Source organism: Sinomicrobium soli (assembly GCF_003285545.1).
GTDB lineage: Bacteria > Bacteroidota > Bacteroidia > Flavobacteriales > Flavobacteriaceae > Sinomicrobium.
In genome coordinates, this window is sequence record NZ_QLNV01000007.1 from 1 (window position 1) to 57,671 (window position 57,671).

Annotated in this window: 43 protein-coding genes, 1 tRNA gene and 3 pseudogenes (1 of these 47 running past the window's edge); 22 read left to right on the forward strand and 25 right to left on the reverse strand. The window is 48.2% G+C overall.

Annotated features, from left to right (window positions below; translation table 11 throughout):
• The first annotated feature begins 184 nt into the window (after positions 1–184).
• From DN748_RS10450 to DN748_RS10460, 3 genes are all read left to right on the forward strand, one after another.
• Entirely contained in the window at positions 185–757 is a 573-nt protein-coding gene (locus DN748_RS10450; RefSeq protein ID WP_112371754.1) for a PhnA domain-containing protein, read from the forward strand.
• 191 nt (positions 758–948) lie between these two features.
• Positions 949–3,357 (forward strand): alpha-ketoacid dehydrogenase subunit alpha/beta, encoded by a 2,409-nt coding sequence (locus DN748_RS10455; protein ID WP_112371755.1) that lies wholly within the window; start codon positions 949–951, stop codon positions 3,355–3,357.
• 452 nt (positions 3,358–3,809) lie between these two features.
• Positions 3,810–5,288 (forward strand): potassium/proton antiporter, encoded by a 1,479-nt coding sequence (locus DN748_RS10460; RefSeq protein WP_112371756.1) that lies wholly within the window; start codon positions 3,810–3,812, stop codon positions 5,286–5,288.
• Between the two features lie 43 nt (positions 5,289–5,331).
• Here the strand turns inward: DN748_RS10460 and DN748_RS10465 are convergent, their stop codons facing one another.
• The gene (locus DN748_RS10465; protein WP_112371757.1) at positions 5,332–6,477 is read right to left on the reverse strand and encodes a vWA domain-containing protein; all 1,146 of its coding nucleotides are present in this window, start codon (positions 6,475–6,477) and stop codon (positions 5,332–5,334) included.
• Between the two features lie 166 nt (positions 6,478–6,643).
• On the opposite strand from DN748_RS10465, the gene DN748_RS10470 reads away from it, so the two are divergent.
• On the forward strand, positions 6,644–8,488 hold the full coding sequence (locus tag DN748_RS10470; protein ID WP_146746593.1) for a tetratricopeptide repeat-containing sensor histidine kinase: 1,845 nt from the start codon (positions 6,644–6,646) through the stop codon (positions 8,486–8,488).
• Positions 8,485–9,240 (forward strand): LytR/AlgR family response regulator transcription factor, encoded by a 756-nt coding sequence (locus tag DN748_RS10475; RefSeq protein WP_112371759.1) that lies wholly within the window; start codon positions 8,485–8,487, stop codon positions 9,238–9,240. Before DN748_RS10470 ends, DN748_RS10475 begins: the two co-directional genes overlap by 4 nt.
• Positions 9,241–9,275: 35 nt before the next feature.
• Here the strand turns inward: DN748_RS10475 and DN748_RS10480 are convergent, their stop codons facing one another.
• The gene (locus DN748_RS10480; RefSeq protein ID WP_112371760.1) at positions 9,276–10,235 is read right to left on the reverse strand and encodes a 2-hydroxyacid dehydrogenase; all 960 of its coding nucleotides are present in this window, start codon (positions 10,233–10,235) and stop codon (positions 9,276–9,278) included.
• 106 nt (positions 10,236–10,341) lie between these two features.
• Positions 10,342–10,608, reverse strand: a pseudogene (locus DN748_RS10485) (hypothetical protein); the annotation flags it as partial.
• Positions 10,609–11,264: 656 nt separating this feature from the next.
• On the opposite strand from DN748_RS10485, the gene DN748_RS10495 reads away from it, so the two are divergent.
• Complete coding sequence (locus tag DN748_RS10495) at positions 11,265–11,501, forward strand: hypothetical protein (protein ID WP_146746594.1); 237 nt, start codon at positions 11,265–11,267, stop codon at positions 11,499–11,501.
• Between the two features lie 118 nt (positions 11,502–11,619).
• On the opposite strand, the pseudogene DN748_RS19470 reads toward DN748_RS10495, so the two are convergent.
• Positions 11,620–12,923, reverse strand: a pseudogene (locus tag DN748_RS19470) (transposase).
• A gap of 262 nt (positions 12,924–13,185) precedes the next feature.
• On the opposite strand from DN748_RS19470, the gene DN748_RS10505 reads away from it, so the two are divergent.
• Positions 13,186–13,467, forward strand: coding sequence for a type II toxin-antitoxin system RelE/ParE family toxin (locus tag DN748_RS10505; protein ID WP_112371764.1), 282 nt, complete (start codon positions 13,186–13,188; stop codon positions 13,465–13,467).
• Positions 13,468–13,479: 12 nt separating this feature from the next.
• Positions 13,480–13,782, forward strand: a complete 303-nt coding sequence (locus tag DN748_RS10510) for a HigA family addiction module antitoxin (protein ID WP_112371765.1) — start codon at positions 13,480–13,482, stop codon at positions 13,780–13,782.
• An 86-nt stretch (positions 13,783–13,868) separates the two neighbouring features.
• Here DN748_RS10510 and DN748_RS19475 read toward each other — a convergent pair.
• Positions 13,869–14,096 (reverse strand): annotated as a pseudogene (locus DN748_RS19475) (hypothetical protein); the annotation flags it as partial.
• Between DN748_RS19475 and DN748_RS10520 the strand changes: the two are divergent.
• Positions 14,028–14,387, forward strand: a complete 360-nt coding sequence (locus tag DN748_RS10520) for a DeoR family transcriptional regulator (RefSeq protein WP_112371767.1) — start codon at positions 14,028–14,030, stop codon at positions 14,385–14,387. The pseudogene DN748_RS19475 and the gene DN748_RS10520 sit on opposite strands and share 69 nt — an antisense overlap.
• 155 nt (positions 14,388–14,542) lie before the next feature.
• Here the strand turns inward: DN748_RS10520 and DN748_RS10525 are convergent.
• A tRNA-Leu gene (locus tag DN748_RS10525) sits at positions 14,543–14,624 on the reverse strand.
• A 232-nt stretch (positions 14,625–14,856) separates the two neighbouring features.
• Positions 14,857–18,306, reverse strand: a complete 3,450-nt coding sequence (locus DN748_RS10530; protein ID WP_112371768.1) for a methylmalonyl-CoA mutase family protein — start codon at positions 18,304–18,306, stop codon at positions 14,857–14,859.
• A 250-nt stretch (positions 18,307–18,556) separates the two neighbouring features.
• Here DN748_RS10530 and purU point away from each other — a divergent pair, with 250 nt between their 5' ends.
• The 7 genes from purU to DN748_RS10565 all read left to right on the forward strand — a co-directional run bounded on the left by purU (position 18,557) and on the right by DN748_RS10565 (position 23,992).
• On the forward strand, positions 18,557–19,411 hold the full coding sequence (gene purU, locus DN748_RS10535; RefSeq protein WP_112371769.1) for a formyltetrahydrofolate deformylase: 855 nt from the start codon (positions 18,557–18,559) through the stop codon (positions 19,409–19,411).
• A gap of 148 nt (positions 19,412–19,559) precedes the next feature.
• Complete coding sequence (locus tag DN748_RS10540; RefSeq protein ID WP_161554537.1) at positions 19,560–20,369, forward strand: AraC family transcriptional regulator; 810 nt, start codon at positions 19,560–19,562, stop codon at positions 20,367–20,369.
• Between the two features lie 257 nt (positions 20,370–20,626).
• The gene (locus DN748_RS10545; protein ID WP_112371771.1) at positions 20,627–21,007 is read left to right on the forward strand and encodes a hypothetical protein; all 381 of its coding nucleotides are present in this window, start codon (positions 20,627–20,629) and stop codon (positions 21,005–21,007) included.
• Between the two features lie 106 nt (positions 21,008–21,113).
• Entirely contained in the window at positions 21,114–22,190 is a 1,077-nt protein-coding gene (locus DN748_RS10550) for a Kelch repeat-containing protein (RefSeq protein ID WP_112371772.1), read from the forward strand.
• 13 nt (positions 22,191–22,203) lie between these two features.
• Positions 22,204–22,680, forward strand: coding sequence for a hypothetical protein (locus DN748_RS10555; protein ID WP_112371773.1), 477 nt, complete (start codon positions 22,204–22,206; stop codon positions 22,678–22,680).
• A 77-nt stretch (positions 22,681–22,757) separates the two neighbouring features.
• On the forward strand, positions 22,758–23,198 hold the full coding sequence (locus DN748_RS10560) for a lipocalin-like domain-containing protein (RefSeq protein ID WP_161554538.1): 441 nt from the start codon (positions 22,758–22,760) through the stop codon (positions 23,196–23,198).
• 80 nt (positions 23,199–23,278) lie between these two features.
• The gene (locus DN748_RS10565; protein ID WP_112371775.1) at positions 23,279–23,992 is read left to right on the forward strand and encodes a DUF4197 domain-containing protein; all 714 of its coding nucleotides are present in this window, start codon (positions 23,279–23,281) and stop codon (positions 23,990–23,992) included.
• A 560-nt stretch (positions 23,993–24,552) separates the two neighbouring features.
• Here the strand turns inward: DN748_RS10565 and DN748_RS10570 are convergent.
• From DN748_RS10570 to DN748_RS10590, 5 genes are all read right to left on the reverse strand, one after another.
• Entirely contained in the window at positions 24,553–25,350 is a 798-nt protein-coding gene (locus DN748_RS10570; RefSeq protein WP_112371776.1) for an ABC transporter substrate-binding protein, read from the reverse strand.
• A 36-nt stretch (positions 25,351–25,386) separates the two neighbouring features.
• Positions 25,387–26,202, reverse strand: a complete 816-nt coding sequence (gene pyrF / locus DN748_RS10575; RefSeq protein ID WP_112371777.1) for an orotidine-5'-phosphate decarboxylase — start codon at positions 26,200–26,202, stop codon at positions 25,387–25,389.
• Positions 26,203–26,250: 48 nt separating this feature from the next.
• Positions 26,251–27,324 carry a peptide chain release factor 1 gene (gene prfA / locus DN748_RS10580; protein ID WP_112371778.1) on the reverse strand — a complete coding sequence of 358 codons (1,074 nt, stop codon included), beginning with the start codon at positions 27,322–27,324 and terminating at the stop codon, positions 26,251–26,253.
• 46 nt (positions 27,325–27,370) lie between these two features.
• Complete coding sequence (locus tag DN748_RS10585) at positions 27,371–28,561, reverse strand: AIR synthase related protein (protein ID WP_112371779.1); 1,191 nt, start codon at positions 28,559–28,561, stop codon at positions 27,371–27,373.
• Positions 28,562–28,727: 166 nt separating this feature from the next.
• Positions 28,728–30,914: a glutamine synthetase III family protein gene (locus DN748_RS10590; RefSeq protein WP_112371781.1), complete on the reverse strand. Its 2,187-nt coding sequence runs from the start codon at positions 30,912–30,914 to the stop codon at positions 28,728–28,730.
• A gap of 476 nt (positions 30,915–31,390) precedes the next feature.
• On the opposite strand from DN748_RS10590, the gene DN748_RS10595 reads away from it, so the two are divergent.
• The gene (locus tag DN748_RS10595) at positions 31,391–32,422 is read left to right on the forward strand and encodes a glutamine synthetase beta-grasp domain-containing protein (protein WP_112371783.1); all 1,032 of its coding nucleotides are present in this window, start codon (positions 31,391–31,393) and stop codon (positions 32,420–32,422) included.
• 246 nt (positions 32,423–32,668) lie between these two features.
• On the opposite strand, the gene DN748_RS10600 is transcribed toward DN748_RS10595, so the two are convergent.
• Positions 32,669–33,601, reverse strand: coding sequence for a calcium/sodium antiporter (locus DN748_RS10600; RefSeq protein ID WP_112371785.1), 933 nt, complete (start codon positions 33,599–33,601; stop codon positions 32,669–32,671).
• A 331-nt stretch (positions 33,602–33,932) separates the two neighbouring features.
• On the opposite strand from DN748_RS10600, the gene DN748_RS10605 reads away from it, so the two are divergent.
• Both DN748_RS10605 and DN748_RS10610 read left to right on the forward strand, forming a co-directional pair.
• Complete coding sequence (locus DN748_RS10605; RefSeq protein WP_112371787.1) at positions 33,933–34,907, forward strand: bile acid:sodium symporter family protein; 975 nt, start codon at positions 33,933–33,935, stop codon at positions 34,905–34,907.
• Positions 34,908–34,993: 86 nt separating this feature from the next.
• Complete coding sequence (locus DN748_RS10610; protein WP_146746595.1) at positions 34,994–35,860, forward strand: hypothetical protein; 867 nt, start codon at positions 34,994–34,996, stop codon at positions 35,858–35,860.
• A 71-nt stretch (positions 35,861–35,931) separates the two neighbouring features.
• On the opposite strand, the gene DN748_RS10615 is transcribed toward DN748_RS10610, so the two are convergent.
• The gene (locus DN748_RS10615) at positions 35,932–39,621 is read right to left on the reverse strand and encodes a metallophosphoesterase (protein ID WP_112371791.1); all 3,690 of its coding nucleotides are present in this window, start codon (positions 39,619–39,621) and stop codon (positions 35,932–35,934) included.
• A gap of 46 nt (positions 39,622–39,667) precedes the next feature.
• On the opposite strand from DN748_RS10615, the gene DN748_RS10620 reads away from it, so the two are divergent.
• Positions 39,668–40,870, forward strand: a complete 1,203-nt coding sequence (locus DN748_RS10620; RefSeq protein WP_112371792.1) for a Pycsar system effector family protein — start codon at positions 39,668–39,670, stop codon at positions 40,868–40,870.
• A 29-nt stretch (positions 40,871–40,899) separates the two neighbouring features.
• Here the strand turns inward: DN748_RS10620 and DN748_RS10625 are convergent, their stop codons facing one another.
• On the reverse strand, positions 40,900–43,275 hold the full coding sequence (locus tag DN748_RS10625) for a GAF domain-containing protein (RefSeq protein ID WP_112371793.1): 2,376 nt from the start codon (positions 43,273–43,275) through the stop codon (positions 40,900–40,902).
• Between the two features lie 378 nt (positions 43,276–43,653).
• Here DN748_RS10625 and DN748_RS10630 point away from each other — a divergent pair, with 378 nt between their 5' ends.
• Complete coding sequence (locus tag DN748_RS10630; protein ID WP_112371976.1) at positions 43,654–44,439, forward strand: DUF3050 domain-containing protein; 786 nt, start codon at positions 43,654–43,656, stop codon at positions 44,437–44,439.
• A 16-nt stretch (positions 44,440–44,455) separates the two neighbouring features.
• On the opposite strand, the gene DN748_RS10635 is transcribed toward DN748_RS10630, so the two are convergent.
• Both DN748_RS10635 and DN748_RS10640 read right to left on the reverse strand, forming a co-directional pair.
• A complete protein-coding gene (locus DN748_RS10635; protein ID WP_112371795.1) occupies positions 44,456–44,776 on the reverse strand; it encodes a 2Fe-2S iron-sulfur cluster-binding protein in 321 nt (106 codons plus the stop codon).
• Positions 44,777–45,404: 628 nt separating this feature from the next.
• Positions 45,405–46,487, reverse strand: coding sequence for a pectinesterase family protein (locus DN748_RS10640; RefSeq protein ID WP_112371977.1), 1,083 nt, complete (start codon positions 46,485–46,487; stop codon positions 45,405–45,407).
• Between the two features lie 328 nt (positions 46,488–46,815).
• Here DN748_RS10640 and DN748_RS10645 point away from each other — a divergent pair, with 328 nt between their 5' ends.
• Complete coding sequence (locus tag DN748_RS10645; RefSeq protein ID WP_112371978.1) at positions 46,816–47,871, forward strand: LacI family DNA-binding transcriptional regulator; 1,056 nt, start codon at positions 46,816–46,818, stop codon at positions 47,869–47,871.
• On the opposite strand, the gene DN748_RS10650 is transcribed toward DN748_RS10645, so the two are convergent.
• The 8 genes from DN748_RS10650 to DN748_RS10685 all read right to left on the reverse strand — a co-directional run.
• Positions 47,829–49,445: a UxaA family hydrolase gene (locus DN748_RS10650; RefSeq protein ID WP_112371797.1), complete on the reverse strand. Its 1,617-nt coding sequence runs from the start codon at positions 49,443–49,445 to the stop codon at positions 47,829–47,831. The two genes, DN748_RS10645 and DN748_RS10650, sit on opposite strands and share 43 nt — an antisense overlap.
• The gene (locus tag DN748_RS10655; RefSeq protein WP_112371799.1) at positions 49,442–50,884 is read right to left on the reverse strand and encodes a tagaturonate reductase; all 1,443 of its coding nucleotides are present in this window, start codon (positions 50,882–50,884) and stop codon (positions 49,442–49,444) included. The genes DN748_RS10650 and DN748_RS10655 overlap by 4 nt, the downstream gene beginning before the upstream one ends.
• Positions 50,885–51,109: 225 nt before the next feature.
• Positions 51,110–52,399, reverse strand: a complete 1,290-nt coding sequence (locus DN748_RS10660) for a TRAP transporter large permease (protein ID WP_112371801.1) — start codon at positions 52,397–52,399, stop codon at positions 51,110–51,112.
• On the reverse strand, positions 52,396–52,863 hold the full coding sequence (locus DN748_RS10665) for a TRAP transporter small permease (RefSeq protein ID WP_112371803.1): 468 nt from the start codon (positions 52,861–52,863) through the stop codon (positions 52,396–52,398). The genes DN748_RS10660 and DN748_RS10665 overlap by 4 nt, the downstream gene beginning before the upstream one ends.
• A gap of 47 nt (positions 52,864–52,910) precedes the next feature.
• Complete coding sequence (locus DN748_RS10670) at positions 52,911–53,894, reverse strand: TRAP transporter substrate-binding protein (RefSeq protein ID WP_112371804.1); 984 nt, start codon at positions 53,892–53,894, stop codon at positions 52,911–52,913.
• A gap of 232 nt (positions 53,895–54,126) precedes the next feature.
• Positions 54,127–55,527 carry a glucuronate isomerase gene (gene uxaC / locus DN748_RS10675; RefSeq protein WP_112371806.1) on the reverse strand — a complete coding sequence of 467 codons (1,401 nt, stop codon included), beginning with the start codon at positions 55,525–55,527 and terminating at the stop codon, positions 54,127–54,129.
• Between the two features lie 72 nt (positions 55,528–55,599).
• Entirely contained in the window at positions 55,600–56,385 is a 786-nt protein-coding gene (locus DN748_RS10680; protein ID WP_201741466.1) for a gluconate 5-dehydrogenase, read from the reverse strand.
• Between the two features lie 365 nt (positions 56,386–56,750).
• Positions 56,751–57,671 carry the 3' portion of a M20/M25/M40 family metallo-hydrolase gene (locus DN748_RS10685; RefSeq protein WP_112371810.1) on the reverse strand. The gene runs 447 nt beyond the window's last position, so only the last 921 of its 1,368 coding nucleotides appear in the window; the start codon falls outside the window, past its right edge — the gene reads right to left on this strand; the stop codon is at positions 56,751–56,753.

The window sequence follows — 57,671 nt, forward strand, 5'->3', positions numbered from 1 at the left end:
TACAATGAGGTACGTCCCTTAGAATTATAGAAAAAATTTATGAACAAAACTTGTCTGAGTCATAGGATACAGGCAGGTTCACTTCGCTGCGCTGCGTTCTGAATGACATTGATCCCTGGGAGCGATTTTTCCCCTTTCCTTCCGTAATTCTGTTATCTTTGCCTCGTTAAATTCCATATTAAAAATGAATATAGAAACACAATTACGCCAGCGCAGCGGTGCGGTGTGTGAACTCAGCGGTGTTGCCGAAAACCTTTGTGTATACCAGGTACCCCATGCCCCCGCAGACGGGGCAGATGCCTGTATCCTGATCAGTGAAACCTGCCTTAAGCAGATCGAAAACCCGGAAACCATGGACCCCAATCACTGGCGGTGCCTGAACGACAGCATGTGGAGCCAGGTTCCCGCAGTACAGGTCGTGGTATGGCGCGTGTTGCAACAACTGAAAAACGAGGGCTGGCCGCAGGACCTGCTCGACATGATGTATATGGACGAAGACACCCTGGCCTGGGCGGCAACCGGGAGCGACAACGGGGAAGAAAATGTAAAACACCGGGATAGCAATGGCGCCGAACTGCAGCCGGGAGACACGGTAGTACTGGTAAAGGACCTTAACGTAAAAGGCACCTCGTTTACCGCCAAGCGGGGAACTGCAGTCAGGAAAATCACTCTCGTGCACGACAACCCGGAGCAGATAGAAGGCCGCGTGGAAGGGCAGCAGATCGTTATTCTGACCAGGTTCGTGAAAAAGGGTTGATTTGCCGACCTCCTAATTTCATATTCCTTAAATTACACAATACGCAATAAAAAAGTATTTAAATATAATTTAACGTATTTTTTATTAAAAAATAACGATCCTAATTATCAATATTTCATATCTGTACCTCTGCTGTTCTTGCAAATGAGGAATGTTTTGCCTAATTTTGTGAACCCTATTAAAACAACGATATGCGTACTGAAACAGATTCCCGGAAAGACATCACCTTCGATGATTTCAAAACACAGGTCCTGCACGACTACAGGATCGCCGTTACCAGCCGGGAATGCAGTTTACTGGGACGCAGGGAAGTACTTACCGGCAAGGCCAAATTCGGGATTTTCGGCGATGGCAAGGAGGTGCCCCAGCTGGCGATGGCCAGGGCATTCCGCAACGGGGATTTCAGGAGCGGTTACTATCGCGACCAGACCTTTATGATGGCCATAGGCGAATTTACGCCCCGGCATTTTTTTGCAGGCCTCTACGCCCATACCGACATCGAAAAGGAACCCATGAGCGCCGGGCGCCAGATGGGAGGGCATTTCCTGACGTACAGCATGGATGAAGAAGGGAACTGGAAAGACCTTACCCAACAGAAAAACAGCAGTAGCGATATTTCCCCCACTGCCGCCCAGATGCCGAGGCTCCTGGGACTGGCACAGGCTTCCAAAATATACCGGCAGGTGCCCGGAACCGACAGCCGTGGCTTCTCCGAAAACGGCAATGAAGTTGCCTGGGGAACCATAGGAAATGCCAGTACCAGCGAAGGCCTGTTTTTCGAAACGGTCAATGCAGCCGGCGTATTACAGGTTCCTATGGTGATCAGTATCTGGGACGATATGTACGGTATTTCGGTACATGCCAGGCACCAGACCACCAAGGAAAATATAGCCGAAGTACTGAAAGGCTTCCAGAGGGATGACAAACCCGGGCTGGAGATCGTGGTGGCAAAGGGATGGGATTACCCCACCCTGGTGGAGACGTATGAACAGGCCGGAAAGACAGCCAGGGAAGAACATGTTCCCGTACTCATCCATGTCACCGAACTCACACAGCCACAGGGGCATTCCACTTCGGGTTCACACGAGCGGTACAAGAGCAAAGAACGTCTCGAATGGGAAAAGGCCCATGACTGCAACCTGAAAATGAGGGAATGGCTGCTGGACAATGGCTTTGCTTCGGAAGAAGAACTCATAGCCCTCGAAAAAGAAGTCAAGAAAGAAGTACGCGAAGCCAAAAAAGAGGCCTGGGACGATTTTACAAGGCCGATAAAGCATAAAAAGAAAGAAGCGGTCGGCCTGCTGGACAGCCTGGCAGGCGTGAGTGCAAACAAGTCGTTTGTCAACAAGCTGAAAAACGACCTGATCGCCATTGACGAACCGGTCAAAAAGGATATTCTCTCCCTGACCAGGAAGGCATTGCGGTATGTGATCCGGGAATCTTCCCCGGAGAAGGACGCCCTGTCTGCCTGGATAGACCACTACCTGAAGGAAGAACAGCCGAATTACAGCTCCCTGCTGTACAGCGAACTTCCGAACAGGGCCACCAATATCCCGGAAATTCCGCCGATTTACGGGGACCACCCCGAAATGGTGGACGGCCGTATCATCATCCGTGACAACTTTGACCGCCTCTTCGGCAAACACGCCAATGTGCTGGTGTTCGGGGAAGACAGCGGTAATATAGGCGATGTCAACCAGGGACTGGAAGGCTTACAGAAAAAATACGGCGAGCTCAGGGTGTCGGATACCGGTATACGGGAAGCCACCATCCTCGGGCAAGGTATAGGGCTTGCACTCCGGGGGCTACGTCCCATAGCAGAAATACAATACCTCGATTATATTCTCTACGCCCTGCAGACCATGAGCGACGACCTGGCCTCCCTGCATTACCGCACCTACGGGAAGCAGAAAGCGCCGGTTATCGTAAGGACCAGAGGGCACCGGCTTGAAGGGATCTGGCACGCAGGCTCACAAATGGGAGGGCTCATACACCTCCTCCGGGGCATGTATATCCTCACCCCGAGGAACATGACCAAGGCTGCAGGCTTTTACAACACCCTGCTGGAAAGTGACGAACCGGCCCTGATCGTGGAAAGCCTCAACGGATACCGGCTTAAGGAACGCCTTCCGGAAAACCTTGGGGAATACAGAACCCCGATCGGGAAAATAGAAGTGGTCAGGGAAGGAAAAGACATTACCCTTTTGTCTTACGGCTCTACGTTCCGTATCGTGGAACAGGTGGCCAGAGACCTTATGGAAACAGGTATCGATGCCGAGGTCATCGATGCACAGACCCTGCTCCCCTTCGACATACACGGTGAAACGCTGGAAAGTGTCAAAAAGACCAGCCGCCTGCTCATTATCGACGAAGATGTTCCCGGCGGGGCCTCTGCCTATCTCATGCAGGAAATTGTTGAAAAACAGGGCGCATACCGCTATCTCGACAGTGCCCCGCAGACCCTTACGGCCCGGGCACACCGGCCTGCCTACGGTACGGATGGTGACTATTTCTCCAAACCCAATGCAGAAGACATCTTCGAAAAGGCATACGGTATCATGCACGAAGCAGACCCTCAACGGTTCCCGGCGCTTCGGTAGTTTTAGTTCGTAGTTTGGTAGTTCTTAGTTCTTAGTTGCAGTTTAGTCACAATGTCATTCTGATCGAAGCGCAGCGGAGGAAGAATCTCCCCACACGATCAAAGGAAATTCAACAGCATCACCGAAAGACCTGAGATTCCTCCTATCGTCGGAATGACAAGCCTCTGTTATTCTGATCGAAGCGCAGCGGAGTGAAGAATCTCTGCTCCCGGATCAAAGAATCTTCAACAGCATAACTGAAAGACCGGAGATCCCTCGACTGCGCCCGGGATGACACTCCTGTTATTCTGAGCGGAGCGCAGCGAAGTCGAAGAATCTCCAATCCTGCTCAAAGTATCTTCAACAACAACCAACACCCTTAAAAAATTCCCCGCTGCATAGGATATTTTTAACAAAATGCTTTTCTTTACGGCAATTAAGGTTCACTTTATACGATCCGGTAGTTCCTGTATATGAATATTACTACAGAAAACATTTTACTCATAGGTTCCGCACTGCTCTTTATCAGCATTATAGCGGGAAAGACTTCCTACCGTGTAGGACTGCCCACGCTTATACTCTTCCTCGCCATCGGGATGCTGGCAGGTTCCGAAGGCATAGGGAAAATTTATTTTAACGATCCGAAAACCGCACAGTTTATCGGTATAGTATCGCTGAATTTCATCCTGTTTTCCGGGGGACTGGAAACCAACTGGAAGACGATAAAACCGGTGCTCTGGCAGGGGATTTCCCTTTCCACACTGGGCGTCATGATCACCGCCGCATCACTCGGGATCTTCGTATGGGCGATCTCCGATTTTACGATCTATGAGGGGCTGCTCTTAGGGGCCATTGTCTCCTCTACCGATGCCGCGGCCGTTTTCTCCATATTGCGTTCCAAAAACATCGCCCTGAAAACCAACATACGCCCTACCCTGGAGCTGGAGAGCGGGAGTAACGACCCGATGGCGTATTTCCTCACCGTCGCCTTTCTCGGGCTCGTGCTCAACCCGGAAGAAAGCATATGGTCTGTTTTCCCCATGTTCCTGCAACAGATATCCCTGGGCGCCCTGCTCGGCTTCCTGATGGGAAAAGTGTCCAGGTTCGTCATCAACAAGATCAATATTGATTTCGAGGGGCTGTACCCCGTACTGGCCATAGCCCTGATGTTCTTTACCTTTTCCCTTACCGATTTTGTCGGGGGGAACGGTTTTCTCGCTGTTTACCTCTGTGCCGTTTACCTGGGCAACCAGGACATCATACACAAAAAGACCATCATACGCATGTTCGACGGACTCGCCTGGCTGATGCAGATCGCCCTGTTCCTCACCCTGGGCCTGCTCGTGTACCCCAGTCATATCCCTCCCATTTTCGGGATCGGACTGCTTATTTCCATTTTCCTGATCTTTATTGCCCGGCCCTTCAGTGTATTCCTCAGCCTCATGCTTTTTAAAATGAAATTGCGGAGGCGATGGTATATCTCCTGGGTAGGGCTCCGCGGGGCGGTTCCCATCGTATTTGCCACCTATCCCCTGCTGGCGGGTATCGATAAGGCCGACCTCATTTTCAACATTGTGTTCTTTGTGTCCGTGACCTCCGTACTGGTGCAGGGAACCACCCTGTCACTTATCGCAAAATGGCTGCATGTTGCCCTGCCTCAAAAGGCCAAACGCAAGACCCCGGTAGATATCTTCCTGTCTGACGGGGCCAAATCCACCCTCGAGGAAATTCGCCTGGAAGACGACAATCCTTCCATCGGCAAAAAGATCGTGGACCTGCATTTTCCGAAAAATGCCATTATCGCCATGATCAAAAGGGATGACAAATATATCACCCCCAACGGGGCTACGGTCCTTGAAGACGGCGATGCCCTGATGATCCTCGCCGAAAACCGCGACGGTATGGAACAGGTCTATACGACACTGAATGTTTACGACCGCGAAGCGGAATGATACAAAACAGGGGCTGACCCGGACGGATCTGCCCCTTTCTCTTCTATTGTTTGTATCCTTTAGCCCTGGCTATTTCCAGGATAGATACCGTGATGACTTTTCCCAGGTCGTCCTGTACACCTTTCCGGGCCTGTTCTTTCTCTATATAGGCCTGGCGTTTTTTAGCCAGTTCGGCAATTTCCGCCTGGATTTTTTCGCGTTCTGCCTTCTTCCGGTTCACATAGTCGCGCATCTCCTGCCTGGTTTTTCCCCGCATCTCTTCCGGAAGCTTATTTTCAGGTATTTTCTCCAATGCATCAGGGTCAGATTTTATTTTATCGACCAGGTCCCAGCTCTCATTGCGATATGCCCGGCTTGCTTTGGATACCGTGCGTTCCGCTATATTGGCAAAAGAAATTTCTTCTGCCTCCTCATCCTGTGCATTCTGAACCGCAAGCCTTTTTTGTCCGTAGGAACCATACCCCACATAGGTGTTGTTCAACAATTGGTTACATCTGGTAATCCGGTCGTCATAAGGTGTTGCAATATGACGTATTACAGCATTTGAATCTATATTAAAATATTTTCCTTTTCCTCTCTCTGCCCCGTCTTTCCAGAAGGTACGGATACCTTCTTCCCCGCTTCCACAAAAAATGGTATTGACGAACAACTGATCGTTGACCGCATCAGAAATAGCTTCCTTATAGCTAATGGTCCCCTGGTCGAAGGGTTCGTTCCCGGCGATATAGATAAGCTTCATCGCCCTGGAATCGGTATTCCAGTCGAGTTTCTTTGTGGCATTCTGTATAACTGCACCGCAGTATTCGCTTCCGCCGTTGGTTCCCAGGGCAAATAAATGCTCCGAAATCAAATCCAGGTCGCCGGTAAGCCCGACCACCTGCCGGATGTACCCCGATTCGGCAGGCAGGCCGTCATTGCCGTATTCGTACAAGGCGATCTCAATACGGGCCTCCTCTCCGTCAAAGCGAAGTGTAGTCAGGGTATTGACTATATTCCAGAGCCTGGATTTTGCCTGGTTGATAAGCCCGTCCATGCTGTTGGAGGTATCGAGTAACAGGGCCACCTGAATACTCCCGCTAAAATTTTCATCTTCCGGAGAAAACGGCACTTTATGCTCTTTTTCCGCAAAGGCAGAAGCGGAAATTGTTCCGCTGATCAGTGCGATCAGAATTACTGCTAAATTTTTCATTGCTTTGTGTTTTTAATAAAGAATTTATTTAAATATCCGTGGTAAAAGTAGGCTCCATATCCGTACAGGCGGACAAGACCGGGTGAAATGGCGTTTTGACTTGGTTAAAAGGGTTTCCTAAGTGGTTTTTATTTGGTTATTTTACACGGTCTATTTAAATTACCGTATGCAACGTGTTTATTATATAGTGTTTACACTACTCTTATGCCACTGTTTTTCCTTTTCCCAGGAGAAGGACAGTACTACTTATGGCAAAAAGCAGAACAACGTCATGAGATCTTCCGGTAGGGTAATAAACACCAATGCCCGAAAAGCGGAGCAACTAAGGCAATCCCTCAGCGAAAACGATCTGACCACAGCTGCCACCCTTTACGAAGAGCTGGCTGAAAGCCTGGCGGAACAGGGTGAATACGGCAAGGCGGAAAACTACTTTAACAGTGCTTTAAAGATTTACACCCGGCAAAAGAACAGTGTGAAAACAGCTTCCGTGGCCCGGTCGCTGGCACAGGTACTGGAGCAACAGGAAAAATATGCCGAAGCTGCGGATAAATACCGGATGGCCGGGGAAACAGAAACAAAACCGGCGGTGTCACGGTTAAATTTTACCGACGCCAAACGGGTACGCCACTACGACAACCCGGAGACGCAACTCGATATGATCGATTCGAACCTTGAAATTGCTGAAGACGAGGAGATTCTTGAAGAACAGGTAAACCTTTACCGCCAAAGGGCCGAAACCAGTCTTCGGGCCGACGATACCACCGGTGCCATACAGAGTTATTCACAGGCCATAAAAATAGCCGGAAGCAGCCCCAGGGAAATGGTAAAACTAAAAACCGAAGCGGCAAGGGTGTATGAAAGCGACAACAGGATTGATGAGGCCATAGCGCTGACCACGGCTGCATTGGACGAAGCCACTGCCATAGACGATACAGATGAGATCATCGCACAGACACAACACCTGGCAGGTTTGTACCAGAGAAAGAAGGAAGACACGCAAGCCATAACATTACTGGAAAAAGCCTATCAAACCGCCGTTACTCACGGAAAGACCACGGCGGCCAGGGAAGTGGTTATGGCACTCGGCAAGGTATACCAGGAACAGGGGTCCACACAACAATCCCTTGCTGCCTATCATCGTTTTCTCGATGACCTTGACCGTCTGATCAGGGCAGACAGCTCTTTGTTTGATGCCCGGGCCTTTGCGACCACCGAAGAACGTATTGCCCGCCTGGAGAGCGAACGCCAACTCAAAGACCAGCTGCTCCTTAAAACCAACCGGCTGAACTATGTCCTGTTCGGCTCTGTAATACTCATGCTGGTCCTGTTGGGATGGATTGTAAAATCGTTTTATGACATTAAACTGAAAAACAAGAAAATAGCTTTACAGTCCCTGCGAAGGGAAATGAACCCGCATTTTATTTTCAACAGCCTGAACAGCATCAACCAGTTTATAGCGGAAAATAACGAACGTGAAGCCAATACCTACCTTACTTCCTACTCCAGGCTGATGCGGAGTACCATGGAGATGTCCAGTAAAGATTTTATAACCCTCGCGGAAGAGCTGGAATTATTGGAAAAATATCTGAACCTGGAGCATCTCCGGTTTTTAGATACCTTTGATTATACCGTGGAAGTTGACCCTACGATCGATACGGAGCACACATGGGTGCCCAATATGCTTATTCAGCCTCACGTGGAAAATGCCATCTGGCACGGTTTGCGCTATAAGGAAGAAAAAGGCCTGTTAAAGCTCTCCGTAGCCAACGCCCCCGGCTATATAAAGGTGATCATTGATGATAACGGTATCGGGACAACGCAAAGCAGGGCCCTGAAGACACATAACCAGAAGCTGCACGATTCACGGGGATTAAAGAATGTAAGGGAACGTATCAGGCTCCTCAACAAATTATACAGGCAGGACCATTCGTTCCGCATTGTCGAAAAGGAGCAGGAAAGCGGGACCCGGGTCACCATTTATTTTTCAAAGCAGCTAAAAAAGCAACCATGAATATTCCGAAAATACGCAGTGTCATCGTAGAAGACGAAACCGCCGCAAGGGAAACACTGAAAAATTACCTGGCGAAATACTGTCCGCAGATCTCCGTTGTCGGAGAGGCACACCACGGCCGTATGGCCATCCCCCTGTTACACGAACTCCAACCGCAACTCGTCTTTCTCGATGTAGAAATGCCGTTTGGCAATGCTTTCGATGTCCTGGAAGGCTGTGAAGGCCTCCATTTTGAAACCATCTTTGTCACGGCCTATTCCGAATATTCCCTGCGGGCCTTAAACCAGAGCGCCGCTTACTACCTGCTCAAACCCATAAGTATTGAAGAACTGGTCACTGCGGTAAACAAGGTGCAGGAACAGCTCCACAAGCAGGAACTCCTGGACCGCAACCGCATTTTACTGCAAAACCTGAAAGAACCCGCCCCGGAAAAGCGGCAGGTCATCCTCCCTACGCTGGAGGGGTTTGAAGTGGTGAAAATGGAAGATATCATCCGCCTGCGCGGCAACGGTAACTTTACGGATATCTACCTGAAAGACGGAAGCAAAAAAATGGTCTGCCGTTTTCTGAAGCATTTTGCCGAACTCCTCCCGGAGCCCTTTATGCGCGTTCACCGTTCGCATATCATCAATACGCGCTGTGTCGCAATATACAACAAGGGCAACGGGGGCCATGTGACCCTTACCGACGGAAGTGAAGTGGAAATATCTGCGAGCTATAAGGAAATGTTCCTGAAGAACTTTATACACTGAGCGCTGTTAGCTCAACAAAATCGACCTTCTAACGGCTAACCAACTTCCTGTGGCATCTTTTCTCCCCTGTAAACAGCCAGGAGATTATCCGCTGCCATTTGCGCCATGGCAGTGCGGGTTTCTATGGTGGCAGAGCCTATGTGAGGGAGCACGCATACATTGGGCATTTGCAGCAAGGGGTTATCGGGCTGCATGGGTTCGGGATCGGTGACATCAAGTCCGGCACCCCATATCAGTCCGTCTTTAAGGGCCCGGATAAGGTCGGGTTCACGATGGACTTTTCCGCGGGCGGTGTTGATAAAGATGGCGGTGGGTTTCATTCGGGCAAAGCTGTTCCTGTTAAACATATACCTGGTTTCCGGGGTGAGGTTGGTATGTACGGAAAGTACATCACTCCGTTCCAGCAGCTCCTCAAAGCTTACATAGACAGCTCGGAGTTCCTTTTCACCCTGTAGGTTACGACTGCGGTTATGATAGATGATGTCCATACCAAAAGCGGCCCTGGACATACGTGCCATTTCGATACCTATACGGCCCAGTCCGAATATTCCGAGGGTTTTACCGCTTATCTCTATCCCCAGTTCGTGCAGAAACCCGAATTTTTTCCACTCGCCCCGTTGCACTTCCCCGGCGCGGAAAAAGGCTTTTCGCGAAGTGGCCAGCATCAGCAAAAAGGCAGTTTCGGCAGTAGTCCTGCTCAGCACTCCGGGCGTATTGGATACCGGGATACCATTTCTGGCCGCCGCTTCGAGATCTACATGGTCATAGCCCACACTGGTAAGGGCTATGCCTTTGAGATTGGAACAGGCTTCCATAAAACCGGCATCAAGCTGTGCCATACCTACATTTAAAAGCAGATCAGCCTGCTGGCAGTTCCGGATAAACACACTGCGTTCGGGTAAGGTTTCGGAGTCGTTGTAGTGGACTTCCAGTCCGCTTTGCCCGATATGCAAAAGGACTTCGGAGGGTATTTTCCGGCTTATATATATCTTCATAATCACGTAATTCGTATTAATATTTTCTTGTGACGGGCAGTATCCGGCCCAAATGATATTTAAGATCATACCTCATGTGGCAGGTCTTTATACAATGCTGCATCGCTCAAAGATAAACAATTCGGTCATTGCCCTGCAAGAGGCTGTGAAGCCGGAGACATACAGAGTGTGAATAAATATTTTGAAAGTAAGAAACAAAAACAGCATTGATTTTTCCGTTGATCTTACGCTCACTCATTTTTTCTTTTTGCACACAATAGAGAAAATAGTCCCTGAGCCGTTGTGGCGAAAGCCCCTCTACCGGATGCTCGCCGATGAGTTTGAGCAAATGGGCAAATTCGGCCAGGTACATTCTGATCGTGTTCGGGCTATAGCCTTTAGTTGTAGCTGATTTCCAAGACCTTTAAATACCTTTTGGTTAACGGGGTGAATGTGCAAATCCAGTGTATGCCCCAAGTTGGTCTTTAGCTCCAATGGTGTACGGGTGGAAGGAAATCAGGCAAGTACCAGGCTTTGTTGGCCTGGCTCCATTTTGCCGAAAGGAAACGCTTTTTGAGCTCATCCTTTAACGGTATACTGTAGGGAAAACGAATGAAGATAACTTTCTTTCACCGGTGTTCACCGAACTCAAAACTATAGCTGTTTACATCCATATCCCAAATGTTTAAAGGATAAAAGTAATCCATTTTTGATATACAAAATAATGAATGATATATAAAATGATGAGTTAATAAAAATTTTCTAAACCTAAGTAAATACTGTTACTTTTTGCGATTAAGGTATTTTTTTAATAGAAATAGTTCTTTGTGTATATTTGTGTGATGATGTGGAATTCCCTACGGTCATTCCACATCATCGGCCCGGGGCTTCGCACCGTTGTGTAACATTTGAAAAAACAGCATAGAGAATGAAATTATCAGAAAACAATAAAAGGACTCTTTTAGTTTCAATCCACCAAATGGAGGATTAACAGAATCCGAAAAATTAGAATTAGAAAAGCTGGAAATTAATCCGACTTTAAAAAGTGCGTTGAGAAAAGTTTTGGCAAGCAATACTGCTGATGTTTTTTTCTCATTCCTCAATATTGTTGACGGAACAGCTGACCCAAATATAGAGTTCGGAGAATGGGAAGAAGTAATGTTAGTTGACTTTGACGAAGACAACGAGATGGATTCAATGCTTCACGACGACTTTTATGGAACTTATTGGGATTGGAAAGAAAAAAGACCAAATCCTGGCTGGAAATTGGACTTGTTAGATGAATAAAAAACGCTGTACAACAATGGTAACCGTTGCACAAGCCCATAAATTATAAAATACCGGCGGCCGTAACCAAATTTTTAAGGTGTTTTTGTTTTTTAGACGACTTAGTAAAGCGGGCTGTTTACAAGGGGTAAAACCAATTTTTGAGCCTATAGGGGTCGATTTTTAACGAAAAATAGCGGTATACAATCCCTGCTCCACTTTTCACCCGTTTTTGAGTGAATTTTAGGTACTTTTTCAGGTTGTATGCTATGGCTGACAGATACATGCATTTGTTAGCCTGGCTAAGGCCTTTGGTATTTATTTTCCCAAGGCCCATAAATTGGGTAAGGATGCCAAAAACAGGCTCTACCGTGCTTTGACGCTTACCTTTCATATAGCGTCCTTGTGGGCTGTTGACCCGTTCTATGTTGCGCTCGTATTCTTTACGATATGCCGTAACACTAATCCGTTTCTCATGGCTGTTGCCTATGCATTGGACCTTGATCGGGCAACCTTTACAGTCACTACGCCTGGTAAAGTACAGATCCTTTAGGGTACCTTTCTCAAGTTTTTGCTTTCGGAAGGTAACTTTTTTACCTTGTGGGCACAACCAGTAATTATCTTTTTCCACAAGAATAAAGCCTTTCGGGCCGCCTTTGTAGGTGCCGTGTGGTGGTATAAAACTTTTTATCCCCTTACCCTCTAAAAAGGCATAGTTCTCTCCACTGCTATACCCCGTATCGGTCACACAGTTTTCCCATACTACCCCTGTTTTCCATAGCCTTCTTTGTACCCGCTTTACAATATCGGGCAGCTGATTTCCTGCAACTCCTTCTTGCTCGCAGAGAGGGTTTGTTGACTTGCCGGAGCCTTATTGTTTTTTGCTTTGCGTAGCGGCTGTTCTTTATCCCCCTCACTGATATGGCGGAGCTTTCTTAAATGGGCCTCCAAATCTTCTTCCGGAACTTTCAACTCCAAACTGTCCATAGAAGCATTGGCCTTTACCGGGGCACTATCGATGGCCTGGGTATGGCCACTGACCATCCCTGCTGAGATACACAACCCGAACACCTTGGTGAAGACTTCTTCAAACACTTGCTGTGGAAACAGCTGCCGGGTACGGCTGATGGTAGAATGCCAGGGAAGTTCCTCATCGATATCATAATCCAGAAAAAACAGTATATCTAAACGCATACTACAATGATCCATTAGCCTACGGTCACTGGTGATGTTCTCTAAATACCCTACCTAACAAAGTTTGAAGAACACGACCGGATCGATACTCTTCTGGCCGCTGCTGCCATAATACCCTTTAGTAAGTGGGTATAGGTATTCCAAATCCAACGCCTCTTTTAACCGGCGGTAGAAGTTCTGTTCCGGCACCCGATCACTCAATCGGAACTGGCTGAACAACTTCTCTTGATATATTTTTTTGCCTTGCATACTTCAAGGTAATGACCCTATGAAAAATTAACATCAATCCTGTGTGAATTTTTTGCTAACTTGTGCAACAGGCACAACGTATAACGCTCATTGCTCCGGATTTTCCCCTTCGGAAAATCCTCGCGGGAAGTCCCGTCGGTATTTTTTTTGTTATTTTAGTGACCGATAAAGCGCAACGAAGCGTTATACAAAGCCGTTAGGCAACATTTGCACAAAACAAACTTTATGCTTATCTTTGACGTTAGTAACGTAAAAAAGAATTATGATAGTATCGTTTGGCTCGAAAGAGACCGAAAAAATTTGGAACGGTATCCGAGTCAAAAAAATGCCAGTTGAGATGCAAAATGTCGGACGTAGGAAGTTAAGAATGCTAAACAACTCGCAGGACATTGTGGATTTGAGAATCCCACCTTCCAACCGACTTGAAAAACTGACAGGAAAGCTGAATGATTTTTATAGTATCAGAATTAATAAGCAATGGCGGATAATATTTCAATGGGACAACGGAAACGCAAGAGAAGTTGAAATAATTGACTATCATTAAAAAATAAGAGAAATGGAAAAATTAGCAAATGTACACCCTGGAGAGGTTTTAAATTTTGAATTTCTTGAGCCACTTGAAATCTCGGCTTATAGACTTTCTAAAGACTTAAAAATACCGCAAACTAGGATTTCGGAAATAATAAAAGGTAGACGCAGAATAACAGCTGATACAGCTCTTCGTTTGAGTAAATATTTTGGAAATTCTGCTAAATTCTGGCTTGGACTTCAAGATGATTATGACATCGAAGAGGGACGTGACGAAAAAAAAGCAGAATTGGACGAAATCAAAAAACACGAAAATAAAAACGTTGCCTAACAATGGTAACCGTTGCACAAGCCCATAAATTATAAAATACCGGCGGCCGTAACCAATTTTTAAGGCATTTTTGTTTTTTAGACGACTTAGTAAAGCGGGCTGTTTACAAGGGGTAAAAACCAATTTTTGAGCCTATAGGGGTCGATTTTTAACGAAAAATAGCGGGATACGATCCCTGCTCCACTTTTCACCCGTTTTTGAGTGAATTTCAGGTACTTTTTCAGGTTATATGCTATGGCTGACAGATGCATGCATTTGTTAGCCTGGCGAAGGCCTTTGGTATTTATTTTCCCAAGGCCCATAAATTGGGTAAGCCTACACCCGAACTTATTGAGCAAGAAGGAGGATTTTCGGTAACGCTGTTCAAAAACAACTTGACAACGGAACAACTTGACAAGCTTGGGTTGAATGACAGGCAATTGAAAGCTGTTGAGTACGTGAAAGAGAAAGGGAAAATTACGAATACTGAATTGCAAGAATTATTTGGTGTTTCAAAAGCAACAGCAACAAGAGACTTGACCGAATTAGTTGAAAAATATGAACTTTTTGAAAAAGTTGGTCAAACAGGTGCAGGAACTAATTATATTATAAAAATGGGTTCATAATGGGCTCAAACGGCTCATAATGGGTTCAAAAAGGGTTCAGATAGACGAGCCAAAGCTAAAACCACACACATTGCCAAGTCGCATTTAAAGCGGAATATGCAGTAAGAAACAAAAAAGCCTGTTTTCCGAAAATAAGAAAACAGGCTTTTGATCTGTGCGCTCGAGAGGATTCGAACCTCCACACCTTGCGGCACTGCCGCCTGAAGACAGCGTGTCTACCAATTTCACCACGAGCGCATTTCAATATGTCATCCTTTCAAAAAGGTAGGCAAAACTACATAAACTTCGGGAAACTGCAAAGACTATTTTTAAAAACATTTTTACCAGTTTTTGGTCGCGGGTTACAAGTTATTGGTTTGCAGGTTTCTGTTTGAAAATTTTAAATTTTGAATTCTGAATTTTAAATTAAAAAAGTCCCCAGTCCTGCCCGCCTCCAAACTTCGTGCCTTATGCTTCGTACTCCGCACTCCTACATATTCCTGCGGTACTGCCCTCCCACCTCAAAAAGCGCTTCGGTGATCTGGCCCAGCGAACATACCTTGGTGGCTTCCATAAGCTGTTCAAAAATATTCCTGTTGGCTATAGCGGCATCCCTGACCTGCTGTAATTCGTGTTCTACGGCCTCCGGATGTGCTTTTACCAGGTTCTCCACTGTTTGTATCTGGTGTTGTTTTTCCTCTTCCGTAGCCCGGATCACCTCTCCCGGGATCACGGTCGGGGACCCCTTGGAACTCAGGAAGGTATTTACCCCGATAATGGGAAATTCGCCATTGTGTTTCAGGTTTTCGTAATACAGGCTCTCTTCCTGTATCCTGCTTCTCTGGTACATGGTCTCCATGGCGCCCAGCACCCCTCCCCTTTCCGTAAGGCGGTCGAATTCCGCCAGCACCGCTTCTTCCACCAGGTCGGTAAGTTCCTCGATAATAAACGCTCCCTGTATGGGGTTTTCATTTTTGGCCAGCCCCAGTTCCTTGTTAATGATAAGCTGTATGGCCATGGCCCTTCGCACACTTTCTTCGGTAGGTGTGGTTATGGCCTCATCATAGGCATTGGTATGCAGCGAATTACAATTGTCATAAATGGCATACAGTGCCTGTAACGTAGTACGGATGTCATTAAAATCGATTTCCTGGGCATGCAGCGAGCGGCCGGAGGTCTGTATGTGATATTTCAGCATCTGTGCCCTTTCGTCAGCCCCGTATTTATACCTGAGCGCCTTGGCCCATATTCTTCTTGCCACCCGGCCTATCACCGCATATTCCGGGTCTATTCCGTTGGAGAAGAAAAACGACAGGCTCGGGCCGAACTTGTTGATATCCATGCCACGGCTGAGGTAGTATTCCACATAGGTAAAGCCATTGGCCAGCGTAAAGGCCAGTTGCGTAACGGGATTGGCCCCCGCTTCGGCAATGTGGTAACCGGAAATCGATACGGAGTAAAAATTCCGTACTTTATGATCTATAAAATACTCCTGCACATCCCCCATAAGCCGCAACGCAAATTCCGTGGAGAAGATACAGGTATTCTGTGCCTGGTCTTCCTTGAGAATATCGGCCTGTACCGTTCCCCTTACCTGGGAAAGGGTACGCTGTCTGATCGCTTCGTAGACCTTTGCAGGCAGCACCTGGTCCCCGGTGATGCCCAGCAACATCAATCCCAGGCCGTCGTTCCCTTCGGGCAACCGGTTCATTCCTTCTGCCGAATGATATTGCGGGCGCGGCAATCCCCGGTCGTCATACCGTTCGCGGAGTTTTTTCTCGACTTCCGGCTCCAGTCCGTTCTCCCGGATATACAATTCGCATTGCTGGTCTATGGCGGCATTCATAAAGAAGCCCAGCAACATCGGGGCAGGGCCGTTAATCGTCATGCTTACGGAAGTCTTCGGATCGGCCAGGTTGAACCCCGAATAGAGTTTTTTGGCATCGTCCAGGCAGCAGACAGAAACTCCCGCATTGCCTATTTTTCCGTAGATATCCGGACGGTGCCCGGGATCGTTCCCGTAAAGGGTCACCGAATCGAAAGCGGTAGACAGCCTTTTGGCATCCATACCCAGGCTCACGTAATGAAAACGCCTGTTGGTCCGTTCCGGTCCGCCTTCCCCCGCAAACATACGGGTAGGGTCTTCCCCTTCCCTTTTAAAGGGATATAAACCGGAAGTAAAGGGAAATGCTCCCGGAACATTTTCCTGTAAGGTCCAGCGAAGTATATCGCCCCAGGCCTTATACCCTGGCAGGGCCACCTTGGGGATCTGTATGTGCGACAATGACTGCGTATGGGTTTTTATCCGTATTTCCCGGTCTCTTACCTTAAATACATATTCCGGCTTCTTGTAGCGATCCGTCTTGTGCGCCCATTCACATATCGTTTTCCAGTGATGCGGATCGAGTTCCATTTTCACCCGGTCGAACTCGGCCAGCAGCAGTTTCAGCAAAGGTCGCCGGCTTTCCCCGGTCTCCCCGGCAAGTTTTTCACGGTCTACCCCCGATGTACCGATGAATGCAGCCGGATCTTTTATCCCGGTAATGCCGCACATCGTAAGGCAGATACCGTATAACTGCTGTGCCACGCCCACCTGTTTTTCGGCGGTTTCGTCATAATTCCTGTTGTTATCCGCTATTTCAGACAGGTAGCGGACACGCCTGGGCGGAATAACAAAGACCTTTTCACTCATTTCATCGTGTCGCTCGAAAGAAGATTTCAGGCCGGCCCCGGTCTTTTCCACCACTTTATCCATGACATTCCTGTAGAGCATATTCATTCCCGGATCGTTGAACTGTGACGCTATGGTGCCGTAAACCGGCAAACTATCCGGGGCTGCCTCCCATAGCTGGTGATTCCGCTGGTACTGTTTCTTTACATCCCGGAGGGCATCCTGCGCGCCTCTCTTGTCGAACTTGTTGATCGCCACCAGGTCGGCAAAGTCGAGCATATCTATTTTTTCGAGCTGTGTTGCCGCCCCGAATTCGGGCGTCATCACGTAAAGGGAAACATCGGAATGGTCCAGGATCTCGGTATCCGACTGGCCGATCCCCGAGGTTTCCAGGATGACCAGGTCATAGGCCGCACCCCTGAGCACATCCACAGCTTCCGCAATATGGCGGGACAGGGCGAGATTGGACTGCCTGGTGGCCAGGGAACGCATGTATACCCTCCCGTCGTTTATGGCATTCATCCGTATCCGGTCGCCCAGCAAGGCCCCGCCCGTTTTTCTCTTGGAAGGGTCTACCGAGAGGATACCGATGGTTTTTTCCGGAAATTCCGAAAGAAAACGGCGTACCAGCTCGTCTACAAGGCTCGATTTACCCGACCCTCCCGTTCCGGTAATTCCCAGTACCGGGACGGTTTTCCCTTTGTCCGGGGCCCGGAAGTGCTTTTCGAAAGCCCGATGGTCATTTTCCGCCAGTGTAATAAGCCGGGCTATGGTATTTACATCCTTCTCCCGAAGCTTCCCGCTGATATCCAGGCCCTCCTCAAACGCCGGAAGCTGGAAATCGGAGCGCTCCACCAGGTCGTTGATCATGCCCTGCAATCCCATTTCCCGGCCGTCATCCGGGGAGTATATCCTCGTGATCCCGTATTCGTGAAGTTCCCGTATCTCTTCGGGCAGAATGACGCCACCGCCACCGCCAAAGATGCGGATATGCCCTGCGCCCCTTTCCCGGAGCAGGTCGTACATATACCTGAAATATTCGTTATGCCCGCCCTGATAAGAAGTCATCGCAATGGCATTGGCATCTTCCTGTATGGCCGTGTTGACGACCTCTTCCACACTGCGGTCGTGCCCCAGGTGGATCACTTCCACTCCTGTAGCCTGTATGATACGGCGCATGATGTTAATGGCCGCATCATGCCCGTCGAAAAGTGATGCGGCAGTTACGATCCTTACCTTGTGTTCGGGTTTATAGGGTTGTGTATTCACTGGTCTGAATTTTGTATAGTTGCGGAATGTCCCGTTTTCGTCCCATTCCGGAAAAATCCTGTTTAAAAACCCGGTAATGATGTTTTATTTACAACAAAACCTCGTTTACGCGGGTGCAATTTAATGAATTATCAAAAATAATAAGATTTTAGTTCATATTTGTAATTTTTATAAAATATCGGGACACCTCTGAAATTACCGTTCTTTTTTCACTTAATTTTAGGCCGGACAGTATCCAACCTGAAACAGCATGAACAACATTACTTTACTGATATCCTGTAAGGATGCCGAAGGGATCATAGCTTCGGTGACGCGTTTTATTTTTGAAAAGAACGGCAATATCGTATATATCGATCAGCACGTCGATGCAGAGCACGGCATTTTCTTTATGCGGCTGGAAAGCCAGTTTGCCATAAGTCCGGGTACCCCGGAAGCCTTCCGCAGTGAATTTGCCGAAAACATTGCTTCCCGTTACGGCATGACCTGGGAACTGTATACCGACCGGAAGAAACCCGGAATGGCCCTTTTTGTTTCCAGGTATGATCACTGTCTTTACGACTTGCTGGGCCGGTATAATTCGGGAGAACTTCACACAGAGATTCCGTTTATCATCAGTAATCACAACGACCTGCGGTCCGTAGCCGACCGTTTCGATATCCCCTTTCACCATATCCCGGTGACACGCGACAACAAGGAGCAGGCGGAATCAGAGCAACTGCGCCTCCTGCAGGAAGCCGGGGTAGATTTTATCGTCCTGGCGCGCTATATGCAGATCGTATCTCCCCGTATCATAGACCACTACCCCGGCAGGATTATCAACATTCACCATTCCTTTCTCCCGGCTTTCCCGGGTGCCAGGCCCTATCATTCCGCTTTCCGGCGGGGTGTCAAGATCATAGGGGCTACCAGCCATTATGTGACGGAAGAGCTCGATGCCGGCCCCATCATAGAGCAGGATATCGCACGGGTCACACATACCCATTCCATCAATGACATGGTCATGAAAGGGCGCGACCTCGAAAAGATCGTACTGGCCCGGGCCGTAAAGCTCCATATTTCGAGAAAAGTGATGGTCTATAACAACAAGACTATCGTTTTTTCGTAGAAGGATAAACTCTCCCAAAAAAACTATATCTGTTCACTGTCAGTCCTGACTTCTTTGAAGCCAAAACGGAATACACTGAAATACATGGGGCTAACTTCGGATGATACCGCTAAATATTTACATATATTTGTTCTTTATACTGACGAACATGCTGATTTCTTTTACACTTCCTGATCCTGCATTACGTCCTTATGTAAAGGGGTATTTTTATATTGAATTGGAGGCCAAACCCAACGCCGCTCCTCTGGATATACATCCGGTTGGCTACAATACTATTGCTTTTACGTTAAACCCAAAGGTATTTAGCTCCAATGATAATGATTATGACTTTAGCTTGAGCTATCACGGTTATATATGCAAGCACATTTCACTTCTGCCGTTGACACCGCTTATCAAAATGATCGTCGTTTCTTTTACGGCTACGGGAGCAGCACAATTGTTCCGCATTCCACAACACGAATTGCTAAATCAGATCGTACCTTTTACTGATGTTTTTTCCGCCTCAAAAACACTGAACGCTCAATTGGAAGAAACAGATCCCTGCCAAAAACAAGCCTTGGTTCATATAGAAAAATGGCTGTTGCAGCAAATACCTGCTAAAGCTCCGTTTCTTTATTCCCCTAATATTGATGAGGCGTGTAAGATTATTCAATCCTGTGAAGGACATATCCGCATTGATGAACTCTGCCAAAAAGTCGGAATGTCCCAAAGATATCTGGAAAGTCATTTTAAAGAAATGATAGGCGTTTCTCCAAAACTATACTGCCGCATTTCCCGTTTTATTGCCGTATATCAGTCTATACTTCAAAACAGTCATGTCGAATGGGGTGAATTGGTTTACCGTTACCGCTTTTTTGACCAGGCTCATTTTATACGAGACTTTAAAGCCTTTTTTGGGTATTCTCCTTCCAAAATCCATTTGGCAAATAGCCATCTTACCAGGAAAATTATCTTGTAATTCCCTTTTTTCGAATTTTTACAATCTCCGCATTTTTTACTGATCTATATTCGCCTTACTGATTAAATTCCTTCAGGCAGGACTGAAAATTCCCTGCCTGGCCGGCAGGCAGGATTACTCTGTGCTCGTGGGGCAGACTGCTGTACGGACAGACATTGATCTATGGTATAGAAACCAATAGCCATCGGGATTGATATCATCCTGCTTGTATATACTGTTAACCCAAAAATATTCGAATGAACGCAAAATATTGTTTTTTGATCATTTTTTTGTTTGCCGGTGAATTGTCGATCTCCTGCTCAGGCCGATCTGAGGGTACAAAAAAGCAGCTCAAAAATGAAGCGTTTCCCATTCCTTATCCCGAAGAAGGTGATGTTATTACCGATAAATGGGATGGTACTTCCGGGCACCGGACTGTAAAATATCCGGACAAACAACATCGGGAACTCATCGACTTTTACAATGACTATACCTCCGGAAGCGACTGGAAACGTACAACATCAGGAAAGGGGGCTATACCCGCTGTTATTTACGTTCATCTCCACAAAGGATATACCATAGATATTGGCCCTCCGGACACACAGATGGCAAATGCCGTATTGATTTCGCTTTATGTGGCCGATTATTCCGATCTCTAAAAAACTTGATTGTGATGAAACATCCATGACTATGTTTTTAATCACGCAAAGGAATGATAATATGGATGTTCCATATGACCTTTGAAAAAACAATAAATATTAACACATGAAAATTTTACAATGGTTAACGGTTAAACAAAAACGGAGACTGCGGTGGTTTCCGGTATTGTCTGTACTCTCTTTATGGATAATGGGCTGTAGTAATGACGACGACAATCCCGGGTCCGAGCCACAATATCGGACCGATATATACGTGTGCGGAAGTGAATTCAATGGCAGTCACGATGTTGCAAAATACTGGAAAAACGGCGAAGGTATTGAACTGAGCGACGGTACCCACAGTGCAGATGCACATGCTATTACCGTGTCCGACAGCACGGTCTATGTGGCCGGGGCCGAAAAACACGACGGTTCTTATCGCGTCGCCAAATACTGGAAAAACAGTACCGCCGTACCGCTTAGCGACGGTTCCAGCCCCGCCGAAGCCTATTCCATTTTTGTGGACGGGAAAGACGTTTATGTAGCCGGCAGAGAAAAACCGGGATCAAATTACAGAGCTGTATACTGGAAAAATGGTGCTCAGGTAGCCCTGACCAATGGGGCTTATGATGCAAGTGCAACATCTATTACCGTACACAACGGCGACGTCTATGTAGCCGGTACCGAATCCAACGGCACGCGCGATGTGGCGAAGTACTGGAAGAACGGCACACCGGTGGTCTTAAGTGACGGTTCCATTCACGGTGATGCGAGTGACATTTTCCTTTCTGAAAACGACATCTATGTGGCGGGAAGAGGAACCTCTGGTTCCCGATACTGGAAAAACGGGGAGCCCGTGCCCCTTATACAGGAAGGTACCGAGGATCAATACGCCGCCGGCATTTATGTTTCCGAAGGCAATGTGCATGTTGTGGGAGGCGGGTATGGCGCTTCAAAGGAGATCGTATATTATTGGAAGAACGGCGATCCGGAGATTATAAGTAAACCTAAGGATGTTACGACCATGGCATCGTCCATTTTCGTACAGGAAAATGATGTGTATATATCAGGAACAGTGTACAACGGCAGTACAAGTTCTTACAGCGCTCAATACTGGAAAAACGGCGAAGTTATACCATTAGGAGAAGGCAAATATTCATCCTTTTCCTCTTCCATCTTTGTGACGAAAACCTTAATCGAATAAAAATTATAACAACATGAAGCAATTTTTACTTTTAGCTGTTTGCACACTGGGTTTTCTGTACAGTTGCCAGGACGACGATACCAATACAGACCCACAGATCGATCTGGCAGTAACATCTTTTGATTTTGAGATTGAAAAAACCTCGGAATTTGAGGGAAACATCCATTTTACAGCCGTCATAAAAAACGTGGCAGACGACTTCCGCTCCGGGGAAGGACAACAGTCGGTCTATCTGACTGAAAAACCGGCTGCCGGAAAATCAATTACACTGATCAGTAAGAAATTTAAAGACCTGGATGCCGGCGAGACCGTAGAACTGCAGTTTACCCATCAGGGATGGCGCGTTTCTAAAGAGTTTCCTCCCAGTTTTAAAGTACAGATCAGTTTTGATCCGGACTTGTATATAGACGACAACCCCCTGAACAACGATAGCAATTCGAATAACAACTTTAAAGAAATAACAGGACAGCAAATAAATACACGATTCTAAAAGAAATGATTATTACGTCTTTTAACTCGATGTCTGAACCAGAGTACCTGCAACTGAGAACAAAAACTTTAAACGTTATGAACAAACCAGTTTTCCATATTCTAAAAACAGGAATTGTCTTTTTACTGATTTGTGTGCTGACAGCGTGCAGCAGCGATGATGACAATACCGCCGAACCCGAACCAGCCCCGGAGGAGCTTATTCTCGGAAAGTGGTATTTTATCAAGATTATGGCTGCCGACGGTACGATACAATTTCCGGAAAACGATTGTGAAAAGCAGACCTATTATGAATTTGAAGCGGACGGAACGGTCTTGCAAGGCACCTATGTATTGGACGGGACGGAATGTAAGGGCAATACCGTCACGGCATCCTATGAATTGATTTCCGGCGGCGAAAAACTGCTGGTGACAACATCAGACGGCACAGCAAATATTATCGAAATTAGCACTCTGAATGGAAAGATATTAGAAATTATCAATACCGGAGGAATGAAAGGTACTTTCGAAAAAAGGTAGCCCTGTCATAAAAGACGAACCTTGAAGTAACTATTGAAAACTACGGACAACTTCAGTACCTTTACCAAAAAAATGTTCGTATGAAAAAAATAGCTTGCATCCTTACCGTATTCCTGTTGTTCTCCTGTGCCGAACTGCAACAGGTCGTCAACCAGATCCCTTCGTCTTCCGGTACCGGGACGGTCAGCAATACCGATATAGCCGCCGGTCTCCGGCAGGCCCTTGATATGGGAATAAAGAAACAGGTGAGCAAGCTCACACAGAAGGATGGCTTTTTTAAAAATGAAATGGTAAAGATCATGCTTCCGGCAGAATTGCAGAAGGTAGACAAGACACTTCGCGATGTAGGGCTGGGCAAGCTGGCCGACGAAGGGCTGAAAGTACTGAACAGGGCTGCCGAAGATGCCGTAAAGGAAGCCACTCCCATTTTTGTCAATGCGGTTAAAGGGATTACTTTTGCCGATGCCCGGGACATTTTACTGGGGGCAGACAATGCGGCCACCTCTTACCTGCAGCGCACTACCGAAAAACAGTTGTACGACAAGTTTTCCCCGGTTATCAATAATTCCCTCTCCAAGGTGGGAGCTACGGATGTCTGGGCCAACCTCATCAATAAATACAACACCCTGCCCCTCACCAGCAATGTAAACCCCGACCTGACCGACTATGTTACCGGGCAGGCCCTGGAAGGCGTGTTTACCATGATCTCGGTAGAGGAAAAGGAGATACGCAACAAGGCATCCTCAAGAACAACGGACCTGTTGAGGAAGGTTTTTGCCGTTCAGGATAAATAACAAACGGAACTGCCATACTTGCCCGTGGGATTATTAGTTCTTAGTTCTTAGTTGTTAGTTGCTGGTTATTGCACCCGAGTGCAGTGGCTTTGTCATTCCGACCGGAGTGCCTGTCCCGACCTTTTAGTCGGGGAGGAATCTCCGGCGTTCCCTTTATGCTGTTGAAGTTCCTGTGTGCCGGGGTGGAGATTCCCTGCCTGACCGGCAGGCAGGTTCACTTTCCCGATACTCGGTACAGGCTGTTCTGAATGACAATTTCCGGCTTCCGATCATTTCGTCGTTTGCAAACTGGCGATAGTATCCAGGCATTACTCCAATAACTCAATAACCCAACAACTCAACAAGTGTTAATTATATATTAAGTACACCGGTTATTCCCCCGATAATTAATAAATTGCTAATGCAAAATTAACCGGTGTATATTTTAAATATTCCGAATTTTGTGTTGTTCGTTTGAACTCCCATAAATGATTATTTGAGTTAGTTAGTTTGGAAAAAGGGGCCTTGCGGCCTCTTTTTTTAGTTGGTTAGTTCGTAGTTCCTTAGTTCGTAGTCAGTCATCAAAGACGTTCCCGGAGTTGCCGGAAATAATCGAAGGCCCTGGCCAGGCGGGAGCCGTACCAGCTGAACATTTCCCCGTCTACAAAGACCGTCTTTGCATGGTGGGTAAACCTTCCTATTTCAAAAGCGTGTTCTTCCTTAAAAGGATAGGGTTCCGAAGAGAGCAATACGATCTCCGGGTCTCCCTCCATACGTATCTTTTTCAGTTCGATTTCCGGGTAACGCTCCCGGTCGCCGTATATGTTCCGGAAATGGTTCAGGGTAAGGAGGTGATCTATAAAAGTATTTCCCCCGGCTACCATCCAGGGGTCTTTCCAGATAAAATACGCTGCTTTCAATACCGGTTTGTCCCGTATAAAGGCCCTGAAATCCCGTAACCGGTTATTGATCTTACCGGTAATACGCGAGGCCTCCGTACGGCAGGCAAACAGCTGCCCGTACTGCTTCACCAGTTCGAGGGTGTCATCTATGGTACGGATATCGGATACATGCACCGGGGCTATCCTGTTCAGTTCGGCTACCATCTCCCTTGTATTCTCTTCCTTGTTACAGAGAATAATATCGGGAGAGAGTTCCCTGATACGGTCGAAATGTACCTTTTTGGTACCCCCTACAACCGTCTTGACCGCCTTGAAATGATAAGGGTGTACGCAGAATTTCGTTATCCCGACCACTTGTTCCTCCAGGCCGAGGTCGTACAGCAATTCTGTCTGTGAAGGTACAAGCGACACTATGCGCACCGGGGGGATACGCTCCGGTTGCAGTATATTTCCCAGCTGATCTTTAAATACCTCCATAAGTATGCTGTTTCCGGAAATGGCATTCCCGGCAAATTACCTGTTCAGGATATGTTCCATCTGCTGTTGCAGTTCCCCGGCTGCTTTACGGGCCTGTGCTGCAAAATCCCTGTCTTTCGAGGCATATATAATAGCCCTGGCCGAATTGACCAGCAGTCCCACATCAGGAGTCATCCCGTATTTACATACTTCCTCCAGGCTTCCTCCCTGCGCACCCACTCCGGGAACCAGGAGAAAGCTATCGGGAATGATCCTCCGGATATCTTCCAGGTATTCGGCCTTTGTAGCCCCCACCACATACATCAGGTTACTGCTGTTGTTCCACTTCTTCGAGGTTTCCAGCACCTCTTTATACAGCTCCCTGCCTTCGAGTTTCCGGGTCTGAAAATCAAATGCCCCGCTGTTGGAGGTCAGTGCCAGCAAGATCGTATGCCGGTCTTTGAAAGCGAGAAAAGGTTCTACGGAATCCCTGCCCATATACGGGGCGACCGTTACCGAATCGAAGCCGAGATCCTCAAAAAATGCCCTGGCATACATAGACGAAGTATTCCCGATATCGCCGCGTTTGGCATCGGCTATGGTAAATATACCGGGATGATGGGCATTGAGATAGTTCATGGTTTTCCGCAGGGCCTCCCACCCCTTGACTCCATAAGCTTCGTAAAAGGCTATATTGGGTTTATATGCCACCGCGAGATCGTGGGTAGCATCGATGATCGCCTTGTTAAAGGCAAAGATAGGATCTTCCTCCTCCAGTAAATGCAGGGGAATCCTGTTAAGATCGACATCCAGCCCCACACACAGAAATGATTGTTTGCGGCGGATACTGGCAATGAGTTCCCGGGTTGTCATAGTAGTACAATATTATCGTTCACCCTTTCGTAAGGCAGACCGGCAGGCTTAAAGCACATCGCCTTCTTTCAGTTTTTCGGTATTTTCCACCAGCTTGAGTTCCCCGACAATCTTTTCGATGTCGCCATTGATGATGTTCTGCAGGTCGTAAAGGGTCAGCCCGATCCGGTGGTCGGTCACCCTTCCCTGGGGGTAGTTATAGGTACGGATCTTGGCACTCCTGTCACCGCTGGACACCATGCTTTTCCGCCTGGCGGCATCTTCTTCCTGTTTTTTGGCCAGCTCCCTTTCGTACAGGCGTGAACGCAGTACCTTAAGTGCTTTTTCGAGGTTTTTATGCTGTGATTTCTCGTCCTGGCAACGCACCTCTATCCCGGTGGGGATGTGCTGTAACTGTATGGCCGAATAGGTGGTGTTTACCGATTGTCCGCCAGGACCGGTCGAGGTGGTACGGATGATCTTGACATCGCCCATATCCAGCTCCACATCAAACTCCTCGGCTTCCGGAAGCACCATTACCGTCGCCGCCGACGTATGTACCCTGCCCTGTGTTTCGGTCTGTGGCACGCGCTGTACACGGTGTACTCCCGCTTCAAACTTGAGCGTTCCGTACACATCTTCTCCGTTGACCTCAAAAATGATCTCCTTGAACCCTCCCGAAGTCCCTTCATTAAAATCCACTACGTTCACGCGCCAGCCCCGGCTCTCGCAATACTTGGTATACATACGGTACAGGTCTCCGGCAAATATGGACGCTTCGTCTCCCCCGGTTCCGGCGCGGATCTCTACCATGGCATTTTTGGCATCTTCCGGGTCTCTCGGGATCAGCAGGTATTTGATCTCTTCTTCCAGTGCAGGGAGCTTTTCCCTGGCTTCCTCCAGCTGCATCCTGGCCATTTCCACCATCTCGGCATCGCTCCCGTCTTCGATAATCTCTTCGGCTTCGGCAATATTGTCCGTCAGCATTTTGTACTCCTCCCGTTTTTCCACAATGACACGAAGGTCCTTATACTCCTTGTTGAGTTGCACGTAACGCTTCTGGTCGGCAATAATATCGGGTTGTATGATCAGGTCTGAAACCTCATCAAAACGTTGTTTTACTATATTTAACCTGTCTAACATATACTCTGGTTCATTCGGTTCGCGAAATTAAGACTTTTTTGTCATTTCAGACCGTTTCTCCATACTCAAAAGTCCCGAATCCGCTCTTTATGGTCAGTCTCTTACGGTCTGAAGCTTCCACCTGCCCGACGATCTTGGCTGCAATACCGAACTCTTCCGAAATCCCGATGATATCGGCAGCCAGGGCCTCGTCTACATAGAGTTCCATTCTATGGCCGCAGTTAAACACCTGGTACATCTCCTTCCAGTCGGTACCCGACTGTTCCTGGATAAGCCTGAACAGTGGCGGCACATCGAAGAGGCGGTCTTTGACGATATGTAAATCATCTATAAAATGAAGTATTTTGGTCTGTGCCCCCCCGCTGCAATGTACCATTCCGTGAATTTCTTCCGGACCGTATTTCTCCAGGATCTTCCTGATTACCGGGGCATAGGTCCTGGTAGGAGACAACACCAGTTTTCCCGCATCCAGCGGACTGCCTTCTACCTTGTCGGTGAGTTTCACCGCTCCCGAATACACCAGCTCTTCCGGCACTGACGGATCAAAACTTTCCGGGTATTGCTGCGCGAGGTAACCCGCAAACACATCATGCCGCGCCGAAGTCAGCCCGTTGCTTCCCATCCCGCCGTTATACGTTTTTTCGTAGGTAGCCTGCCCGAAGGAAGCCAGGCCCACGATTACATTGCCGGCCCTGATGTTGGCATTGTCTATAACGTCTTTCCTGCGCATCCTTGCCGTTACCGTAGAATCTACGATTATGGTACGCACCAGGTCGCCCACATCAGCCGTCTCCCCGCCTGTGGCGTGGATCTTTACCCCGAATGCTTCCAGCTCCGAAATAAGCTCTTCGGTACCGTTGATAATGGCTGAGATCACTTCTCCCGGTATGAGGTTCTTATTGCGCCCAATGGTGGAAGACAGCAGTATATTATCGGTAGCCCCCACACATAACAGGTCGTCTATATTCATGATAAGGGCATCCTGGGCAATTCCCTTCCACACCGAAATATCTCCCGTTTCCTTCCAATACATATATGCCAGGGAAGATTTGGTACCCGCTCCGTCGGCATGCATCAGGATACAGTATTCTTCATCGCCGGTAAGGTGGTCGGGGACCACTTTGCAGAACGCCTTCGGAAAAAGGCCCTTGTCTATATTCTTAATGGCATTGTGCACATCCTCCTTGGAGGCCGAAACCCCTCTTTGCGAATACCGTTTACTTACCGAACCACTCATAATACATCTGATTTGCCGCAAAAATACACAATTTCATACTGAACTCGCAGGGCAGTGCTAAAAGTTCTTAGTTGGTAGTTGTCAGTTCATAGTCTGGTTCCAAGCAGAACAGGGAGACCTTATCGCTGTTAAGGGCTCCCTGTATCTGAAAAAGTTTTGCAAAAGACTACTTCACAAACAGCAGTTCCCTGTACTTGGTAAGGGTCCACAATTCGTCATCTACCAGTAATTCGAGTTTATCACAGTGATAACGTATTTCATCGAAATAAGGTTTTACCCTGTCGCAGTAAGCTTCTGCTTTCAGTTCCGCACTCTTGATCACGTTGGCTTTCTTGCGCTCATCGATCATGGCGGTAACCTTGGAATTGATCTCGGCTATATGTCCTGAAATATCCTCGATCAGGTCCAGCTGTTCGGAAGCCACCTTCTTGAAATCCGATCCGAAAACTTCCTTGAGCCCCCTGACATTCTCTATGAGTACATTCTGGTACCTGATCGCAGTAGGGATCACGTGATTACGGGCAATATCCCCAAGTACACGGCCTTCGATCTGCAGTTTCATGGTATATTCTTCCAGTTCTATTTCATACCTCGCCTTAACCTCTACCTTGTTCAGCACCTTCATCTCCTCAAAAAGGGAAATTGATTTCTTGGAAATAAGGGCCTTGAGGGCTGCCGGGGTATTCTTGTGATTGCTTAGCCCTCGTCTCCCCGCTTCTTTTTCCCAGGCATCGCTATACCCGTCACCTTCGAAGCGGATACGGCGCGAAGATTTTATATATTCCCTGAGCACGTTAAAGATGGCCTCATCCTTTTTGAGCTTTTTCTTGCTGACCAGGGCATCGACTTCTTTCTTGAACTCCACGAGCTGTTTGGCCACTATGGTATTGAGCAGGGTCATCGGCTTTCCGCAATTGGCCTTGGAGCCTACGGCGCGGAACTCGAATTTATTACCTGTAAAGGCAAAAGAAGATGTCCTGTTCCTGTCGGTATTATCGAGAAGAATTTCCGGGATCTTGCCTACTACGTTCAGTTTGAGATCCGTTTTTTCCTGGGGCGACAATTTACCGTTGGACACATCTTCAAGTTCCTCAAGCACCTTGGTCAGCTGCTCTCCTATGAAGATGGACATAATGGCGGGCGGGGCTTCGTTGGCCCCCAGCCTGTGGTCGTTGGTCGCCGATGCCACGGATGCGCGCATCAGTTCCTCATACTGGTCAAATGCCTTGATGGTATTGATAAAAAAGGTAAGGAACTGCAGGTTTTTCATCGGGGTTGTTCCCGGACTGAGCAGGTTTACCCCCGTATTGGTAGCGAGCGACCAGTTGTTGTGCTTTCCGGAGCCATTGACACCGGCAAAAGGTTTTTCGTGGAAAAGTACCTTGAAGTTATGACGGTCGGCTGTCTTGTCCATAACATCCATCAGGAGCGAGTTATGGTCTACCGCAAGGCTGGCCTCCTCAAAGATGGGTGCCAGTTCAAACTGGTTGGGGGCCACTTCGTTATGCCTGGTTTTTACCGGAATACCGAGTTTCATACACTCCATTTCCAGGTCGCGCATATAATTGACTACGCGGTTCGGAATGGAACCGAAGTAGTGATCGTCCAGTTGTTGCCCCTTGGCAGAGACATGCCCGAGCAACATACGGCCGGCCTGTACAAGATCGGGACGGCTGTAGGCCAGTGTCTTGTCTACCAGGAAATATTCCTGCTCCCAGCCCAGGGTTGCCGTTACCTTGGTCACGCTCTTGTCAAAATAACGGGCCACATCGGTCGCAGCAACGTCAATGGCCTGAAGCGCCCTTAAAAGCGGGGCCTTGTTATCCAGGGCCTCTCCGGTATAGGAAACGAATACGGTAGGGATACACAATGTATCTGCATAGATATAAGCCGGGGAGGTAGGGTCCCAGGCCGTATATCCCCTGGCTTCAAAAGTATTTCTTATTCCCCCGTTCGGGAAGCTCGAGGCGTCAGGCTCCTGTTGCACCAGCTGTCCGCCATCGAATTTTTCGATCGCCATGCCTCCACCGATAGGTTCAAAAAAGGCATCGTGCTTTTCAGCAGTGGCCCCGGTGAGAGGCTGGAACCAGTGGGTATAGTGGGTAGCCCCTTTAGAAAGGGCCCAGTCTTTCATTGCAGCTGCAACCTGATTGGCTACTCTCCTGTCGATCTTTTCACCAAATTCTATCGCCCTCATCACCCCGACAAAGGCTTCCTTGGTCATAAACTGCCGCATGGATGCCTCGTTAAATACATTCTCTCCGAACAGTTCCGAACGCCTTACCGTTTCCTGTACGGGAACCGCTGTTCTTCCGAAGGTTGCCTGAATCGCTCTGAATCTAATTGTTGCCATATAGTTTTTGTTGGTTATTAATTTCTTTTGATATTCATCTATACTTAACTTACTATATAATTTCACTCACCTATACCCCTGCATGCCGTTACAGGTTGTTCCTATCGGACGCTTCCCAAAAGCTGCCTGAACCACTACGAAAGAGTCCAAATTTAAAAAAAAGATGCTTTTTTATTGAAGACCCCCGTAAAAAAACACCGCATAACACAAAAAAATATCAATCCGTTAGTTTTACCCCCTGATTCAAACAACACCCTTTATATTTTACTGCAAATACTCTCATGTATACACATATCACAAAAACACAAAATATATTTTACAATTATTTCAACAACACCCCATAAAAAACACACATAAAATCAAAAATACATCATTAAATAAAATTATACCCCATATTTTTAAGGGGGTTATTTAAAAATATATTACTTTTACACCACCATTCAGATATTAGTGTTCAATTTAAATTATGAAATGACATGAGCAGAGCTAAACTTGAGTATATATGGTTAGATGGTTATGTGCCGACGCAAAGCTTGAGGAGCAAAACAAAAATCGTAACTGATTTTTCGGGTAAACTTGAAGACTGTGAGATGTGGTCTTTTGACGGTTCGTCGACGGAACAGGCGGAAGGAAATTCTTCAGACTGCCTGTTGAAACCGGTATTCTTATGTCCCGACCCGCAGCGTAAAAACGCTTATCTTGTGATGTGTGAGGTTTTAAACCCTGACGGAACAGCACATATCTCCAATGGCAGGGCCACCATCGATGACGATGATAATGATTTCTGGTTTGGATTTGAACAGGAATACTTCCTCTGGAACCCTGAAACCAATAAGCCTTTAGGATTTCCGGCTAACGGATATCCTGCCCCGCAGGGACAATATTATTGTTCCGTAGGTGCTCAGAATGCTTACGGAAGAGAGATCGTCGAAGAGCATCTGGATGTATGCCTTGAGGCCGGTATCAATGTAGAAGGTATCAATGCCGAGGTAGCTGCAGGACAGTGGGAATTCCAGATATTTGCGAAAGGCGCGGCAGAAGCCGGAGACCAGGTATGGGTAGCCCGTTACTTCCTGGAAAGGATTTGTGAAAAATACGGAGTAGCCGTAAACTGGCATCCGAAACCACTTGGTCAGCTCGACTGGAACGGAAGTGGTATGCATGCCAACTTCTCCAACGACATCCTGCGTACCTGCGCAGACAAATCCGTATATGAAAGTGTATGCGAGGCTTTCCGTCCGGTGGTCACGGAACATATCGAAGTATACGGAGCTGATAATGACCAGCGCCTGACCGGTAAGCACGAGACTGCTTCCATTCACGATTTCAGCTATGGTATCTCCGATCGCGGAGCTTCCATACGAATTCCCATCGCCACGGTAGAACGCGGCTGGAAGGGATGGCTGGAAGACCGCAGACCGGCTTCCAATGGCGATCCGTATAAAATTGCAGCACGAATCATCAAAACTGTAAAGTCAGTGGAAATAAATAATGCCGTTGCCGTATAAACAGCAACAGGCCTACAATTCTGTTTTTTGTGTATAATTAGCAAAACGCCGGTTCTTTCTCTACTCTCAGACCGGCGTTTTACTTTTCACCTTACCCTCCTGACCGCTTTCCCTGTCATCCCGAGATAGTGCTTTGTCATTCCGAACGCAGTCCCTCCCGGCCGGTACTATTTGGTTATTAAGTTATTTGGTTATTAGGTTATTGAGTTATTCAGGCAACACCACACTCATTATCTCATTATCTCATTAAATCGTCAGATAGACAAAACAAGCGTAAAGCCCCAGCAGGATAACCCCCTCCAGCTTGCCCAGTCTCATGTTCCTGGGCATTATGACGAGTAACAATATCAGGAAGGCATATCCCAACATCCAGAAGATATCTGAATGGATCAGGCGTTCATCACTTGCCCTTACGGGTGTTATCATGGCGGTTATACCCAGTACTGCGAGAATATTAAATACGTTAGACCCGATCAGGTTGCCCAGGGAAATAGCTTTTTCCTTGCGCAATACGGCAATGATGGAGGCTGCCAGCTCGGGAACACTGGTACCTACGGAAACAACGGTGACGGCGATCACGCGTTCACTGACCCCGTAATGGGCCGCAAGCCCTACCGCTCCCCTGATCAGCAATTCTGAACCTCCCCAGAGCGCTGCTCCTCCTATAAGAAGGAACAGGAAAATTCTTAATGGCGCCGGTACACTTCCTTCCATGTCCGCAACTTCATCCGGCACCTCCTGCTTGCTGCGGAACATCACCAGCAGGAACAGGATAAGGCCGGAAAACAGGATAATCCCTTCCCATCGCTGAAGTACCCCGTCGAAATAAATCAGGCCGAAAAACAACAATGACGTAATGATCAGGGCAGGCCAGTCCAGCCGGTAAAAGCTTTTTTGCACCTCTATATTTCCCAGAATTACGGTAAGCCCGAGCACCAGGCCTATATTGGCTATGTTAGAGCCTACGACGTTCCCCAGTGCTATGTCGGGAAAACCATCCAGGGCAGATTTCACACTTACGATAAGTTCGGGAGCGGAAGTAGCAAAAGAGACTACAGTCATCCCGATCACCATTCTCGGGATATGAAGCCGTAACGACAGGCCTACGGCGGCACGAAGCAGCCAGTCTCCCCCGATAACCAGCAATACCAGTCCGATAATAACAAAGAGAAGGTTCATTAGTTTCTTAGTTCTTAGTTGTTAGTTATTAGTTGTTAGTTATTAGTTGTTAGTTTGTCATTCCGACCGCAGTGCCTGCCGGCCGGACAGGCAGGTTCACTTTCCCGATGCTCGGTACAGGCTGTTCTGAATGACAACTTCGGACTTCCTGCTTCGCAATCCCGACTCCCGACTTCGGACTTCAAACCATTTCATCGTTTACAAACTAACGATAGTTTTTTTATTACGTTGTGCGAAGATAGAACTTTTGAAAACAGCACAAAACCTCCCGGTTCTTTTAATCTTCACCTGAACGGCTTTACCTATCTTTGTACGGTTTAAAAAGAGATTTATGCATATCAGGACAGACCCTTTTGTACTTGCTCTTGCCGGAAGTGTGGCTCTGGCCGCAATCTTTCCGGAAGCCGGAACGGATGACAGCCCCGTTCCGCTGCAAACCATCAGCAGTGCGGGAATATCACTGATCTTCTTTTTTTACGGGCTCAAGCTCAGTCCGGACAAGCTTCGAAAAGGACTTGCCAACTGGAAACTTCACATCGTTGTACAACTATCCACCTTTGTCCTTTTCCCGCTGCTGGTACTTGCGGCATATCCCTTTCTCCGGGGTGCGGAACAACACACATTATGGCTTGCCGTTTTTTTCCTGGCTGTTCTTCCTTCTACGGTCTCCTCTTCGGTAGTCATGGTTTCCATGGCCGGGGGAAATATTCCGGCAGCCATTTTCAATGCAAGTCTTTCCGGTATACTCGGAATCATTATTACTCCCTTATGGATTTCCCCTTTCCTCGGACCGGCACAGGGATCACAGGATTTCGGACATATCTACTCCCAGCTGGCTTTCGAGGTTATCCTCCCGGTAATCACCGGAATACTGCTCCAGAAATATGCAGGACGCCTCGCCGACCGGTACGGCCGTCAACTCAGTCTCTTTGACAAGGCGATTATCCTGATCATCGTATACAGAAGCTTTGCAAAATCTTTTTATTCCGGACTTTTCAGCCAGATACAATGGTCAGATATCGCTGTACTGATCACTGTTTCACTGCTGCTGTTCGGTCTCGTATACGGAAGCATTCACCTCATCTGTACAGCGCTCCGCTTTAATCGTGAAGACCGTATCACGGCAGTGTTCTGCGGATCAAAAAAATCACTTGTGCACGGTACGGTCATGTCTAAAGTACTCTTTTCCGGCGCCGGTATTGCCGGTATCGTACTGCTACCGCTAATGCTGTATCACGCCATGCAGATATTCCTGGTGAGTATCATCGCCAGCAAGATGGCCGGAAAATCGCCTCAGGATCGGTAAGCCGTGGTATTGGTTACACTTCACGCCTCTCGGCTCAGGCTACTCCAAAACTGGTATTTGTAAATAGTTTACCCTAAATTTATCGCATGAAAAAGCTAATAATAATAATCCTGTGCATTTCAGGAATAGGTTGCAATACCCATTACGGGCAACTCACTGTTGTGACAAGGCTTCCCAGGGAACTCCGCGAGAATTCGGGTATAGAAAGTACCTCGAGCGACGGTACCGTATGGGCTATCAATGACTCGGGAAACAACAACTCCCTGTACAAGGTGGGACGGGACGGGTCGTTGTTACGGGAAATCAGTATCCGGCATTCGGAAAACACCGATTGGGAAGAACTGACCAAAGACAGGGACAACAATCTCTATATAGGTGACTTCGGCAATAATGACAACAAGAGAAAAGACCTTGCCATATATAAGGTTTCCGATGTCAACAACATACACGGCAACACGGCACAGGCTGAAAAAATCACTTTCGAATATCCCGAACAGAAAGATTTTCCCCCGAAAAAGAAACACAGGTATTTTGATGCCGAGGCATTTTTCCATTCCGGGGGCTACTTTTACCTGTTTACCAAAAACCGCTCCAAGCCATTTGACGGGGTCTGTTACCTCTATAAAATACCCGCCGTTCCCGGGCATCACCTGGCCGAACGTATCGGTGAGTACACCTTCTGCAAGGACAAGGACCGCTGCAGAATTACCGCCGCGGCCATTTCTCCCGACGGTAAAACCGCAGCATTGCTGGGCCATGAAAATATATGGCTGTTCTCAGGTTTCGAAAACGACAATATCTTCAAGGCCACCCGCAAGGAAAACATAGCACTGGAACATTATTCCCAGAAGGAAGGACTCTGCTTTACCGACAATCACACCCTTCTGGTCAGTGACGAGGAAGAGGGAAGTTCGGGACGAAATCTTTACGAATTCAGATTACCGGAAGATTGAGCCACCGACATCGTCCCTGAAAGACCGGCTATGAAATACATGAATACATCCGGTAACCTGCACTCAGACAATTAAAAATTAAATCCCATCGAAAACATCACCCTGTTCCCGTCCTTTGAGTTGAAAAGGCATACATTGGCAGTAAACATGTCGATGGCATTGAGATACAGTCCGCCACCCGCCGCATTATGCCACCGGCCGGAATCGTCGTTTCCGATCCATACCCTCCCGTAATCAAAACCGGCATAGGTTCCCAGAGTAACAGGGAACAGGCCCGTCCGGAACCTGGTAATATTGACCCTCAGGTCGTTATTATTGTAAAAGGAGGTCCTTCCCGTAAACCGCTGGTTCCGGTACCCCCTCAGCCCATCGGTTCCCCCGATGGCAGCTCCCTGATAAAATTCGAACTCCCTGCCCGTGTTAAAGCGGGCCTTGAACTTGGTGGCAAAAACCACATTGCCCCTGACGTCTACCGGAAGCGTAAAACGCAGCTGGGGGGTGAAATAGAAGAAATCCCTGCTGTTTTCAAGATTAGACCGGTATCCGGCGGTAATATCAAAATGCATGCCCAGGGCAGGCAGAGAATTATTGTCAAAATTGCTGTACCCGTAAGACATCTCGGCCCCGAAGAATTTCTGCCAGTCAAACAATGCCGCATCCTGTGCCAGGCTGCTTATATACCTGTCCGGGGTCCTGTCTATTTCCACGGTTTCGAAAACCGGGCCTATTTTAAAATATCCTCCCCGATACCCCTTCCATGCCATTTTGGGCGACAGGCCGAAACTGCTCATACGCACCCGGTTATAATCCATTCCCGCTGTATCTTCCGGGTTCTCGCTTTCGTTCCCGTACCCGAAGTAATTCACGGAAAAGAGCGGACTGGTAAAACGGGCATCCGCTGCAAAACTCCAGTTACCGGTAACCTCGGCGATCTCCCCCGAATAGTTCAGGTCAAAACCTCTGGTGGCAAAGTAATACCCTCCTTTTATGCTGTGCTGTGAATTATACGGGTCCCGGCGCAGGCCCTTGACGGTATAGGTATATTTCAGTCCGAGTTTCACCCCGTCGTCCGGGTTGTACCCGAAGTCGGGGAACAGCTGCCCGGCAGCGGTCCTGACTTTTTTATAGTCGTAGACATTGAGATCGTAGTTATCGGAAATACGGGATCTCACCTTACTCTCGAAGGTATTGGGCTTGGATTTGTAGTCGTAAACGGTGATGCGCTTCCGGTTTTCCACGCGGTATATGTCATTGTTCTGGCCACCGAGTATTTTGACTGGGATCTCCCTGTCACCATTTCCCCTCACCTCAAACACATCGTCATCATCGAGCCCGTACAACCAGATCTCCCTGGTCTCATCACGGTCAAAGGTAAGATCTATAAATTTGTTTTCCTTTTCTCCCTTAACAATCCGGTAAGCTTCTACGGCGGTTTTCCCGCCGGGCTTTCGCGTGATTATAAAGTGATCGTCCTTATCCGTTCCGTAAACCACGGGATACTGTTTCAGCAACCGGTAATACGATGCGGCCATTTCCGCCAGGTGTTCCTTGCGCTGTAGCATGACATCCCTGATCTCCCGAAGGTTCTCCCGGTCCATTTCCGGGGGCAGCAGGGCGAAGGCCCGGTTTATGACCTCCTGGTCTATACGCTCGTAAATATAACGGGCCTCTTCCTGCCAGTCCTTCAGGCTGTGGTCGTTGAGTACCGCCATGTCCAGGGGAAAGGGTTCGAAGTTAAACCACTTGAGACTCCTGATCTCAGGGGTATAATTCTGCATCAGCCGGGTAGCGGGGATCATGCGGGTAAGCAGCCCCAGGACAGGGCCGTCGAAATCGGAAAATACCTGGTCGCGGTCTCTCGGCACCGGTTTGTACAGGGTTTTCCCGTCTTCTTCCCCGGCCTCTGCCCACCGCCACTGGTCGCCATGCCTGTCCCAGTCACCCAGCAGCATATCAAACAGCCGGGAACGGATATACAAACGCTCGTCTATTTTATTTTCGTCCTTCCTCCTGAGTTTTTTAACCATATCGGTGGTACTGATGATCTTGTCGGAATACGCAAAGCTTTCCAGCCTTCCATGACCGTCGGTCACCCTCTCCTCTATGAGATACAGGGCATCGCCATAGCGGTCGTTATACTGCCCGAGCGCCTTTTGCCGGGGAACGTAATACAGCTCCGGATTGGCGTGCAATACTCCCACGGCATCAGACAATTCGCCTACGGCAAGCGCAGCATACGGCAGGGCCGTCGTGTAGAAATCCAGCAGCAGTGATTCGGTATACGAATCCCTGAGGTCATCTTCTATATATTGGTCTTTAAAAGCCACAGCCTGTAAAAACCTTATGGCACCCTTTCTCACCTCGCGCATCATATACTCCCTGCCATCCTTATCTTCCAGTCGCAGCGAATTGGTCTGATGCCCGCCGCCGGACCTCAGGGGGGTAAGCCCCCCGTAGAGGGTGTCCAGCAATACCGTCCTGGCTTCAATCTCCTTACCGTATTCTTCCCGGTAATGGTCTCCCCACAGGGTACGGTACAATTTGCTTTTCTCTACTTCCTTTTTCTCATAAATGGCCGATTTCACCTTTTCGGGATATACGTCCGGCCATTCCCGGTTTTCCTTATCCCCTCCGCCTTCCCGGACCACTACAGAGAACAGTGGTTGTAAAAAATCGTTTTCCTGCCCGTAAAACCTGGCTACAGCCCTGCCGCTTGCCGAGACTTCCAGCTTTACATATCCCTGGCCCCCGTATGAAAACAGACCGTCTTTCCTTATACCGGCAGGAGCGGTCTTGGAACCCGACCCACTGACGATCACAGGTATGCCCTGGCTTACCATATACTGCAGATTGTGCTCATGGCCGGATACAAATACCACGTTATCAGTCTGCCGGGCCAGGGTAAAAAGCCTTTTGGTCAGCTCCCGATAGGGCCTGCTCTGTATATCCTGGGGTGAAATGCCACTGGTCATCCTCACCAGGTTGATCAATGTTCCCACCCCCGGCAGGGGCACACTGTTACCCACGGGAAAAAGCTGCTGTTCCAGGGAAAACTGCCCCCCGTGCCCGCCGTTGCTCAGCAGGGGGTGATGTATGGCGATAAGCAGTAGTTTTCCCTGGGATTTATTGATATACCCCTCTACTTCTTCAAAAAACTGTTCCCTGGTACGGATGTCACAGTCGTCATTTACGGTAGGATGCTTGTCCCAGTCTTCCAGGAACCACTGCGAATCTATCACCAGGAGATCGACATCTTCGCTGATCTTGTTCCGCTTCAGCGGACAACCGTCTTCCGGGAGGAACGATTTCTTTCCGAGATGGTCCTCTACCCGCTTTTCCTGTCGCTTGAGCCCATTCAGTCCGTCGGAATACCAATCGTGATTTCCAGGAATAAAGATAACATCTCCCTTAAATCCGGATGCTGCCCCGGTCTGTATATCGATACGGTATTCTGCCAGTTCCCTGCCCTTGTCTTCCTTGTCCGGCATTCCGGAAGGATATATATTATCGCCCAGAAAAATGGCCGTACTGTGTTCCGGGGCACGGGCCAGTGCTTTTTCAAAAGCGGCCAGGGCAGAAGATTTTTCTCCCACAGGCGAGTTTCCCGCATCACCGATCAGGTAAAAGACATGCGAGATACTATCGGGGCTGTTTACCGGCCGGGACCGGTCTGCACTTTTATAACGCGCCTTATACGTAGTACAGGAAGATATCAATACCACCAATACTCCCAAAAAAGCGGTTTTTTTAATTTTTATCATACGAATAAAAATACTACTTTTAATTTTGAACTAAAGTAAGCAAATTATGGATATAATGCTTCAGCGAGTCAGGGATTACGTGCTGAAAACAATGGGAGAGCAACTTTCCAACCACTACCTTTATCACAACTTCACCCATACCCAGCGCGTCGTAAAACACATTGACGAACTGGCTGCTGCCGAAGGACTGGGGGAACGGGATCACAACTTATTACAGATAGCAGGCTGGCTTCATGATATAGGGTATACAAAAGGCTTCCGGGATCACGAAAGTACCAGTGCCGGGATCGCCGGGGACTTTCTGCGAAGCGAACAATTGCCGGAAAGCGATATCCGAACGGTACAACGGTATATACTGGCGACCGGAAAACATCACGAACCTTCAGACCTTGCCGAAAAGATCATATGCGATGCCGACTTTTCACACCTGGCCTCAAAAGATTACATGGATATTTCCGAATTGCTCCGCGAAGAGATCAGGCTGGTTCACGGGAAGGATTTTTCCGATACGGAATGGACAGAGGAAAACATAAGGATGTTTGAAGACCATCACCAGTACTATACCCCCCACGCCATAGCCACCTGGCAGCCACAGAAAGGCAACAATCTTCTGAAGCTCAAGAAAAAACGGTCCAGATTACAGGAAAAGAAAAACAAGGAGAAGTGGAAAAAGGCAGATCAGAAGCGAAAAAAACAAAAGGCCGAAACTCCCGAAAGGGGGATAGAAACCCTTTTCAGGGTCACGCTTAGAAATCACACCAACCTGAGTAATATTGCAGACAGCAAGGCCAACATACTGCTTTCCGTCAATGCCATAATCATATCCCTGGCACTGTCTACCCTTATCCCCAAGCTGGATAAGACCAGCAATTCCTACCTGCTCATACCCACCATTATTTTTATGATATTCAGCGTGGCATCGATCGCTTTTTCCGTGCTGGCTACCCGCCCCAATGTAACCAGGGGAAAATTTACCCGGGAGGATGTGAGGGACAAAAAGGTAAACCTGCTGTTTTTCGGGAACTTTCACCAGATGGACCTGCCGGCCTATGAAGAAGCCATGAGAGAGATGCGCAACGATAAGGAATACCTCTACAACTCGCTTACCAAAGACCTGTACTACCTCGGGAAGGTCCTGGATAAAAAATACAGGCTGCTGCGCATTACCTATATGATATTCCTGATCGGGATCATTATTTCGGTGCTTTCGTTCGGTATTGCCACATATTATGTAAACTACGGGTATTAGCCGCCATTCGCCGGTCTGCGGGGTTTGTGCTATGATGACGATGCTATTTCCTTCATCAGGTCTTCATAGGTATATGTTGCGGTTTCTTTTCCCCTCCTGTAGAGTACTTCCACCCGGAGTGCCTTTAACCCGCTTACGCCCTGCAGCTCTTCCAGCTCGAGTATTTCGACATTTTCGCTAAAGTAATTCCTGGATTGCAGAAACCGTATATACCTGAGGTATTCTTCTTCATCCTTACTGCTGGAATACACAATGGCGATCTTGCCCTTTTGCGTAACCCTGTCTTCCGTTCCTTTCACCAGGGCCTTGTCGAGACGTTTTTTTATGATCTCGTAACGGGCGTTATAGGTGCCGTCTACATCAAATTGCTTTTCATCCATCCTGAACCGGATGGAAAGCGGGGAATTATGTACGAGCAACAGGGAAGCCACATCGAGTTTCACCGGCAGTTCCTGTTTCATGCAATAATACTCGTTCTCCATTTCCCACATTACCTGAAGCTGCCACAAACGCAGGTTATAGAGATAGATATCGCTGTATACCCGGTGGTGTGCAACAGAAGCGCCGATATACATATTGTGTTCCACCCCATCGGTCTTGTAACGCTCGAAATAATGCGGGAACATCTTCTGTGCCCCAGCCTGTTTACGATCGAGCAGGGCAGCCAGCCTCTTATTGATCAGGTTTACCGATTCGTCATAATTCTTCCTGTGGTCGTATACCGCCTGGTAATGGGTATCTATACTGTTGTGATATGCATCGATACTTTCAGCAAGGGCGGTATCCAGTATCCGAAAATGATCAAAGAAAGGATGGATCTCTTCCTTGAGAAAATCCAGTACGAGCTGTTCACTTCCCGCATGAAGGCCCGTGAGAATATCATCCAGGTGACGTTCCAGCCGGAACAGGATCTCCTCGTATACGGGCAGGGCTTCCACTTCAAGGGCCCTTTCCATAATGGTCTTTACGAGGGACAACTGTATGATGAGGTCTTTCCGGATGGCTTCATTTCTCGCCCGGGACGAATCCTTGATGTCTATCTGTCCGTACAACGGGTAAACATTGTCAAAGACAATTTCTCTCAACGACGACGATACTCCCTGTAGCTGTCGTCTCATATGATGGTGTACCTCCCGTTCGAACTTCCATTTTACACTGGGGTGAATGGAGGTGTATTCCTGCTGGATAATGGCCTCGACCTGGTTGGCTTCCTCCACTTTGGCCCTGGTAATGGCCGTGACGAGATAAGGCATCACATCATCCAGCCGCTGAACATTGATACTGTTCAGCTCCAGGGGTCTTGGAGACCCCAGTTCTATAATCCCGAACAATCCGAGGTCTTCCAGGATCACAGGGGCAAGAATAACGCTTTTGATCCCCTGTTTGCGTATATTGATAAAGGAAACTTCTTCAGAATCTTCCAGGTATTTGTCTATATCAGCTACGGCAAAATATTTTTTTTCTTTCAGAAGACGTGTATTACAGGCCCCTTTGCAAAGCATTTTTTCTTCGGGGAGTTCCATCGCATCACCGAGCATCAGGCTGGAGAACGGTTTGCCCTGTTTGTGTTCAAACCTTCCTTCTGCCCGATCGTAGATACAAAATCCCACTTTTATATCGGGAATACCGTAAAGGGCACTGAATATCTTCCTGAAGTCATCGACAAAATCATCGTGATTTCCCGTACCTATCCCCAGCAATGCCGTTTTGAGGTCGGAGATCACGTTCTCTGTTGTGGCATCATACATATTACATATCCCGAACCCCTTTAATATCCAGCTTCCCGCCGGGAATTTTTCTTTCCACAGGTCTATGTCATCAAAATTGTTTAACAACAGATCCACATCTTCAGGGGTAATCTCCCGGGCCCTCTCCGTAGGAAATATTTCCAGGTAATCAGCATTGTACAGCACCCTGTAGTTTCTCACGATCCCCCTGGCATCGGGAATATCATAAAAAACCGACCGCTGAAAATTGACATTTACCCCATAGTGCATTTTGAGTATGAGGGAGCAGGCCATAATATACTTGTACTCTTCACTGACATTGCGCAGTTTGAGATCGAAGTCCCGGCCCGCTTCATGTACAATTTTCAGGAAACGCTCCGAAGCGTTGAAGATGACATCCTCAAAAGGTATGGCTGCTATCTTGATCTCGTTGTCCGTAAGGGCCGGCGGAAAAGTATCCCGGAGCAACAGGGTAATGACCTCTGCGTGCTCTTCCAGCAGCTTTACGTCGGAAAACCCTTCACGCAACTCCGGGTACGGACGCTGGGCTTCCAGTATCTTCAAGGCTTTCATTGCAAGAAACTCATCTGCTCCACGAGCCTGTTCCTCGTAGAAATCCAGAAGCTTGTGAAAGCTTATTGCTGTTAAAAACGGAGAATCTCCAACCAATTCTTTCATATTGCAAATTTACTAAATTTATGACTTCGGAAGCCATTCCTTTTGTTTTATCGGAGGGCAAACGTATTAAACGGGTGAACCTGTTGCTGGTTACAGGTTTGTAGTTTATTAGTTGTTAGTTCGTAGTGTGGGCAATTGCAGGTTTGGTTTGGCCGGAGATCCCTCGACTGCGCTCGGAATGAACTTCCGACTTCCTACTTCCTGCCATCTCGTCGTTTACAGACTAACGATAGTTTATGACTTGTTTCCCCAGTGTTTTACCGGGGTGGCGCAATGTATTCGATATGATGCGGCAGTTTTCTTCGTTAAAATATTCGTTAAATCGTCCCCTGCTCCTGTGCCATGCCGAAGAGTTTATTATTTTTGAAGAAAAATGCCATGCTGGAAGATATAAAAACCGAGATCACCCCCTTACGTGACAAGCTGCTTCAACACTCCCTGTACCAAAACATCCACAACCCGGAAGATCTCCGGCTTTTCCTGGAGTACCACGTTTTTGCCGTATGGGATTTCATGTCACTACTAAAGGCCCTTCAGCAACACCTCACCTGCACAGCCACGCCCTGGATCCCCACGAAAGATCCGGAACTCCGGTATCTCATTAACGAAATCGTACTTGCGGAAGAAACCGATGTGACCCGGGACGGAAAGCACCTGAGCCATTACGAAATGTACCTGGAAGCTATGGAAGAATGCGGCGCGGATACCTCGCGGATAGAAAATTTCATAGCCGACCTGCTTTCATTGAAAAACATACTGGTAGACATCAAACTCAGTGAACTGCCGGAAGCTGTTAAGGAATTCCTTAACTTCACCTTCTTTCTTATCGAAGAAGGGAAACCCCATAAGATCGCTTCGGCCTTTACTTTCGGACGGGAAGATCTTATTCCGGAGATGTTCACCGCCCTGCTCCGTGAAATGCAGCAGTATTTTCCCGAACTCCGCATCAGCAAACTGCTGTATTATTTCGAGAGACATATCGAACTCGACGGGGACGAACACGGCCCCATGGCCCTTCATATGATCTCGGCATTATGCGAAGATGACGATAAAAAATGGAAGGAAGCCCGGGAAACCGCGGTCATGGCCATCGAAATGCGAACAGCACTCTGGGACACCATTGAACAGGAGATCATCAGGGCAAGAGCAGGTTCCCTGGCCTGATTCCCGGATAATATATTTACACTTCCGGCGCCAGTTCCAGTTCCAGCCCGTCCATATCTTCGGTAATGGGAAGCTGGCATCCCAGCCTGCTGTTGTCTTTTACATGAAATGCCTCGAACAGCATGGCCTCTTCATCGGGCCCCATCTCGGGCAGTTCATGCCCCGAGAGTACGTAACACTGGCATGATGCACACATAGCCATTCCCCCGCAGGTCCCCTCTACCGGGAGCTCATAAGCCTTACACAATTCCATGATGTTCATGGCCATATCGGTAGGAGCATCCAGTTCGTGAACTACCCCTTCCCTGTCTTTGATCTTGATCTTTATATCAGACATTACCGTTATTAATTTCAAAAAGGGCAAATTTACAAAATATACTGCTAAGAGTTATCGAAACGGGTTTCTAATTGTCGCTGGTGCTGGTTGAAGGTTGAAAGTTTGTTTGAACTCATTCAAATGGTCATTCAGAGAACTAACATTTGAACAACCGCATAAATGGAGATGACATTTTAGTCTTCATTGATCAAATGTGATAAACCTACACATAACTCCTCCCTTCAGACGAAGGGAGGTGGCTCATCTTCGATGAGACGGAGGGTTTTGAAAGCCCGGATCATAAGGATAATCCCAAACGTTTGGGGATATACGCTAAAGTTCGGGCCGGTCAAAACTCCCCGGCCAGCGTAGCTGCCCACCCCTCCCAGCCTGTCCGGCAGGCAGGTTCGTTTGAAGAGGGGAGTTTTTGAAATGGAGCAACTTACCATAGATACGTCATGGGTAACGGAGCGCAGCGAAGGGAAGAATCTCCCCACACGATCAAAGGAATTTTAACAGCATAACGGCAAAAAAGAGATTCCTCCCCGACTAACTTGTTCCGGGGAGCATCGGGGAAAGTCGGGACAGGCACTATCGCCGGAATGATAAAGCCACTACAAACATAGGATGACAATCCTGTCATTCCAATCTATAATGCCGGAACCCAGTTATCGTCTCCTGCCAGTATATGCTCCAGGGTATACATTTTCACTTCTTCTTCACTTAGCTGTACAGACCAGGGCACCCTGTGCCCGGTTTCCGGTATCGCTTCCGTTGCTGTATCCGCTGCCCGTGTGTCTGCTTCAAGTTCAGGTTCAGGTTCAGATCCTGTCTCCGTATCCGGTTCCGTTCCGGGTTCCGGCTCCGGAACAACTGCTCCCGGCCCGGTAGAATTGTATTCGGCATAAAACACGGTTTCTTCCGCTTCGGGTTTGTCCCAGTTGTGCCACCCTTCGGGCTGTACATGCCGGCTCAGGTAACAATTTATAAATACGGTCTTTGCGTACTGCCTCCACGGCCGCCCCAGGTAAAATTTACTGCTCCCACGGCCTGTGATACGACAATTGAGAAACACCAGTCCGTACTCCGCTTCTTCAGGAGTAGAGGCTGCCGTGATATATCCCTTGCCCTTGCAATTGATCACACAACTCTCGAATACCGCAGTGGAAGATCCGAAAATAAAATCTACCGTTCCCTCTATATAACAGTTTTTATAATACTGCCTGCTCTTCTTTCCGTGGAGATACAGGGTGTCCTGGTTGCCGAGAAACTTGCAGTTCTCAAAAACCGCCCTGTCGCCTGTGACCCGTACCGCTACCGCCTGCCCTACATGCCCGGCATTGTTCTCAAAAGTCAGGTTCTTCGCCTTGAAATCGTCGGCAAACACAAAAAAGGACGATGATCCGGTGGTTCCCATTTCTTCCCCGAAAATATTTTCCCTCGAAGCGTAATCATCATAGGTAAGTATCGTATAAGTCATACTTTCCCCGATGAGGGTAACATGGGTTTTGGAGGTGGGGAGTACCAGTTTCTCCTTGTATTTTCCGTTTTTAATAAAGATCCGGGTCTCGTTCTTCCTGAAATCAGGAACCGCATTAATTGCTTCCTGCACCGTGGTAAAGTCGCCAGACCCGTTCTGGTCTACCACAAAGTCATACTCTTTTTCCCCTGTCGATCCGAAAACAGAGAAAGAAACCATCCATAATAATACAATAATTCCAATATCCTTCATACCGAAAAAATTCATTATATTTAAGCGAATATTCGCAATCGATTACCCCCGATTTTATCTTTCGCAAGATACATATTTTTTTTTTCGCAGTATTTCGGGAATATCCGGGAGAATATACTTTCACACCGGCTTTCCCTACCCGTTCGCCGGAACGGACTGCCTGGTATACAACGGAAAAAAAACAGAAATATTCCGGTACAGGCACCGGAACGTTTTTAAGTCTTACACAATGCGTAAAATAAGGGAGGTTTAACATTTTTTACGCATATTTGCTTTGACAAAACTTCCCGGCACGGACGACAGGGAAGTCATAATCGAAATCACATTCATGAATAAGGTGACCATATACGATATTTCCAAAAAATTGAATATCAGTGCAGCAACAGTATCCAGGGCACTCAACAACAATCCCAAGATAAGCATAAAAACCAGGGAGCTGGTGCTCAGGACCGCTGCCGAAATGAATTATGAACAGAATACCCTGGCCCTGGCCCTTAAAAGCGGTAAAAGCCATACGGTGGGGATACTGGTACCGTATATGGACCGAAGTTTTTTTTCCTCCGTAATCCGGGGCATTGAGGAAGAACTCTATCCGCACGGCTACCGGGTGATTATCTGCCAGACCCGCGATGACGCCCAAAGCGAGGTACAGAATATAAATACCCTGCTGAATGCCCAGGTAGATGGTATTTTCATGTCGGTCTCAAAAACGACCAAAGATACTTCCCATATAGACCGGGTACTGCAAAAAGGGGTCCCCCTGGTGTTTTTCGACCGCAAGAAAAACATTAAGGGAGTCAGTTCGGTGACCATTGACGATTTTAGTGCTGCATATATGTCTGTAGAGCACCTTATACGACAGGGGTGCAAACGGATTGCCCATTTTAAGGGAGATATTCACCTGGAAATATACAAAGACCGTTACGAAGGATATCTGAAGGCCCTCGAGGACTACAACCTGCCCTTTTCAGAAGACTATGTGGTACAGATCAACAGTAAGGTGGTATCGGGCACTGCCGCGGTAAAAAAACTGATGCAGCTCCCCTCTCCTCCCGACGGGATCTTTTCAGTCAGTGATTTTACCGCACTCGGAGCGATACAGTACCTGAAGAAATCCGGCATACGGGTTCCCGAAGATGTATGCATCTCGGGCTTTAGCAACGAATCCTTTACCCAGTATACCGAACCCACCATGACCACGATAGACCAGACCCCCATAAAGATGGGAAAAACCTCGGCGAGGGTGTTCCTGGAACAGATCGAAGCAGAGACCGTAGTCATTGAAAAAAAGGTAGTACTCCCTCCGCAGCTCCTTATCAGGGATTCCTCCGACAGAAGAAATCACAGGGATACCCCCCGCTTCCACGGAATAAAATCATTCTGATGGAGTTGCATGGCCTTGGTTTTCACTTCACCACCGGCCACACGTATTATAAATTCCAGTAATTCTTCTCCCATTTCTTCTATGGTTTTCTCCCCGCGTATCACCCCGCCTGCTTCCACATCGATAATATCCGGCATACGGCGGGCCAGTTCGGTATTCGACGACAACTTTATGACCGGGGTCACCGGATTTCCCGTAGGGGTCCCGAGACCCGTGGTAAAGACGATAATATTGGCGCCCGAACCAGCCAGCCCGGTGGTACTTTCCACATCATTTCCCGGGGTGCACAACAAATTGAGCCCGGGCCGGGTCACGTACTCCGTATAATCCAGCACGGCCTGTACCGGGGAGGTCCCCCCCTTTTTGGCAGCCCCGGCAGATTTCATCGCATCCGTAATCAGTCCGTCCCTGATATTTCCCGGCGAAGGGTTCATATCAAAACCGGAGCCTGCATCTATGGCCGATTGTTCATAAGCTTTCATCAGCTCAAGGAATTTTCCGGCATCTGCATCACGGACACACCTGTTCACCAGTTCCTGTTCTACACCGCACAATTCCGGGAATTCCGACAATATGGGCGATCCTCCCAGGGCGGCCAGCAGGTCTGAGGTATATCCCAGGGCAGGATTGGCGGATATCCCCGAAAATCCGTCGGACCCCCCGCATTCGAGCCCCAGCTTCAGCTTCGAAAGCGGAGCGGGCTTCCTCCTGATGGTATCTGCCTTCCTGATCGCTTCGAAAGATTCTCTTATAATGGCATTGAGCATTTCATCTACCGTTCCCATTTTCTGCTGTTCGTAAACGAGCAGTGGCTTTTTAAGGTCCGGATTTATTTTTTTCAAGGCTTCCCTGAAAATATCCACCTGCAGGTTCTGGCACCCGAGGCTGAGTACCGTAGCCCCGGCCACATTGGGATTATTCACATACCCGGCCAGGAGTCTTGCCAGGGTAACCGAGTCCTGGCGGATGCCTCCGCACCCTCCCTGGTGGGTGATAAATTTCACCTCGATATTGTTAAACACCCCTTCGGACTGTTCCTGTTCCTGGCCGATCGCTTCTTCGTTTTCCCCTGTTATCAGGCTGCGCAGGAGCAGACGCTGGCTATTGGTCCCGAAATAAGACAGTTCCTTTTCAAAAACATCCTTCAGCAATTCAATATTCCGGTTTTCACAGAATACCAGGGGAAAGAAAAGCCATACATTGGCCGTTCCTACCTGGCCGTCTTCACGGTGATACCCCATAAAGGTACGGTCTTTCCACCGGCTCACATCGGGAGCCTTCCAGGCGGTGGCCTCCGTCCTGCCCGAAACCTTACTGCTCTGGTGTTTTACATTTTCCGTAGTGAGCAAACCTCCTTCCGGTATACGGGAAGATGCCTTGCCTACAAGCACGCCATACATCGATATGCGATCTCCCTCACCGAGATCCGCAAGTGCTATTTTATGTTTGGCCGGGCTATCCGAAACCACCCGTATATCGCGGCCTCCGAAATGGATAACCTCTCCGGCCCGGAGGTCGGTCAACGCCACGGCCACATTATCATCCGGGTGTACTTTAATCAGTCTGGTATTCATCTGTTTAATTTTTTAAAACCCTGTTCCACTCCATTCTCTTCGATCTGTTCCAACGCTGTGGTAACCGCCTGTTCCAGTCCGGGTATAGTATCTGACAGGTTTTCTCCCCATAAGCCCGTATTGCCCAGAATACTTTCGGCCACCCCGGCAGGGCTGCCCGACAGCCAGGCTGTCCTGAAAGTTTCCATCTCCTCGCTCCCGTCTTTTACCGGCAGTGACCGCCCCTGCCATTCTTCCTTGTAAAAACGTATCAGTGCGGCAAGGGCAAATACAAGACGTCGGGGCAGCTCCCTTTGCCTGCTGTAATATTCCTTAAGGCTGGGAAGCACCCTTACCCGGAACTTCGACACCGAATTCAGGGCTATACTGGACAGGTAGTGTTTTATAAACGGGTTCCTGAAACGGTCCAGCACCTGTTCCGCAAAATCCTTTAACTCCTTTTCGTCCATGTCGAGTGTGGGGATGATCTCTTCAAAGATGATATCCCGTACGAGCTTTCCGGTAAACGGATCGTCTATGGTCTCTTTGACGGTTTCATTCCCGTACAACAGCGAAAACGGTACCATGGCCGTATGTGCCCCATTCAGGATACGCACTTTCCGGGTGCGATAGGGCTGTATGCTGTCTACTACCTTGATATCCAGGCCCGCCTTGTGCAACGGGATCTTTTCGGTAAGCTTTTTATCTCCCTCTATCACCCATAACAGGAAACTCTCTGCCGAAACCATGAGCTTGTCCTCATAGTCGAGCTGCGACCGGTATTCCTCCAGCTGATCTTTCGGATATCCCGGTACAATACGGTCTACCAGGGTATTGTGAAAGCTGTTATGGTTTGTTATCCAGTCCCTGAAATCCTCCCCCAGGTCCCACAGCCTAACATACCTGAGCACAATACGCTTCAGCTCATCTCCATTATGGTCAATGAGTTCGCAGGGAATGATGGTCAGGCCCCGCGAAGGATCGCCGTCAAAATGCCGGAACCGCCTGTACAGCAATGCCGTGAGTTTGGCCGGAAAGGAACCCGGGGGCTTCATATCGGGGGTATCTCTGTCGTCAAAGGCAATCCCGGCTTCCGTGGTATTGGATATCACAAAGCCCAGCGATTCTTCTTCGGCCAGCCCCATATACGCATCAAAATCCGAATAAGGATCAATTCCCCGCTCAATACAGCTGATAAGTCTTTTCTCCTGGATCTCCCTTCCCTGCTGCACCCCTTTCATGAAAAGGGTATACAATCCCTGCTGCTCGTTCAGTACGGAGACAAGCCCGTTGCTCAGAGGTTGTACCACGGCAACCCCTGCGTCAAATCCGGCTTCGGTATTCAACCGGTCGATAACATAATCTACAAAGGCCCTGAGAAAATTTCCTTCTCCGAATTGCACTATCTTTACCGGAAACCGCTTTTCGAGTTCCGGGCTGTTTCTGTTCAGTCTTTCCATCAGTTCTAAAAAATATTTCTTTCGACAATCAGTGTGCAGTACCCAGTTGATTTAAAGTACAAACTTTTACGTTTAACATTTTTTTAACATTTTCAATCACAAAGATTAATATAAAACATTAAAAAATTAATTACCAGATATTTAAACAACTTTATATAAAGTATTAATTTACTTTTTTAAGCCCTTTAAAGGTACTCTTCACAGGTGCATGACCATTCCGTTGTCCTACTCCATAAGCCCGGGCAGCCACGTGGCTATTTCCGGAATATAGGTGACCAGCATCAGCACGATAAACATGGCGACAAAAAGCGGAATAAGGGGCTTTATAACCTTTTGTATTGTAGTACCGGCGACCCCTACCCCAACAAAAAGCACCGACCCGACAGGCGGAGTGCAAAGTCCGACACACAGGTTCATGACCATCATGATACCGAAGTGTACCGGGTCTACCCCGAGATCTTTCACCACGGGTAAAAATATAGGTGTAAAGATCAGTACGGCCGGGGTCATATCCATAAACATCCCCACGACAAGCAGTATCAGGTTTATCATCAGGAGGATCACGAACTTGTTATCGCTCAACCCCAGTAACGCATCACTTACGGACTGCGGGATATCTTCATAAGACATCACCCAGGACATGGCCATGGAGGTACCGATAAGCAGCATGACAATGGCATTGGTCCTCACCGAGCTCAGAAACACCTGAAACAGCTTGTTCATATCCATTTCCCTGTATACCAAAGACAGTACCAGGCTATACAGTACGGCGATCCCGGAAGCCTCGGTAGCCGTAAATATCCCGGCGACAATCCCTCCTATCACCACGACCAGGAGAAAAAGGCTCGGAAAAGCCCTGATAAACGCAGAGAGCACCTGTTTTGCACCGGACCTTTTACCGGGAGGGTATTTCTTCCGCTTTATCCATATTGCCGCTACCAGCATAAGCCCGGCACCCATCAATATGCCCGGAATATATCCTGCCAGGAACAAGGCCGCAATGGAAACCCCTCCGCTGGCCAGGGAATACACAATGAGAATATTGGAAGGCGGGATCACCAGTCCGGTGGTGGAAGAGGTCACGTTCAGGGCCGCCCCGAACTCCTTCGAATAACCTTCCTTTTCCATATGCGGACCGAGAATGCCCCCTATTGCGGAAGTGGCCGCCATTGCGGAGCCCGATATGGCCCCGAATAACATGGCAGAAATCACATTGACATACGACAACCCGCCGGGCAACGAGCCTATAAGTGCTTTTGCAAATGTGATAAGCCGTTCCGCAATGCCCCCCCGGTTCATAATCTGCCCGGCCAGTATGAAAAACGGGATGGCCAGCAGGGCAAAACTGTCCAGTCCCGTAGCCATCCGCTGTGCAATGGTTGTCAATGCAGGCAGGGTATCAATGGCAACCAGCATGGTCACCAGGCTGGATACCCCTATACTCCAGGCTACCGGGAGCCCTATGGCCAGAAGGAGAAAAAACGAAATCAGAAGTACGAGTATCTCGGTGATCATAACAGGTATTTTTCGGGGTTACGTATTTCGATCCACTTGTACACCAGGATAACAACTCCGCTCAGGGGCACCACCAGGTATACATAAGACAGCGGGAGGTGCAGTGCCGCCGAGCTCTGCCCCAGGACATGATTGAGATATACCAGCCGTGCCCCTCCTATAACAAATACCAGTACACTGAAGAGCATGATAATGACATTGAGCACGACTTTAAGCCGCATCCTGCTCTTTTCTTCCAGCCGGGGAGGCAGTATTTCGATAGCGAGGTGATCCTGTTGTCCGGAACAATAGGCTGCCCCCAGTATTCCGACCCAGATGAGCAGGTACCGGGCAATCTCTTCGGTAACCGAACTCGGGGAATTCATTACATAACGGGAAAATATCTGCCATAATACCGCAATGACCAGGATAGCCAGGAGCAGTACCAGGACTGTTCCCAGGAACTTGTCCAACTTCTTTTTCATACTGTAAGGATTGGTTTTTATTTTTAATTGATTGATCTTGCAGTGGGTTATTGAGCCTGAATAGCCTCTATAAGTTCTTTGAGGTGAGGGTCCTGTTTAAATATTTCGTACATGGGCTCTACTTTTTCACGGAACGGTTCCTTGTCCGGGTATATCACCTCGACCCCGGCCTTCTTAATCTCCTGCAGGGCTTCATCTTCTGCCTCCTGCCATATCTTTCTTTCATAAATTACCGATTCCTTTGCCGCTTCCCCGAGCCATTGCTTTTCCTGATCGGAAAGGGATTCCCAAAGCGTTCTTCCTATCAGGAGCAGGTCGGGCAGGGTGGTATGCTCATCCACGATATAATACTTGCACACCTCGTAGTGATACGACAGGTAGAAACTCGGCAGGTTGTTCTCCGCTCCGTCCACAATGCCCTGCTGCAACGCCGTGTACAATTCTCCCCAGGAGATCGGGGTAGGCGAACCCCCGAGCCCCTTAACCATATCTATGGCGGTCTGGCTTTCCATGACCCTGAGTTTGAGCCCCCTGAGGTCTTCCGGGCTGTTTACCGGCGTCTTGGTGTAAAAACTCCGGCTTCCCGCATCGTAAAATGCCAGGCCCTTCAGCCTTACCCCGAGACTGGCATCGAGAAGCTGTTGCCCGATTTTCCCGTCAAGCACCTTATGCGAATGTGCCTTGTCCCTGAATAAAAACGGCAACCCGAACAACTTGTGATCGGGGACGAAATTTTCCATGACCCCTACGGAAACCTTGGTCATCCCCACACTTCCTATCTGTAGCAGTTCCAACAGTTCCCGCTCTGTTCCCAGCTGCTGGCTGGGATAAATCTTTATGCTCATCTTTCCACCCGACTTTTCTTCCAGCCTGTCCGACATAAACATCATGGCCTTATGCACGGGATGGGAAGCGTCGAGCCCGTGACCGAGTTTAATCACTTTTGCGGTTTCGTTCTGCCTGCAGGATGCCGAAAGGACGATCAGCGTCAGGGCCAAAAGCCCTTTTATATATGTGTATTCGTATCTCATCGGTATTCCGGTTGGTTTTTTATATGATCGTGTATACTGTTCAATATCTTTCTCCTGTCCACAAACCCCGGCCATTTCAGAAGGGTTTCTATAATCCGTTTTTCTTTCATATAAACCATTTGTTAACGTTAACGAAATAACAATTTTTAAACGGAATGAAAAAAAACCTTCCTGTTTTTAACACTTAAGCCATCGGCTGTGTCAGAAACTGTCCGGGAGTCCCTCCCCGGTTTTAAAACCGGAAATATTCTCTGGCATTATAATAGCATATATCCGATATGATCTTTCCTATCCATTCCGTATCGGCGGGCAGTTCTCCGCGCTCAATTTCCTCCCCGAACAGGTTACACAGGAGCCTCCTGAAATATTCATGTCTCGGAAAAGACAGGAAGCTCCTTGAGTCGGTCAGCATTCCGACAAAGCAACTGATAAGCCCCATATTGGAAAGCGCATTCATCTGCCTGGTCATTCCGTCTTTCTGGTCCAGGAACCACCATCCGGAACCGAACTGCACTTTTCCCTTGATACTCCCGTCATTAAAATTCCCCGTCATGGTTGCCATGACCTCATTATCGGCAGGGTTGAGATTGTACAGAATGGTCCTGGCCAGCTGATCCCTGCCGTCCATTTTATCGAGAAAACGGGACAGTGCGACGGACTGCGGAAAATCTCCTATGGAATCCCAACCGGTGTCAGGCCCCAGCCGGGCATTCATCCGGCTATTGTTGTTCCTGAGCGCTCCGAGGTGAAACTGCTGTACCCAGCCGTATTCGTGATAACACCCTGCCAGGAATTCCAGTACGGCACTGCGGAACTTGAGCGCCTCCTTTCCGTTTACTTCCTCCCCTTTTCTGCGCTTGTCGAAGATGGCACTTACCTCTCCCGCAGTATAGGGTTCACAATACATATGTTCCAGTCCGTGGTCAGAAACCCGGCTGCCGTTCTCATGGAAGAACCGTATTCTGTTTTTAAGCGCTTCCAGGAGATCGTCATAACTGTTTATTATCACGCCGGAAACTGCCTGGAGCTTGTCCACGTAATCATTAAAGCCCTGCTGTGCTATCATTATCGCCTTGTCCGGGCGGAACGAGGTGGTCATTTTCAGACCGTCGTCCCCTGTTCCGGCCAGGCTGCGGTGGTGCTCCAGCGAATCTGTCGGGTCTTCGGTAGTACAGACGACCTCTACATTCATCTTCTTCAGGAGATTCCTGCAACTGTACTCCGGGCTATTGAGTTTTTCTCCGGCCTCGTCATAAATGGCATCTGCCGTTTTTTCACTGAGCAGCGTCTCTATTCCAAAATACCGCTTGAGCTCGAGATGGGTCCAGTGATAAAGCGGGTTCCTGAGGGTATACGGCACTGTCCTGGCCCAGGCCCGGAACTTGTCCCGGCCGGAAGCCTCGCCGGTAATATATTTTTCCTCAATCCCCAGGGTCCTCATGGCCCTCCACTTGTAGTGATCGCCTTCAATCCATATCTGCGTCAGGTTTTCAAAGATCCTGTCCTTTGCTATCTCTCCGGGGGAGAGATGGCAGTGATAATCGATAATGGGTTGCTTTTCAGCATAGTTGAAGTAAAGGTCTCTGGCGTAGTCGTTATTCAGTAAAAAACTTTCATCCTTAATAAAACTCATGGTATTTCTTTGGTATTGTTATCAGGTTATACAAACGGAACCCGGAAGGTTCTCAGGCTTTAGAAACTTTTTTTATGGTTCATTCAACGGCTTTCCTATCGTGGCCAGGATGCCCCCGTCAACGTATAAAACCTGTCCGTTGACAAAATCACTGGCTTTCGAGGCCAGGAATACCGTCGCTCCCGCGAGGTCTTCGGGATCTCCCCATCTTCCGGCCGGGGTGCGGCTTACGATAAAATCGTTAAAGGGATTGCCCTTCACCCGTATCGGGGCCGTCTGCGAGGTTGCAAAGTATCCGGGGCCTATACCGTTGACCTGTATGTTGTAACGCGCCCATTCGGTCGCCAGGTTCCGGGTAAGCATTTTCAGCCCTCCTTTGGCCGCTGCGTAGGCACTTACATTATCCCTTCCGAGCTCACTCATCATGGAACAGATATTGATGATCTTGCCCCCTCCCCGTTCTATCATCCCCGAAGCCACCAGCCTGCTCATGATAAACGGCCCCACGAGGTCTACCTCAATAACCCTTCTGAAATCCTCAACGGTCATATCCAGGGCCATTTCCCTCTTGATGATCCCGGCATTGTTTACCAGGATATCAACAGGCCCCGCTTCTTTTTCGATTACAGAAATATATTTCCGGGCTTCCTCTTCGTCGGTAACGTCAAAAATATACCCTGAAGCCTCATAACCGCAACGGGCATAGTGTTCCAGGGCTTTTTCCATTTTTGAGGGAGTAGTCCCCGTTATCACAAGCCCGGCACCCGCCCGGCCAAGACCCTCTGCCATAGCCATCCCCAGCCCGTGGGTCCCGCCGGTAATCAGGGCCCGCTTACCCTTCAGGTCAAACAACTCCATAATTATCGTTATTGTTAAATATTTACTGTTTAAAATTCCTTACACCACACTCTTCCATCATATCCTATACGAACTGCTTCTTCCGCATTCCGCTTCCCGGACATTCCACCGTGGTAAACCACATACGTTTCAAATATACTTTATTTCCGCATTTCACGACCTTCTGTGCCGCAACAAACCCGGAAATGCAATCGATTACACAAATATAAGAACAAAAATGAAATTAACCTTTAGAGTTTTCTTTTTTCACAAAAAACACCAATAGTTACACAAATAATTCATAAAAGTTTTTACAAGGCGGGAGTTTGTGCTAACGGGCCTCTTCCTCCACGTTTATTTTAAATCGCCTGTTTTTTAAGTATCCATTACAAATATTTATCCACCAGGTACACCAGTGCAGCCATGGTGGCGGCGCCGAGCTGTAACTCCCTTTTATTGACATGTTCAAAAGTATCATTAGCAGCGTGATGGTGGTCAAAATACCGCTGGGAATCCGGCCGCAATCCTGCGAGAAGCAGGTCTCCTCCCTTTAACGGCCTGATGTCCGCCCCGCTGTACCCTCTCTGGAACAGGTGGATCAGGTAAGGTTCGAACAGGGGTTTCCAGTTCAGGATCAGCTCGTACTGCTCGTCCGTACACTCCAGGGTAAATCCCCTCGGGGTAAATCCTCCGGCGTCACTTTCCAGGGCAAAAACATGCTTTTCATTCTTTTCACGGGCCACTTCGGCATACTTGTTCCCTCCCCGTAAACCGTTTTCCTCATTCATAAAGAGCACCACACGGAGCGTTCTTTTAGGCCTGTATCCCGTTTCCCGAAGCAACCGCAGCACTTCCATACTCTGCACGCATCCCGCTCCGTCGTCATGCGCCCCGTCTCCCAGGTCCCAGGAGTCCAGGTGACCGCCTACCACCATGACCTCTCCGGGGTGTTCGCTGCCCTTTATTTCTCCGATAACATTGTATGACTGCACATCGGCCAGCTGCCTGCAATTCTGTTTAAAATAAAAATTGATCTCGGGATTGAGTGTTAGCATTCCGCTCAGCAATTCCGCCCCGTTGGTACTGATAGCCGCTGCGGGGATTCGCTGCTCTGCCGGCAGGTCTCCGTAACTCATGGCCCCCGCATGCGGCAGATCGTCCAGCCGCAGGTTCATGGAGCGCACTATAACTCCTGCAGCTCCGTATTTTGCTGCTTCCCTCGCACCGGAATAACGCTGGTCGACACATCCGCCGTAGGCTTCAAAAGTCTCGATCAGATTGGCCTGCATGGGACGGTTATAGAATAC

What these genes read in the sequence shown, in the direction of transcription:
- DN748_RS10555 (WP_112371773.1), top strand. Translation starts at nt 22,204, where the DNA reads ATGAAGCAATTTTTACTTTTAGCTGTTTGCACACTGGGTTTTCTGTAC.
- pyrF (WP_112371777.1), bottom strand. Translation starts at nt 26,202, where the DNA reads ATGACAACCCGGGAACTCATTGCCAGTATCCGCCGCAAACAATCATTT.
- DN748_RS10560 (WP_161554538.1), top strand. Translation starts at nt 22,758, where the DNA reads ATGAACAAACCAGTTTTCCATATTCTAAAAACAGGAATTGTCTTTTTA.
- DN748_RS10465 (WP_112371757.1), bottom strand. Translation starts at nt 6,477, where the DNA reads ATGAAAAATTTAGCAGTAATTCTGATCGCACTGATCAGCGGAACAATT.
- DN748_RS10565 (WP_112371775.1), top strand. Translation starts at nt 23,279, where the DNA reads ATGAAAAAAATAGCTTGCATCCTTACCGTATTCCTGTTGTTCTCCTGT.
- DN748_RS10670 (WP_112371804.1), bottom strand. Translation starts at nt 53,894, where the DNA reads ATGAGATACGAATACACATATATAAAAGGGCTTTTGGCCCTGACGCTG.
- DN748_RS10470 (WP_146746593.1), top strand. Translation starts at nt 6,644, where the DNA reads ATGCAACGTGTTTATTATATAGTGTTTACACTACTCTTATGCCACTGT.
- DN748_RS10610 (WP_146746595.1), top strand. Translation starts at nt 34,994, where the DNA reads ATGAAAAAGCTAATAATAATAATCCTGTGCATTTCAGGAATAGGTTGC.
- DN748_RS10540 (WP_161554537.1), top strand. Translation starts at nt 19,560, where the DNA reads ATGCTGATTTCTTTTACACTTCCTGATCCTGCATTACGTCCTTATGTA.
- DN748_RS10520 (WP_112371767.1), top strand. Translation starts at nt 14,028, where the DNA reads ATGCATGCATTTGTTAGCCTGGCGAAGGCCTTTGGTATTTATTTTCCC.
- DN748_RS10480 (WP_112371760.1), bottom strand. Translation starts at nt 10,235, where the DNA reads ATGAAGATATATATAAGCCGGAAAATACCCTCCGAAGTCCTTTTGCAT.
- DN748_RS10620 (WP_112371792.1), top strand. Translation starts at nt 39,668, where the DNA reads ATGGATATAATGCTTCAGCGAGTCAGGGATTACGTGCTGAAAACAATG.
- purU (WP_112371769.1), top strand. Translation starts at nt 18,557, where the DNA reads ATGAACAACATTACTTTACTGATATCCTGTAAGGATGCCGAAGGGATC.
- DN748_RS10635 (WP_112371795.1), bottom strand. Translation starts at nt 44,776, where the DNA reads ATGTCTGATATAAAGATCAAGATCAAAGACAGGGAAGGGGTAGTTCAC.
- DN748_RS10665 (WP_112371803.1), bottom strand. Translation starts at nt 52,863, where the DNA reads ATGAAAAAGAAGTTGGACAAGTTCCTGGGAACAGTCCTGGTACTGCTC.
- DN748_RS10640 (WP_112371977.1), bottom strand. Translation starts at nt 46,487, where the DNA reads ATGAAGGATATTGGAATTATTGTATTATTATGGATGGTTTCTTTCTCT.
- DN748_RS10570 (WP_112371776.1), bottom strand. Translation starts at nt 25,350, where the DNA reads ATGGAGGTATTTAAAGATCAGCTGGGAAATATACTGCAACCGGAGCGT.
- DN748_RS10455 (WP_112371755.1), top strand. Translation starts at nt 949, where the DNA reads ATGCGTACTGAAACAGATTCCCGGAAAGACATCACCTTCGATGATTTC.
- DN748_RS10595 (WP_112371783.1), top strand. Translation starts at nt 31,391, where the DNA reads ATGAGCAGAGCTAAACTTGAGTATATATGGTTAGATGGTTATGTGCCG.
- prfA (WP_112371778.1), bottom strand. Translation starts at nt 27,324, where the DNA reads ATGTTAGACAGGTTAAATATAGTAAAACAACGTTTTGATGAGGTTTCA.
- DN748_RS10590 (WP_112371781.1), bottom strand. Translation starts at nt 30,914, where the DNA reads ATGGCAACAATTAGATTCAGAGCGATTCAGGCAACCTTCGGAAGAACA.
- DN748_RS10655 (WP_112371799.1), bottom strand. Translation starts at nt 50,884, where the DNA reads ATGGAAAGACTGAACAGAAACAGCCCGGAACTCGAAAAGCGGTTTCCG.
- DN748_RS10680 (WP_201741466.1), bottom strand. Translation starts at nt 56,385, where the DNA reads ATGGAGTTGTTTGACCTGAAGGGTAAGCGGGCCCTGATTACCGGCGGG.
- DN748_RS10625 (WP_112371793.1), bottom strand. Translation starts at nt 43,275, where the DNA reads ATGAAAGAATTGGTTGGAGATTCTCCGTTTTTAACAGCAATAAGCTTT.
- DN748_RS10510 (WP_112371765.1), top strand. Translation starts at nt 13,480, where the DNA reads ATGGAAAAATTAGCAAATGTACACCCTGGAGAGGTTTTAAATTTTGAA.
- DN748_RS10630 (WP_112371976.1), top strand. Translation starts at nt 43,654, where the DNA reads ATGCTGGAAGATATAAAAACCGAGATCACCCCCTTACGTGACAAGCTG.
- DN748_RS10600 (WP_112371785.1), bottom strand. Translation starts at nt 33,601, where the DNA reads ATGAACCTTCTCTTTGTTATTATCGGACTGGTATTGCTGGTTATCGGG.
- DN748_RS10550 (WP_112371772.1), top strand. Translation starts at nt 21,114, where the DNA reads ATGAAAATTTTACAATGGTTAACGGTTAAACAAAAACGGAGACTGCGG.
- DN748_RS10450 (WP_112371754.1), top strand. Translation starts at nt 185, where the DNA reads ATGAATATAGAAACACAATTACGCCAGCGCAGCGGTGCGGTGTGTGAA.
- DN748_RS10505 (WP_112371764.1), top strand. Translation starts at nt 13,186, where the DNA reads ATGATAGTATCGTTTGGCTCGAAAGAGACCGAAAAAATTTGGAACGGT.
- DN748_RS10660 (WP_112371801.1), bottom strand. Translation starts at nt 52,399, where the DNA reads ATGATCACCGAGATACTCGTACTTCTGATTTCGTTTTTTCTCCTTCTG.
- DN748_RS10585 (WP_112371779.1), bottom strand. Translation starts at nt 28,561, where the DNA reads ATGAGTGGTTCGGTAAGTAAACGGTATTCGCAAAGAGGGGTTTCGGCC.
- DN748_RS10615 (WP_112371791.1), bottom strand. Translation starts at nt 39,621, where the DNA reads ATGATAAAAATTAAAAAAACCGCTTTTTTGGGAGTATTGGTGGTATTG.
- DN748_RS10475 (WP_112371759.1), top strand. Translation starts at nt 8,485, where the DNA reads ATGAATATTCCGAAAATACGCAGTGTCATCGTAGAAGACGAAACCGCC.
- DN748_RS10605 (WP_112371787.1), top strand. Translation starts at nt 33,933, where the DNA reads ATGCATATCAGGACAGACCCTTTTGTACTTGCTCTTGCCGGAAGTGTG.
- DN748_RS10460 (WP_112371756.1), top strand. Translation starts at nt 3,810, where the DNA reads ATGAATATTACTACAGAAAACATTTTACTCATAGGTTCCGCACTGCTC.
- DN748_RS10650 (WP_112371797.1), bottom strand. Translation starts at nt 49,445, where the DNA reads ATGAATACCAGACTGATTAAAGTACACCCGGATGATAATGTGGCCGTG.
- uxaC (WP_112371806.1), bottom strand. Translation starts at nt 55,527, where the DNA reads ATGAGTTTTATTAAGGATGAAAGTTTTTTACTGAATAACGACTACGCC.
- DN748_RS10645 (WP_112371978.1), top strand. Translation starts at nt 46,816, where the DNA reads ATGAATAAGGTGACCATATACGATATTTCCAAAAAATTGAATATCAGT.